At 72.5% G+C, this 42,378-nt stretch carries 44 protein-coding genes and 5 pseudogenes; 26 read left to right on the forward strand and 23 right to left on the reverse strand.

What is annotated here, in order from left to right; genetic code table 11:
- Positions 1–331 (forward strand): annotated as a pseudogene (locus ACFCZF_RS16990) (hypothetical protein); the annotation flags it as partial.
- Here ACFCZF_RS16990 and ACFCZF_RS16995 read toward each other — a convergent pair.
- From ACFCZF_RS16995 to ACFCZF_RS17005, 3 genes are all read right to left on the reverse strand, one after another.
- Positions 328–1,593, reverse strand: coding sequence for an MFS transporter (locus ACFCZF_RS16995; RefSeq protein ID WP_376672318.1), 1,266 nt, complete (start codon positions 1,591–1,593; stop codon positions 328–330). The pseudogene ACFCZF_RS16990 and the gene ACFCZF_RS16995 sit on opposite strands and share 4 nt — an antisense overlap.
- Positions 1,594–1,679: 86 nt before the next feature.
- On the reverse strand, positions 1,680–2,237 hold the full coding sequence (locus ACFCZF_RS17000) for a hypothetical protein (protein ID WP_376672319.1): 558 nt from the start codon (positions 2,235–2,237) through the stop codon (positions 1,680–1,682).
- On the reverse strand, positions 2,234–3,958 hold the full coding sequence (locus tag ACFCZF_RS17005; protein ID WP_376672320.1) for a PHP domain-containing protein: 1,725 nt from the start codon (positions 3,956–3,958) through the stop codon (positions 2,234–2,236). Before ACFCZF_RS17005 ends, ACFCZF_RS17000 begins: the two co-directional genes overlap by 4 nt.
- 149 nt (positions 3,959–4,107) lie before the next feature.
- Here ACFCZF_RS17005 and ACFCZF_RS17010 point away from each other — a divergent pair, with 149 nt between their 5' ends.
- Entirely contained in the window at positions 4,108–4,698 is a 591-nt protein-coding gene (locus ACFCZF_RS17010) for a TetR-like C-terminal domain-containing protein (RefSeq protein WP_376672321.1), read from the forward strand.
- Here the strand turns inward: ACFCZF_RS17010 and ACFCZF_RS17015 are convergent.
- Genes ACFCZF_RS17015 through ACFCZF_RS17025 form a run of 3 tightly spaced genes read right to left on the reverse strand, consistent with a single transcriptional unit; the run spans position 4,692 to position 6,739 of the window.
- Complete coding sequence (locus tag ACFCZF_RS17015; protein WP_376672322.1) at positions 4,692–5,450, reverse strand: hypothetical protein; 759 nt, start codon at positions 5,448–5,450, stop codon at positions 4,692–4,694. The genes ACFCZF_RS17010 and ACFCZF_RS17015 overlap by 7 nt on opposite strands.
- Positions 5,451–5,459: 9 nt before the next feature.
- Positions 5,460–6,266 (reverse strand): isocitrate lyase/phosphoenolpyruvate mutase family protein, encoded by an 807-nt coding sequence (locus tag ACFCZF_RS17020; RefSeq protein WP_376672323.1) that lies wholly within the window; start codon positions 6,264–6,266, stop codon positions 5,460–5,462.
- A complete protein-coding gene (locus ACFCZF_RS17025; RefSeq protein ID WP_376672324.1) occupies positions 6,263–6,739 on the reverse strand; it encodes a hypothetical protein in 477 nt (158 codons plus the stop codon). The genes ACFCZF_RS17020 and ACFCZF_RS17025 overlap by 4 nt, the downstream gene beginning before the upstream one ends.
- A gap of 103 nt (positions 6,740–6,842) precedes the next feature.
- Between ACFCZF_RS17025 and ACFCZF_RS17030 the strand changes: the two genes are divergently transcribed.
- Positions 6,843–7,376: a hypothetical protein gene (locus ACFCZF_RS17030; RefSeq protein WP_375912170.1), complete on the forward strand. Its 534-nt coding sequence runs from the start codon at positions 6,843–6,845 to the stop codon at positions 7,374–7,376.
- Positions 7,377–7,392: 16 nt separating this feature from the next.
- Here ACFCZF_RS17030 and ACFCZF_RS17035 read toward each other — a convergent pair whose 3' ends face one another.
- The 3 genes and pseudogenes from ACFCZF_RS17035 to ACFCZF_RS17045 all read right to left on the reverse strand — a co-directional run.
- Positions 7,393–8,523 carry a family 43 glycosylhydrolase gene (locus ACFCZF_RS17035; RefSeq protein ID WP_376672325.1) on the reverse strand — a complete coding sequence of 377 codons (1,131 nt, stop codon included), beginning with the start codon at positions 8,521–8,523 and terminating at the stop codon, positions 7,393–7,395.
- Positions 8,524–8,660: 137 nt separating this feature from the next.
- Positions 8,661–9,320 (reverse strand): response regulator, encoded by a 660-nt coding sequence (locus ACFCZF_RS17040; protein WP_375912164.1) that lies wholly within the window; start codon positions 9,318–9,320, stop codon positions 8,661–8,663.
- A pseudogene (locus ACFCZF_RS17045) lies at positions 9,317–9,562 on the reverse strand (ATP-binding protein); the annotation flags it as partial. The gene ACFCZF_RS17040 and the pseudogene ACFCZF_RS17045, both read right to left, overlap by 4 nt.
- Positions 9,563–9,706: 144 nt before the next feature.
- Between ACFCZF_RS17045 and mmuM the strand changes: the two are divergent.
- On the forward strand, positions 9,707–10,615 hold the full coding sequence (gene mmuM, locus ACFCZF_RS17050) for a homocysteine S-methyltransferase (protein WP_376672326.1): 909 nt from the start codon (positions 9,707–9,709) through the stop codon (positions 10,613–10,615).
- An 8-nt stretch (positions 10,616–10,623) separates the two neighbouring features.
- Here mmuM and ACFCZF_RS17055 read toward each other — a convergent pair whose 3' ends face one another.
- Positions 10,624–10,983 carry a DUF6463 family protein gene (locus ACFCZF_RS17055; protein ID WP_376672327.1) on the reverse strand — a complete coding sequence of 120 codons (360 nt, stop codon included), beginning with the start codon at positions 10,981–10,983 and terminating at the stop codon, positions 10,624–10,626.
- A 23-nt stretch (positions 10,984–11,006) separates the two neighbouring features.
- Positions 11,007–11,414: an ATP-binding protein gene (locus tag ACFCZF_RS17060; protein ID WP_376672328.1), complete on the reverse strand. Its 408-nt coding sequence runs from the start codon at positions 11,412–11,414 to the stop codon at positions 11,007–11,009.
- A 112-nt stretch (positions 11,415–11,526) separates the two neighbouring features.
- Between ACFCZF_RS17060 and ACFCZF_RS17065 the strand changes: the two genes are divergently transcribed.
- Together ACFCZF_RS17065 and ACFCZF_RS17070 are read left to right on the forward strand one after the other, a co-directional pair.
- A complete protein-coding gene (locus tag ACFCZF_RS17065; protein ID WP_376672329.1) occupies positions 11,527–12,345 on the forward strand; it encodes a helix-turn-helix domain-containing protein in 819 nt (272 codons plus the stop codon).
- The gene (locus ACFCZF_RS17070) at positions 12,342–12,575 is read left to right on the forward strand and encodes a DUF397 domain-containing protein (RefSeq protein ID WP_376672330.1); all 234 of its coding nucleotides are present in this window, start codon (positions 12,342–12,344) and stop codon (positions 12,573–12,575) included. Before ACFCZF_RS17065 ends, ACFCZF_RS17070 begins: the two co-directional genes overlap by 4 nt.
- On the opposite strand, the gene ACFCZF_RS17075 is transcribed toward ACFCZF_RS17070, so the two are convergent.
- Positions 12,532–14,031 carry a carboxylesterase/lipase family protein gene (locus tag ACFCZF_RS17075; RefSeq protein ID WP_376672331.1) on the reverse strand — a complete coding sequence of 500 codons (1,500 nt, stop codon included), beginning with the start codon at positions 14,029–14,031 and terminating at the stop codon, positions 12,532–12,534. The genes ACFCZF_RS17070 and ACFCZF_RS17075 overlap by 44 nt on opposite strands.
- Before the next feature lie 182 nt (positions 14,032–14,213).
- Between ACFCZF_RS17075 and ACFCZF_RS17080 the strand changes: the two genes are divergently transcribed.
- Positions 14,214–14,552 carry an STAS domain-containing protein gene (locus ACFCZF_RS17080; RefSeq protein WP_376672332.1) on the forward strand — a complete coding sequence of 113 codons (339 nt, stop codon included), beginning with the start codon at positions 14,214–14,216 and terminating at the stop codon, positions 14,550–14,552.
- Positions 14,553–14,682: 130 nt separating this feature from the next.
- Positions 14,683–14,886, forward strand: a pseudogene (locus tag ACFCZF_RS17085) (transposase); the annotation flags it as partial.
- Positions 14,887–15,289: 403 nt separating this feature from the next.
- On the opposite strand, the gene ACFCZF_RS17090 reads toward ACFCZF_RS17085, so the two are convergent.
- The 6 genes and pseudogenes from ACFCZF_RS17090 to ACFCZF_RS17115 all read right to left on the reverse strand — a co-directional run bounded on the left by ACFCZF_RS17090 (position 15,290) and on the right by ACFCZF_RS17115 (position 21,020).
- Positions 15,290–17,890, reverse strand: a complete 2,601-nt coding sequence (locus ACFCZF_RS17090) for a hypothetical protein (RefSeq protein ID WP_376672333.1) — start codon at positions 17,888–17,890, stop codon at positions 15,290–15,292.
- Positions 17,890–18,570, reverse strand: a complete 681-nt coding sequence (locus tag ACFCZF_RS17095; RefSeq protein ID WP_345592514.1) for an ABC transporter ATP-binding protein — start codon at positions 18,568–18,570, stop codon at positions 17,890–17,892. Before ACFCZF_RS17095 ends, ACFCZF_RS17090 begins: the two co-directional genes overlap by 1 nt.
- A gap of 29 nt (positions 18,571–18,599) precedes the next feature.
- Positions 18,600–18,932: a hypothetical protein gene (locus ACFCZF_RS17100; RefSeq protein WP_376672334.1), complete on the reverse strand. Its 333-nt coding sequence runs from the start codon at positions 18,930–18,932 to the stop codon at positions 18,600–18,602.
- Positions 18,933–18,993: 61 nt separating this feature from the next.
- On the reverse strand, positions 18,994–19,803 hold the full coding sequence (locus tag ACFCZF_RS17105; RefSeq protein WP_376672335.1) for an alpha/beta hydrolase family protein: 810 nt from the start codon (positions 19,801–19,803) through the stop codon (positions 18,994–18,996).
- Between the two features lie 103 nt (positions 19,804–19,906).
- Positions 19,907–20,308: pseudogene (locus ACFCZF_RS17110) on the reverse strand (ThuA domain-containing protein); the annotation flags it as partial.
- Positions 20,309–20,366: 58 nt separating this feature from the next.
- Complete coding sequence (locus tag ACFCZF_RS17115; protein WP_376672336.1) at positions 20,367–21,020, reverse strand: hypothetical protein; 654 nt, start codon at positions 21,018–21,020, stop codon at positions 20,367–20,369.
- 60 nt (positions 21,021–21,080) lie between these two features.
- On the opposite strand from ACFCZF_RS17115, the gene ACFCZF_RS17120 reads away from it, so the two are divergent.
- Positions 21,081–21,710, forward strand: coding sequence for a VOC family protein (locus tag ACFCZF_RS17120; protein ID WP_376672337.1), 630 nt, complete (start codon positions 21,081–21,083; stop codon positions 21,708–21,710).
- Between the two features lie 41 nt (positions 21,711–21,751).
- Here the strand turns inward: ACFCZF_RS17120 and ACFCZF_RS17125 are convergent, their stop codons facing one another.
- The gene (locus ACFCZF_RS17125) at positions 21,752–22,081 is read right to left on the reverse strand and encodes a hypothetical protein (RefSeq protein ID WP_375912110.1); all 330 of its coding nucleotides are present in this window, start codon (positions 22,079–22,081) and stop codon (positions 21,752–21,754) included.
- Positions 22,082–22,229: 148 nt separating this feature from the next.
- On the opposite strand from ACFCZF_RS17125, the gene ACFCZF_RS17130 reads away from it, so the two are divergent.
- Positions 22,230–22,634 carry a VOC family protein gene (locus ACFCZF_RS17130; protein WP_375912107.1) on the forward strand — a complete coding sequence of 135 codons (405 nt, stop codon included), beginning with the start codon at positions 22,230–22,232 and terminating at the stop codon, positions 22,632–22,634.
- Here ACFCZF_RS17130 and ACFCZF_RS17135 read toward each other — a convergent pair.
- Together ACFCZF_RS17135 and ACFCZF_RS17140 are read right to left on the reverse strand one after the other, a co-directional pair.
- Complete coding sequence (locus tag ACFCZF_RS17135; RefSeq protein WP_376672338.1) at positions 22,614–23,306, reverse strand: helix-turn-helix domain-containing protein; 693 nt, start codon at positions 23,304–23,306, stop codon at positions 22,614–22,616. The genes ACFCZF_RS17130 and ACFCZF_RS17135 overlap by 21 nt on opposite strands.
- Before the next feature lie 10 nt (positions 23,307–23,316).
- Positions 23,317–24,249, reverse strand: a complete 933-nt coding sequence (locus ACFCZF_RS17140; protein ID WP_376672339.1) for an AraC family transcriptional regulator — start codon at positions 24,247–24,249, stop codon at positions 23,317–23,319.
- 99 nt (positions 24,250–24,348) lie between these two features.
- Between ACFCZF_RS17140 and ACFCZF_RS17145 the strand changes: the two genes are divergently transcribed.
- Positions 24,349–25,239, forward strand: coding sequence for an NmrA family NAD(P)-binding protein (locus tag ACFCZF_RS17145; protein ID WP_376672357.1), 891 nt, complete (start codon positions 24,349–24,351; stop codon positions 25,237–25,239).
- Between the two features lie 31 nt (positions 25,240–25,270).
- Here ACFCZF_RS17145 and ACFCZF_RS17150 read toward each other — a convergent pair whose 3' ends face one another.
- Positions 25,271–26,404 (reverse strand): YihY/virulence factor BrkB family protein, encoded by a 1,134-nt coding sequence (locus ACFCZF_RS17150; RefSeq protein WP_376672340.1) that lies wholly within the window; start codon positions 26,402–26,404, stop codon positions 25,271–25,273.
- A 99-nt stretch (positions 26,405–26,503) separates the two neighbouring features.
- Here ACFCZF_RS17150 and ACFCZF_RS17155 point away from each other — a divergent pair, with 99 nt between their 5' ends.
- From ACFCZF_RS17155 to ACFCZF_RS17225, 15 genes are all read left to right on the forward strand, one after another.
- Entirely contained in the window at positions 26,504–28,183 is a 1,680-nt protein-coding gene (locus ACFCZF_RS17155; RefSeq protein WP_376672341.1) for an acyl-CoA dehydrogenase family protein, read from the forward strand.
- A gap of 265 nt (positions 28,184–28,448) precedes the next feature.
- Positions 28,449–29,738, forward strand: coding sequence for a GAF domain-containing protein (locus tag ACFCZF_RS17160; protein WP_376672342.1), 1,290 nt, complete (start codon positions 28,449–28,451; stop codon positions 29,736–29,738).
- A 599-nt stretch (positions 29,739–30,337) separates the two neighbouring features.
- Complete coding sequence (locus ACFCZF_RS17165; RefSeq protein WP_376672343.1) at positions 30,338–31,645, forward strand: hypothetical protein; 1,308 nt, start codon at positions 30,338–30,340, stop codon at positions 31,643–31,645.
- A gap of 73 nt (positions 31,646–31,718) precedes the next feature.
- Positions 31,719–32,291 carry a GNAT family N-acetyltransferase gene (locus ACFCZF_RS17170; RefSeq protein WP_376672344.1) on the forward strand — a complete coding sequence of 191 codons (573 nt, stop codon included), beginning with the start codon at positions 31,719–31,721 and terminating at the stop codon, positions 32,289–32,291.
- Between the two features lie 136 nt (positions 32,292–32,427).
- Positions 32,428–32,511: a putative leader peptide gene (locus ACFCZF_RS17175; RefSeq protein ID WP_351391960.1), complete on the forward strand. Its 84-nt coding sequence runs from the start codon at positions 32,428–32,430 to the stop codon at positions 32,509–32,511.
- A gap of 139 nt (positions 32,512–32,650) precedes the next feature.
- Positions 32,651–34,348, forward strand: a complete 1,698-nt coding sequence (sirA, locus tag ACFCZF_RS17180; protein ID WP_375912083.1) for a sulfite reductase SirA — start codon at positions 32,651–32,653, stop codon at positions 34,346–34,348.
- Entirely contained in the window at positions 34,345–34,524 is a 180-nt protein-coding gene (locus ACFCZF_RS17185; RefSeq protein WP_121749832.1) for a hypothetical protein, read from the forward strand. Before sirA ends, ACFCZF_RS17185 begins: the two co-directional genes overlap by 4 nt.
- Positions 34,521–35,231 carry a phosphoadenylyl-sulfate reductase gene (locus tag ACFCZF_RS17190; protein WP_376672345.1) on the forward strand — a complete coding sequence of 237 codons (711 nt, stop codon included), beginning with the start codon at positions 34,521–34,523 and terminating at the stop codon, positions 35,229–35,231. The genes ACFCZF_RS17185 and ACFCZF_RS17190 overlap by 4 nt, the downstream gene beginning before the upstream one ends.
- A gap of 1 nt (position 35,232) precedes the next feature.
- Complete coding sequence (gene cysC, locus ACFCZF_RS17195; RefSeq protein WP_121749830.1) at positions 35,233–35,802, forward strand: adenylyl-sulfate kinase; 570 nt, start codon at positions 35,233–35,235, stop codon at positions 35,800–35,802.
- Positions 35,799–36,737: a sulfate adenylyltransferase subunit CysD gene (cysD, locus tag ACFCZF_RS17200; RefSeq protein ID WP_376672346.1), complete on the forward strand. Its 939-nt coding sequence runs from the start codon at positions 35,799–35,801 to the stop codon at positions 36,735–36,737. The genes cysC and cysD overlap by 4 nt, the downstream gene beginning before the upstream one ends.
- A 2-nt stretch (positions 36,738–36,739) precedes the next feature.
- The gene (locus ACFCZF_RS17205; RefSeq protein WP_376672347.1) at positions 36,740–38,095 is read left to right on the forward strand and encodes a sulfate adenylyltransferase subunit 1; all 1,356 of its coding nucleotides are present in this window, start codon (positions 36,740–36,742) and stop codon (positions 38,093–38,095) included.
- Positions 38,096–38,334: 239 nt separating this feature from the next.
- The gene (locus ACFCZF_RS17210; protein ID WP_376672348.1) at positions 38,335–39,438 is read left to right on the forward strand and encodes an aliphatic sulfonate ABC transporter substrate-binding protein; all 1,104 of its coding nucleotides are present in this window, start codon (positions 38,335–38,337) and stop codon (positions 39,436–39,438) included.
- Positions 39,439–39,484: 46 nt separating this feature from the next.
- On the forward strand, positions 39,485–40,279 hold the full coding sequence (locus ACFCZF_RS17215) for an ABC transporter ATP-binding protein (RefSeq protein ID WP_376672349.1): 795 nt from the start codon (positions 39,485–39,487) through the stop codon (positions 40,277–40,279).
- Entirely contained in the window at positions 40,266–41,177 is a 912-nt protein-coding gene (locus ACFCZF_RS17220) for an ABC transporter permease (RefSeq protein ID WP_375912063.1), read from the forward strand. Before ACFCZF_RS17215 ends, ACFCZF_RS17220 begins: the two co-directional genes overlap by 14 nt.
- 8 nt (positions 41,178–41,185) lie before the next feature.
- The gene (locus ACFCZF_RS17225; RefSeq protein ID WP_376672358.1) at positions 41,186–41,926 is read left to right on the forward strand and encodes a sirohydrochlorin chelatase; all 741 of its coding nucleotides are present in this window, start codon (positions 41,186–41,188) and stop codon (positions 41,924–41,926) included.
- A 62-nt stretch (positions 41,927–41,988) separates the two neighbouring features.
- Here the strand turns inward: ACFCZF_RS17225 and ACFCZF_RS17230 are convergent.
- A pseudogene (locus ACFCZF_RS17230) lies at positions 41,989–42,378 on the reverse strand (disulfide bond formation protein DsbA); the annotation flags it as partial.

Here is a 42,378-nt window from a genome sequence, read left to right on the forward strand (position 1 = left end):
ACGGCACGGGACCGGCCGGAACGGCACGGGACCGGCCGGAACGGCACGGGACCGGCCGGAACGGCACGGGACCGGCCGGAACGGCACGGGACCGGACGAGACGGCACGGGACCGGACGAGACGGCACGGGACCGGACGAGACGGCACGGGACCGGACGAGACGGCACGGGACCGGACGAGACGGCGGAGCCGGACGGCGGGACCGGACGGGCTGGGCCGGACGGCGGGACCGGACGGGCTGGACCGGACGGCCGGACCAGGCGGCCGGGCCGGGCGGCGCGGCCGGACGGGACGGCGGGACCGGACGGCGCGGCCGGACGGGCTGGGCTAGGTTCGGCCCGCTCGGCGGATCGGGGTGAGTAGTGCGGCGGCCGCGATGAGGACGCAGCAGGCGCCCGCCGCGAGGGCGACCGGCGTGGTGCCGCGCCGTTCCGCCGCCCAGGTGAGGACGGCCGCGCCGATGGGTGCCACCGAGTACTGGAGGGTCCAGAAGGCGGAGGTCACCCGGCCGAGCAGGTGCTCCGGCGTCACCTCCTGGCGCAGGGACATCGAGCAGGTGCCCGCCATGCCGACGCAGGCGAGGAAGACGGCGCTCAGCACGGCGACGGCGGGCACCTCGCTCACCCAGCCGAGACCGGCGAAGGCCAGCCCGCACACCGCGACCGCTCCGGTCCAGGTCCGGCCGAAGCCGAGCGCGCGGCGCGCGCGTGCCACCAGCAGCGCCCCGGTGATGGTGCCCAGCGCGCCGACCGCCATGACGGTGCCGACCGTGCCGTCGTCGCGGCCCAGGTCGTGCTTGAGGTGGTAGATGACCAGGTCGTTCAGGCCGAGGGTGAGGAAACTGAACCCGCACAGCAGCACGGTGAGCGAGCGCAGCACCGGATGCCCGTACAGGAAGGCGACTCCGGTGCGCAGGTCCTGCCACAGGCCGGGCCGCTTCCCGGTGGCCGGGGCGTCGTCGGCGGGGCGGGACCGGAAGCGGACGAAGGCGACGCAGGCGGCCGAGACGCCGAAGCTGGCCGCGTCCACGCCGATGGCGGTCGCCGGCCCCGACCAGCCGGCCACCACTCCCGCGCACAGCGGTCCCAGCACGCCGGCCGCGGCGGCGGTGGCGTTGAGGCGTCCGTTGGCCTCGGTGAGCTGTTCGGTGCCGACCAGGCCGCGCACGACGGTGACGTAGCCGACGGCGAACAGCATGCCGACGGCCTCGCACAGCGGCAGCACGACGTAGAGCAGCCAGACCTGCGGGCCGAACAGCCAGACGACGGGCACCAGCCCGTAGACGACCATCCGCACCAGATCGCAGCCGATGAGCAGCTTGCGGCGGTCCACCCGGTCGACCACGGCCCCGGCGAACACGGCCGCCAGGACCGCGGCCGCGCCGCCGACGGCCGTGAGCAGCCCCATCCGCGCGATCGACCCCGTGGCCTCCAGCACCAGCAGGGGCAGGGCGATCAGGGCGAAGGAGTCACCGAGGACGGAGAGGGTCTGCGCGGCCCAGAAGACGCCGAAGTCCCGTTGCCGCCACACGGGGCGCGGGTCCCTGGGGGAACGGCCGGCGGCGCGTCCGGTGTCCCGTGCCTCGTGGGTCATCGGGCCGTCGCCGTCCGCCGTCGCCCTCGCATACCGGTCGCCCCCCGCCCCGCCCCTGTCCGGTCGGCGACCACCTTACGGACGTGTCAGTGGTCCGCGCAGCACGGCGTCGGGTCGGGGTCCTCGAACGGCACCAGGGTGCCGCCCGCGGCGGGCATGGCGGCCAGGACGAGGCGGCCGTCCTGCCACTGGGGGCGGACGTGTTCCCGGGTCACCAGCCGCATGTCCGGGTCCGGTTCGTCCGGCGTGCCCAGTACCGTCACCCGGTCGATCGCGGAGCGTGCGAGCAGCTCCGCGAGCGTCAGCGTGCCGGTGAGGGCGCCCGCGCCCGGGTAGAGGACGGCGCGGCCGACCTCGTCCGGGGCGCCGTCGCGGACGTCGTACCCCTGGGCGGTGAGCCGGTCCCGGGCGGTGCGCAGGACCGGCTCCGCCGCCACGGCCTCCGTCGCGAGCGACAGGGCGACGCGCGGACGGCCGTCCCGCACCAGGTGCGTGCAGCCGAAGACGCCCTCGGGGACGTCGAGTTCGGTCGCGAGCGCCTGGAGCAGGTGATCGGCCTCACGCAGCGTCGTCGCGTCGGTGTCGATGCCGATGCCGATGGCGTACGGCGCGGAGGCGTACGACGTGGCGGCGGTCGGCGTCACGACGGCAGGATCCACACCGGGTTGGAGTAGAACCACAGGTCGCGCCACGGGTCGGCGTCGCCGACGACGTCGATGGCAGGGCCCGCCGGGTCGACCTTCGCGCCCAGGGCGCCTATGGCGGACCGGTTGCCGTCGGTGCCGCGGGTGCGGAGGTAGACGGGGTGGTCGACGCGGCCGAGGTCGTAGGTGAGGCGGACGGTGCCGGTGTCCTTGTTCACCTCGTACGACTTGACGACCCTGGCCGTCGGCGCGGTGAAGGTGTCCTTGTCGGCGACCGTGCCGGTCACGTCGCCCTGGATGACGTCGACCCGGGCCAGTTTCGGGGTGAATCCGGCCCAGTTGGGGCCGCCGGCCAGGGCCACGTCCATCGACAGGGTGACCCGCGTGCCCTTGCGGACGTGCAGGGCGCCGCCGAGCGTGGCCCAGCGGCCGCCGCCGGAGACGCGGACGTCGAGGCCGCTGATCAGCCGGCCGTGGTCCACCCAGATGCGTCCGGCGCGGATGCCGTCCATGACGGCGCCGTAGGAGAAGCCGTCGGAGCCGACGTGGGTGCGGCTGTACTGGCCGGGCCAGAAGTCGCCCTGCGTGACGTCGATCTGCCCGGCGTAGACGGGGTCGTCGTAGCGGCCGTTGGCGTTGAAGTCGCCGCCGCCACGGGCCGCGGTGTCTGCGTACACCTGGTGGGAGTCGGAGTTGGCGGTGATCCACCAGGGGCGGCCCTCGGCGATGAGGCTGTCCCACAGGCCGCCGACGGTGGCGGTCATCCAGTCGAAGCCGCCCCAGGTGCGGTAGCTCTCCAGCGGGTAGCCGGGGAAGGAGTTGGCGCCGGGGCTGCCGTCGTAGATGCCGCGGGCGCGGCCCATGCCGAGCGGCTCGGGCAGGCCCGCCGCCTGGTGGCCGGGGGCGCCCTCGAAGCCGACGGCGATCTGGTGGTGCCGGGAGGTGGCGTCGCGCCAGGCGCGGATCTCGTGCGGGGAGTCGATGCCCTTGCGCGCCGGGTGGTTGGCGAGCATCAGGGCGTCCTTGATTTTGCGCCGCTTCACCTGGTCGGCGAGGAAGGAGAGGCCGGCCACGGCGAGGGCCTCGTTGGCGGGCGTGGAGTCGCCGGCGCCCTTGACGCTGCCGTCGTAGCCGGTCTCGAACTGCTTGAGGACGGAGACCTCGTTCCTGCCGGGGTGGACGAAGACCGTGCCGTGCTCGGCGGCCGGGATGTTCCACTCCAGGCCCTGGAAGACGAGGGTGTCCTCGTGGGCGTCGCGGGCCTCGCGGATGTCCGGGTTGACCTTCTCCACACCGATCTTGGCGTGGGTGACGCTGCCGTGGTCGGTGATGACCAGCCAGTCCATGCCGTGCCGGGCGCCCTGGCGGACCTGGTCTACGACGCGGTACTTGCCGTCGCTGCTGTACTGGGTGTGGATGTGGTGGTCGCCGGCCAGCCAGAGGAAGCCCTTCTTACGGCGGCCGTTGCCCGCTGCCTGGGCGGGGGCGGCGGTCGCGGTCTGGGCGAGGACGGTGCCGGCGGCGAGTCCGGCGCCGAGCAGGCCGGCGCGGCGCAGCAGGCCGCGGCGCGACTGCTGTTCGGGGCTCAGGGCCTCGTCGGGAACGCTGGTGTCGAAGGCGGCGGGCAGGGGCCGCGCGGCCTCGTGGTCGTGGTCGTGCGTGTGTGCGTGTCCGTGGTGGAGATGGCCGTGCGTGTGCTCGTGACCGTGGCCGTGCCCCATGAAGTCCTCCTGGATACCGCCGCCGTGCGCGGCTGTGAGGAGAATCGAGGCAGAAGATGAACGTTTAACGACTCGAAGGTGAGCCACGCCTGCCGCCCGGCCTGCCCTAGCATGAAACCTAGGAGTCCTAGGAAGCCGGAAGGTGGCCCATGCCCCGAGCGGGTCTTACAACCGACCGCGTCGTCGCCGCCGCCGCCGACCTCGCCGACGAGACCGGGTTCGAGAGCGTCACCGTCTCGGCGCTCGCCCGGCACTTCGGGGTGAAGGACGCCAGCCTCTACACGCACGTCAAAAACCTCCAGGACCTGCGCGTCCGGGTCGCGTTGCTGGCCGGCGGCGAGCTGATCGACGAGATCGCGGCGGCGGTGGCCGGCCGGGCCGGGAGGGAGGCGCTGGCCGCCTTCGCGGGCGCCTACCGGGCGTACGCCCTACGCCATCCCGGCCGCTACGCCGCGACCCGGATCCGCGTCGACCAGTCCCTCGTCGCCGACTCCCCCGCCCTGCGCCGCACCGCCGAGATCACCTACGGCATGCTCCGCGCCTACGGCCTGACCGAACCCGACCTGACCGACGCGGTACGCCTGCTGCGCAGCACCTTCCACGGCTACTGCGCCCTGGAGGCAGCCGGCGGCTTCGGCGCCCCGCGCGACGTACAGTCGTCCTGGGACAAGGCCGTCGACGCCCTGCACGTGGCGCTGGAGAACTGGCCCCGGGAGCCGGAAGGCCCCCGCGGTCACTGACCGTACGGCAGCCCGCCCGCGCGCGGGCGCTTGAACCACTGCGCCGCGGCACTCTGATTGAGCAGGACCACGATGGCGATCGCGCCGAACAGCGGGAGTCCGCCGCCCCCGTTGCCCTGAGCGATCCCGCCGAGCGACATCACGATCTGCACGCTCGCCAGCACGATGGACGCGACCCGCACACCGTTGCCGCCCGTGCCGTACCTGAAGGCGAGGACGAACAGCACCCAGCCCATCAGATTCGTGGCGAAGAGCCGGCCCGCGTCCTCCGCGCCGACACCGGCTCCCCAGATGACCACGACCAGCATCACCAGCCCCGCCATCACCCAGATCAGGATCTGCGCGGCGCGCACACTGCCCGGCATGGTCGCCGGCGGCACCGGTGCGTAGGGGTACGGGGCGCCCGCGTAGCCGCCGGGAGCGCCGCCGTACGCGCCGGGGGCGCCATAGCCGCCAGGTGCACCGTAGGAGCCCGGGGCGCCGTACGGGGTCGGGGCGCCGTACGGGGCTGGGGCGCTGTACGGGGCTGGGGCGCTGTATGGGGCCGGGCCGCCGTACCCGCCGGGCGCGGCGTATCCGCCGGGCGCGCCGGGTCCTCCCGGGGCGCCCGGGGCGCCGGGGGCGCCGGGGGCGGGCGGTGCGGGGTGGGTGCCCGGAGGAGTGGCCCCGGGTGGAGGGCCGTACGGGCCGCCCTGGTGACCGGTGGGCGGCTGCCCGTCGGAACCCGGTGCGGCTGGATACTCGTTCGACATGCCCTGACCCTATCCAGGGTCCGCGCACCCCCGGCTCAGTGCCCGCACCTCGTCGTACGTCGGTGCCGCGCCCCGCACTTGCCGGCCCGCCCCGATGTCGGCCGCCGCCTCCAGGGCGGCGCCCAGTGCCCGCCGATACAGCAGCGAGCCGAGGCTGACCCGGCCCACGCCGAGGTCGGCGAAGTGCGGGAGGGCGGGGCCGGTGGGCGAGTAGAGGATGTTGAGCGGGACGTCGTAGCGGGTGACGAGGGCCGCGATCCGGCCGGGGTCGGTGAGCCCGGGGACGAAGACGCCGTCCGCGCCGGCCTCGCGGTAGGCGTCGAGGCGCCGCATCGTCTCCGCGACGCGGCCCTCGCCGTCACCGTTGCCGTCACCGTCGTCGCCGTGACCCCCGAGCCAGTACGTGTCCGTGCGGGCGTTGACGAACAGGCCGGGAGCCGCCGACCTGACCGCGGTGATCTTCGCCGCGTGCCGGTCGGCGGGTCCGAGGGCGTCCTCCAGGTTGACGCCGACGGCTCCGACCGCCGCCAGCTGCCGCGCGAACTCCCCCACCTCGTCGGGGTCGTCGCTGAAGCCGTCCTCCGCGTCGACGGTCAGCAGGAACGGCTCCGAACCGAGGGCGAGGGCCAGCCGCAGCGTCTCGTCGCGGGTCGCCGACGCCCCGTCGGGCAGCCCGCCCGCCGCCGCGGCGCCCAGGCTGGTCGTGCCGACCGCCCGGAAGCCCTGCCCGGCGAGGGCGAGCGCGGAGGCGTGGTCCCAGGCGCACGGCAGCAGCAGGGGCTCACCGGCGCGGTGGAGGTCGGCGAAGGCGGTCACGACAGGTCACCCACCGCGTCGGCGTAGTACACGGACTCCGTGAGGTGCACGGCGAGTTCGCGGAAGCTCCAGCCCTCGCCGGGCGAGTGGTCGAGCTGCTCGTCGGTGAGCGCGTCGAGGCGGTTGGCCCAGATCCGGGCGAGCCGGGTGAGGCGGCTGCGGGCCTCGTCGAGGTCCTCCTGGGTGAAGGGGGCGCGGTCCGCGTCCGTGGTGACCATGGAGGCGTGCCAGTGGTCGGGCTGCGTCTCCTCTCCGGCCAACCGCGCCTCCAGCTCCGCGAGATGGTCGACCATGTGGTCGGCGACGCGCCGGATCGCCTTCTGCGGGGTGTAGACACGGTCGTCGACGTGCGCGGGCCGCCCGTCCCAGTGGGTCCAGGTGGCGGCCAGGGCCAGGACGTGGTCGACCATGCCGGTGACGGCGTCGGCGGGCGTGACGGTGGCGGTGGCGGTGGCGGTGTTCGTGTCGCTCATGTCCCGCACGCTATGGGCCGGTTGCTTCGGTGCCGACCGAAGTGTTCCCGGCGCATGCGGGTATCCGGTCCTCACCGTTCTTCCACATTCGAGGGGTTACGTGATGAGCGAAGAGAGAAGTGACGGCCGTCGGCGGCTGCGGTGGCAGGACAGCCTGTGGGGCATCGGTGTGATCGCCCTGGTGGTGGGCGCCGGGGTCAGGATCCTCATGGGCGGAGTGTCGGCGTGGCCTTCGGCGCTGCTGGGTGCGGTTCCGGTCGCCGTCTTCCTCGTCTGGTGGGTGCGCCGCCGACGCGTGCGCGACGCCGACGCGGTCGGTACGGAACCGGACGACGTGCCCGCCATGGAGCGGCAGATCCTCAAGGGCGGGCCGCCGCCCCGGGACCCGGAGCGGCGGCAGGCCATGGCCGCGCTGGTCGACTCGCGTCAGGAGCGGCTGCGGCGCAACCGCTGGTGGGCGTTCCCGCTCCTGACGGTCCTCTTCTTCGGTACGGCGGCCCTGGCCTTCGGCACCGGGTCGGCGACCGCGGGCGCCATGATGCTCGCCCTGGCGGTCGCCTTCATGGCGTTCATGGTGTGGCAGAACCGCCGTCTCGACCGGCGTCTTTCGCAGATGCGGAGCCGGCTGCAGAACTGAGCCCCGGCGGCGGGTCTCACGCCCGCCCCCTCGCCGTGTCGGCGACCGGGACGCCGAAGTCCGGCGTGCCGTCCGCGTTCCATCTCAGCCGCTGGATGCGGGTGTGCCGGTTGGGGTCGTTCAGCGGGTCGCCGTCGATCTCCTTGTACTGGCGGGCGTGGTAGACGAGGACGTCGGTGCGGCCGTCCCGGTCGACGGTGAAGCAGTTGTGGCCGGGACCGTACTGACCGGTGGTGTCGTTGCTCGTGAAGACGGGGGTCGGCGACTTCGACCAGTTCGCCGGGTCCATCAGGTCGGCGTCCGCGTCGGCGGTCAGCAGGCCCATGCAGTAGTTGGCGTCGGTGGCGCTGGCCGAGTACGTCATGAACAGGCGGCCGTTGCGGGCGATGACCGACGCGCCCTCGTTGACCTTGAAGCCGACGCACTCCCAGTCGTACTCGGGCGTGGAGAGCCGTATCTGCGGGCCCTTCAGCGTCCAGGGGTTCGCCATCTCGGACAGCCACAGGGCGGTGTTGTTGTCCATGCCGGGCTCGTACTGGGCCCAGGCGAGATAGCGGGTGCCGCGGTGGGTGAAGGTGGTGGCGTCCAGGGAGAAGGTCTCCCAGGCCGTCTTCACCCGGCCCCGCTCCACCCAGGTGCCCCGGAAGGGGTTGGGGTGGGAGTTCTCCAGGACCCAGATACGGATGTCCCAGACGCGCTCGGCGGGCGCGGCGGCGAAGTAGACGTACCACTTGCCGCCGACGCGGTGCATCTCCGGCGCCCAGATGTGCGCGCCCATGTCGCCGGTGGCGTGCTTGCGCCAGATGACGGACTCGTGGGCGGTCGCGAAGCCGTTCAATGTGCGGGAGCGGCGCAGGATGATGCGGTCGTACTCGGGGGCGGTCGCCGTGAAGTAGTAGAAGCCGTCGGTGTGCCGGCGGATGTGCGGGTCGGCGCGGTTGCGGACGAGCGGGTTCGCGTACGGGGCCGCCGCCTTGCCGGGGGCGGCGGATGCGACGGCGGGGACGGCCGCCAGGGCTCCCGCGGCCGCGGCACCCTTCAGCAGCAGGCGTCGGCCGGGGACGGCGGGCGGCCGGGCGAGCTGAACGGGCTGGACGGGCTGGACGGGCTGGACGGGCTGAACGGGCTGATCGTCGGCGCGGCTCATACGGGCTGCCTCTCGACAGGGCGCGCGACACGACTGGTTCGTCATATCGAACGCCATCTGTGATTACGAACGTCGAAAAGGTAAGGGTGTGACATGGAGAGGTCAACGGGTCGGACGCCGTTGCCCCGCGCGGTGCGTCAGGTCACCAGGCCGTGGCGGTAGGCGTAGACGACCGCCTGGACCCGGTCGCGGAGATCGAGTTTCGTGAGGATGCGGGAGACGAAGGTCTTGACGGTCTCGTGGCTGATCACCAGGGCCGCGGCGATCTCGCTGTTGGACAGGCCGTCCGCGATGAGGCGGAGCACCTCCAGCTCACGGGGGGTGAGGGGGATGTCCCGCGCGGCGCCCTCGGCGGGCCGGATCCGGGCGGCGTATCGGCCCACGAGCCGGCGCGTCACCTCCGGGTCCAGCAGTGCCGCGCCCATGGCCACGGTCCGGATGCCGTGCAGCAGCCGGTCCGGCGGTGCGTCCTTGAGCAGGAAGCCGCTCGCCCCCGCGCGCAGCGCCTCGTAGACGTACTCGTCCAGGTTGAACGTCGTCACCACGAGCACCTTCACGGGGTGCCGCACCCCGGCACCGGCCAGCAGGCGGGTGGCCTCGATGCCGTCCAGCACCGGCATGCGTACGTCCATCACCACGACGTCCGGGCGCAGTCGGCCGGCCAGGTCGACCGCCGCCTGTCCGTCCCCGCACTCGCCCGCCACCTCCAGGTCGGGCTGGGCGCCGATGATCGTCGCCAGCCCGGTGCGGATCAGTACCTGGTCGTCGCAGATCAGGACGCGGACCGGCGCGCTCACGACGGGCTCCCGGGTATCCGGGCCCGGACGACGAAGCCGCCGCCCGCCCGGCGGTCCGCGCTGAAGTCGCCACCGAGGACGTCGACCCGCTCGCGCAGCCCGGCCAGGCCCCGCCCGCTGCCGCCGGGCGACGCGGCCCGCGATCCGGACCCGTCCGTGCCGACCTCCACGGTGATCTCCCTTTCGCCATGGCGCACCAGGACCGAGGTCCGGCTGCCGTGGTCGTACTTGAGGGCGTTCGGGGCCGTGGCCCAAGTGCCGCGGACTGCCTTGGACGCTACGGATCCGGCGGCCGGAGATCGTCACCTCACGGTGGACACCTCGCCGTAGCTCGCACGGGGGACAAGATCTCCGGGGGCCGCGGTCGGACTGGCTAGCCTCGTGTCATGACCAGCGACTTCGCCGACGCCCTCGCATCCGGCCGCCCGCTCGTGCTCGACGGCGGGATGTCCAACCAGTTGGAGTCGGCCGGGTACGACCTGAGCGACGAACTGTGGTCGGCCCGGCTGCTCGCCGAGGATCCCGGCGCGATCACCGAGGCGCATCTCGCCTACTTCGAGGCCGGCGCGGACGTGGCGATCACCTCCAGCTACCAGGCCACCTTCGAGGGCTTCGCCCGGCGCGGCATCGGACGGGAGCAGGCCGCCGAACTACTCACTCGCAGCGTCGAGCTGGCCCGCGACGCCGCCCGCCGGGCACGGGCGACCCGTCCGCTGTGGGTGGCCGCGTCGGCCGGCCCGTACGGGGCGATGCTCGCGGACGGCTCCGAGTACCACGGCAGGTACGGGCTGGGCGCCGGTGAACTGGAGCGCTTCCACCGGCCGCGCCTGGAGGCCCTGGCCGCCGCCGGTCCCGACGTGCTCGCGCTGGAGACCGTCCCCGACACCGACGAGGCGGCGGCACTGCTGCGGGCGGTGCGCGGACTGGGCGTGCCGGCCTGGCTGTCGTACACCGTCGCGGGCGACCGGACCCGCGCCGGTCAGCCGTTGGAGGAGGCCTTCGCCCTGGCGGCGGACGCGGAGGAGGTGATCGCGGTGGGTGTGAACTGCTGCGCCCCCGAGGACGTGGTGGGCGCGGTCGAGACCGCCGCCCGGGTCACCGGCAAGCCGGTCGTCGTCTACCCCAACAGCGGGGAGGCGTGGGACGCGAAGGCGCGGGCGTGGCGGGGGAGTTCCTCGTTCGCCCCCGAGCGGGTACGGGACTGGCGTGCGGCCGGGGCCCGGCTGGTCGGCGGGTGCTGCCGGGTGGGGCCGGACGCGATCACGTCGATCGCGTCGACGCCGACGTCGGCGTGACGGTCCCTTCAGCCGCGCAGCGACCTGCGCAGCAGGAGGCCCCCGATCCCCACCAGGGCGGGAAAACCGCTCTTGGGCATCGCCACGGTGCCCGTCACACCGACGGCCGCGAGCACGACGCCCGCCGCACGCTGGGCCGGGATGTCCTCGTGTTTCTCCGCCGACCGCAGCAGCCGGCCGCCCATCCACAGGGCGGGCGCGGCGGCCATGAACCAGAAGGCGGCGGCCCGGTCGCCCCGCTCGGGGACGGAGTCGAGGAGCTGTCCGCGCGCCATGTCGGTGAACACGTCGCGGTAGGCCACCGCCCCGAGGATCCCGTGACCGATACCGACAACTTCGAGCCAGCGTCCGGCTGAACGTCGCTTCATGGGCTCATCGTAGGGCGGACCAGCTACGCGACACCCACCTCGCACCACACGACCTTGCCGGGGTCCCGCTCCCCCACGCCCCACTTGTCCGCCAGCTCCGACACGAGCAGCAGCCCGCGCCCGCCCTCTCCGGGCTCCCTTACGTCCGTCTGCGGCACCGCCAGTACGCCGTCCCCACTGTCGTGCACCTCGACGCGGACGCCGTCCCCGCAGGGCAGCAGCCGCAGCAGGAAGCCCCGGCCGGGTGGAACGCCGTGCAGCAGGGCGTTGGTGGCCAGTTCGCTGACGCACAGCACGACGTCGTCCGCGCGCTCGCGCACACCCCAAGCGGCGAGCGCCTCACGTGCGAACGCCCGTGCGGCGGGGACGGACCGGCGCTCCCGGCGGTAGAAACGCTCGCGTGGGGACGGGGGTTGAGTTTCGGTGTTCACGTGACGAGGGTCACGCTCCGTGGTCATGATGAGACAGAGCGCATGACCGTACAGCCGGTCTGTACGGGTGCGCGACGGTGAACGTACGCGCGCGGGTGGGGAGTCCGACCTCATGGGCACGACGACACGGAGGAACGCCTCCGCGATGAAGATGGTGGGGGCGCTGCTCGCCCTCTACCGCCAGGCCGCCGGGCACACGCAGAGGTCGCTGGGCGAGCGGTTCGTCATCGGCGAGCAGCAGATCGCCTCGATCGAGCAGGGCAGACGCCCACTGAAGCCGGACCTCGCCGAGCAGCTTGATGAACTGCTGGGGACCAAGGGGGCGTTGTCGATTGCTTTGAGCAAGATGCCGGAGGTGGATCTGGTTCCGTTGTGGGCGGAGGAGTTCCTGGACAGGGAGCGGGAGGCCATCGCGATCTCGTCGTACGAGAACCAGGTGCTGCCGGGTCTCTTGCAGACGAACGCGTACGCACGAGCGGTATTCCACAGCCGCGTCCCCAAGCTCAGCGAGGCCGAGACCGAGCGGCACGTGTCCGCACGCACCGAGCGCCAGGCGATCTTCACCCGCCAAGAGCCGCCGATTGCCTGCTTCGTCATCTGGGAGGCAGTTCTGCGCGACCGTTTGGGCGGCGACCAAGTGTACTTCGACCAATTGAGGCACCTGCGGGAGCACTCCGAGTTCCCCGATCTCACCTTGCAGATCCTGCCACTTGGCCGCACAGCTCATGCAGCTCTGGACGGCCCCTTCGTCCTCCTGGAGACTCCCGAACACCAGCGACTCGCGTACACGGAGACCCAGCGCGGCAGCCAACTGATCGCCAATCCCGATGAGGTGGCGATCCTCACTCAGAGGTGTGCGATGCTGCGGTCACAGGCCCTCAACCCCGAAGACACGAGGGATCTGCTGGACCGTCTGCTAGGAGACCAATGAGCAGCACCGCACTTCGATGGTTCAAGTCGAGCTACAGCGGCAGCGACGGCGGCAACTGCATCGAAGTCGCCTACGAGTGGCGCAAGTCCAGCTACAGCGGAAGCGAAGGCGGCAACTGCGTAGAAGTAGCCACCGCCCCCACCGCCATCCACATCCGCGACTCCAAAACAACCGCCGGAGACACCGTCACCGTCGCACCAGCCGCCTGGACCGCATTCCTCGCATGGTGACGTCGGCCTGCCACAGGTCGAACTCGGCGTCGCGCGGCCCGTACGCCGTGTGCGGGGCGCCGCCGTCGCCGAAGACCCGCACGGGATGCGTGGCGTCCCACGCCGTCCACCCCGGGTCCCCGCACTCCGCGAACCGCACCCACGCCCCGTGCATCGCGTCGGCCAGCTCCTGCGGAGCACCCTCGCCCGCGAGCCTGCGCGAATCCGGCGTGTCCCCGGAGTCGAAGACGAAGCCCAGTTCCAGGGCGTGGCAGGCGCCGAGGTCGGGCAGTCCGGACGGCCAGGCGAACTCGTAGACGTACGACGATCCCGGCCGGGCGTCGGCCAGGCGGTGCATCGGGATGCGGAGCAGGTGGTCGGTGACCAACTGACCGACGGTCTCGGCGGCACCGGCGTGCACCGCGCGGTAGCCGCGTACGACCTCGTTGCCGCAGTGCACGCGGGCGCGCGCACCGGCGAGGGCGACGGCGCCGAGCCGGTCGACGCGTTCGAGGAGGCTGCCGGGTACCAGCCACAGCCGGTACTCGTCCCGGGTCCAGCCCATCATCAGGTCGACGCCGGGTGCGGCCCCGCCCTCGACGAGCGCCTCCAGCGGATCGCGGGGAAGCACGTCCCCGTCGACGACGATGCCGAAGGCAGGTCCACCGAGTACGGGGCTGCTGAGCCTGCCCACCTCGGCCTGGGCGCGCAGTAGCTGGTCGCGGTCGGCGGCGGCGAAGGCCTCGGCGGTGGCGGGGATCTTGAGGCGGGTCGCCATCCGGCGGACCATCCGCCGTACCTTGTCGCGGTCGGCGGCTTCCGGGGCGCCGCTCTGCAGCACGGCCCGCCGGAACAGCCCCTGGGCCTGCGGGGCGGCGAGGAGGGCGCCGGTGCTGATGGCTCCGGCGGACTGCCCGGCGAGGGTGACCCGGCCGGGGTCGCCGCCGAAGGCCGCGATCGACTCGTGCACCCACTTCAGGGCGGCGAGCTGGTCGCGCAGGCCGGCGTTGGCGGAGGCGTCCGGGAACAGTCCGTAGCCCTCGACGCCCAGCCTGTAGTTGATCGACACGCAGACCACGCCGTCCCGGGCGAAGGTGTGGCCGTCGTAGACGGGTACGGCGGAAGAGCCCCTGGTGAGGGCGCCGCCGTGCAGCCACACCAGGACCGGCAGACGGGCGCCGGGGCCCGGCTCGGGGGTCCAGACGTTGAGGTTGAGGCAGTCGTCGCCGGGGATCGTCGGGTCGGAGAGGTACTGGGCGAAGGCCTCGGAGTACGGCGGTTTGGGCGCCGTGGGGCCAAAGGAGCCCGCGTCGCGGACGCCGTCCCAGGGCTCGGGCGGCGCAGGCGGCCGGAACCGGCGGGGGCCGAAGGGGGGCGCGGCGTACGGGATGCCCCGGAAGACGGCGATGCCGTGCTCGTATCTGCCGCGTACGGCCCCGTGCGGCGTACTGACCACGGGGTTCGCCTGGCCTGCCATCACGCGCTCACCAGCCCTTCGCCGCACTGATGCACTGCTCATGCCAGAGCGCCGGGGCACGAGGATCTATTCCGGTGATCTGCGGTGATCTGTTCCGGTGTCCGTTCCGTACGTCCGGTCCGACGCCGCTGGGGGACAATGGAAGCCACGTACGCCCGCTATGTGCTGCTGAGGAGGCCGTCGTGACCGTCGACCCTCATCGCCCCGGCCAGTCCGCACCCGTGAGGATCGCAGAGGCCGACAGGCGGCATGCCGTGCTGGCCTTCTCCGGCGACCTGGACTCCCACGCGCTGCAAGTACTGGAGGAACTCCTCCTCGACCACCGTCTGCGGGAGCCGGGCGCGTGGACGCTGGAGATGAGCGACCTGCACCATATCGACCTGGCCTGCGCGTACGCGCTGCTGCGCGCGGTCACCCGGGCCCCGGAACCGGCCACCATCACCGTCCGCGGGGCCCGCCCAGCGGTTCACAGGACCCTGCGGCACGCCGGTCTCGACACCGTCGCCGACTTCGAGGAGTAACGGCCGGCGACCGTCCGTCAGGGCTCGACGGCGGGCGTAGGGGCGGCACAGAGCGGGGCGATGCCCGCCTGGACTAGGAGCTGTCCGGGCGATCATGTGACCGTCCCGTGCCTGGGCCGTTGTTGCGGGCATGGGGCGGGGCGATCTGACGGATGCCGAGTGGGAACGGTTGCGGCCGTTCCTGCCGGTGAGCAACGGCCGTTGTGGCCGATGGCGGGATCACCGGCAGGTGACCGACGGGATTCTGCACCGGGTGCGGACCGGCGTGCAATGGCGGGATCTTCCCGAGAAGTACGGCCCCTGGAAGACCGTCTATGAACGCCACCGCCTTTGGGTCTTTGGTGTAGCAACGGACACTTGTCGTGGGTGTTGTGGTCAATACGCCCATAGGGGCGAGAAGGGGAATATCTGCGTCGAGAAGTTGAGCAGGCTCTGCGGTGTGTTCGGCGCCTCCATGCAGGACACAGGGCGGGGAGGACGCGGAGTCGTCGACTGGCGCCGATCGCAGATGGTCTGCATCACGGCTGACCTGTCCCCCACGATCGCGTGGCTATGCAGTGGCTGCTCGCGCGGGTCGTCCTGGTGCGCTACCGCACCAGGACGACGATTCCACGGGGGACGAGCTGCCCCGGGCCCACGTCGGCGCGGCACCGGCTACTGCTGTGACCGCATGGGTCCGCCGGGCCGGTGGTCGCTTCGCTCACCCTGAGAACGATTCATGATGGACGGCGCTGCCCCTACCGGCGTAGAGCGAGCGTCGATCGGGTTGCGGCGAGTGCGGAGGCCAGGGCGAGAGTGGCGAGGAGCAGGCTCATCTGTCCCCAGGGAATGCTGAGCTGGAAGTCGGGGATCTGGGTGGCCAGAGCCACGGTCGGGACGATGGCGATGAAGAGCCCGAGGAGAGTGGCGGTTCCCAGAAGCACGGCGTACTGCCAAAGGATGATGTGGCGGCCCCAGGATGGCGGGATGCCGAGCGCGATGAGGCTGTCGATGTAGGTCTTCAGTGCTCGGGTCTGGCCGCGGAGCGCGGTGAGGACGGTGGTGAGCGCAAGCAGAGCCAAGGCCGCGGCGGAGATGTAGAGCGCTGTATCCGGGACCGGTGGTTCTGGCTCGACATGGATGTAGGCGGCGCGCGCGTCGATCGCGTGGTCCTGGAGAATCTGTTGCACGCGCGCGTCCTGGCCGTCGTCGGCGTCGGCGACCATGATCGGGCCCCGCACGGCGATGGGGAGGTCGAGGCGGCGGGCGGTGTCGACGAGAAGGATCCCGTCCGTGCCGGCACGCCAGCCCGTGCGTGCCAGTTCCAGCGGCTTGGAGGGCAGGGGAGGGGTTTTGCTGAGGATGCGGTCGTCCTCAGCCACCACCAGCCGGGTCGGCTGTCCTTCGGGGGGCGGGGCGTTGTCGCGGTCCGCCCAGACCAGGAGGCCGCCGCGGTTGAGCAGCGCACGCTGGTCGGCGGTAAGGGGGCGGCCGGTCAGGACGGGGACATCGTCGGGTGAGTCGACGGCTAGGATGCCGCCGTCGTTGCCTTGGCGAGTTGTGCTGGGGACGGGGCCGGTTTCGTCCACGGACTCCTTCGAGAGGCGGTGGAGTTCCACCTGGGGAAGGCCTTCGAGAACTTTGCTCTCCTTGAGCACGGTGAGCACCCGCTCGGGTGGTGCGAAGGCGCCGCTGGCCCGGTGCGCCAGTAGTACCTGGCCGGGCAGGACCTCCGGTTGCACGGTGTTCTCGCTGCTGCGGATCAGAGTGTCGAGAAGGGCAAGCATGCCCAAGCTGGCGCCGATGATCACGGTAAGGACGGCGAGGGCGGCCTGTGCCCGCCGTCGGTCGGCCTGCAGTTGACGACGGGCCAGCCTGCGGCGCGCGTCACGCTCCGTGAGCAGACGGGTCGCGAGTCCGAAGAACTCCGGCAACGTCAGCACCACCGCGGCCGTGATCAGGGCGGTCAGGAACATGCCCTCGGACGGGGTGTCGAGGCGTGTCGCCGTGTAGACCATGCAGACGCACCAGACGCCCAGCGCGGCCAGCTGGCGGACATCGCGGACAACCGTCGCGGCACTCTTCTTGCGGAGATTCTTCGCCTGCGGCTGGTGTGCCGGTGACGTGGTGGTGGGGTGAGGCTGCTCACTGCGGGTCCGGCGGGCCAGGAGCAGTCCCGCGCCGGTCAGCACTCCGGTTGCCGCGACCAGAGCGAGGAGCTGCGTAGCAGCGTCTGTCATTCCTTCGACATCTCCCACCGGCCGGTCTTGCAGGTACGCCAGGAGAGGTCGTAGGGCCCAGCCGGTGGCAACTCCGGCGGCGGCACCGGCGGTAGCTGCCGCCAGGCACCATGCCACGCAGGCGAGGCTCACGGCCGTTACCGTCGTGGCGGGTCGCAGCCCCAAGGAGACCATGGTCTCCGTGGTGCGCCGCAGGCGTCGGTCGACGAGCCCGAACATCAGCAGCACTGCGCCAATGGGGACCAAAACGGCGGGGATGGTGTATCCGGCGGGGGACTTCTCGATCCAGTAATCGGCTGCTTTGGTCTCCAGCTGTGCCCGAAGGATCGGCGGGCCGGGCAGAAGTTCCGGTCCGCCCTTGGCCTCCTGTGAGCCGGAGCCATCGCTGTACGGCGTGAGCGTCTTCGTTACCGCGTCCATGACGGCTTGTTCTGGGCCCCCGGTCCACAGCAGGTAGGGCTGTGCGGCCAGGGAGGGGTAGCCCTCAGCGAGTTTCGGGTCCAGACTGCTCCACGTGCCTGGCGCGGCGAGCAGGGCCGAGGTGTTCGCGTAGTGGTTGTCTGCGACGCCCACCACGCGCAGCCGAACGTCACCGAGCACGGTGAGTGTTTGGCCGGGCGCGGCTTTGACGTCCCCGGGGTCGGTCACAACGATCTCGCCCGGCTGTTGCGGCCAGTGCCCGGCCGTCAACTCGTACATATCTGGGTACGGGTTGGGCGTCCACTGCCCCTCCAGCAGGGTCACGTTCCGTGCCGGAGTGACGGCGAGCTGCACGTCGAGTGCGGTGAGGAAGGCGGCGGACTCGTTCGCACCGGCCTGCTGAGCCGCCCCGGACATGGCTGGGGCCGGCGTCTTACTGCCGGGGGGAAGCGTCATCTCAGCGCTCGCGAGAGCGTCGAAACGGCCCAAGTCGCGATCGGCCTCCTGAGCACCTGAGAGTGACAACGTCGACAACGCGATGAACATGGCCATCGTGAACAGACCCGCCACGAACACCGTTGAAGAGGCACCGATCCATTGGCCCTGGCGCCGGCCCAGCCGCCATGCCAGCCGTGCCGCGAGCCGTGGCTGCGGCAGGACCGATGTGCCCTTGTCGGCCTGCTTCGGCTGCCGTGCCATCAGCGGTGTTCCAGGCGGCCGTCGACGACCTCATAAACCGAGTCGGCGAACTCCCGGCAGCGGGGATCATGGGAGCAGACCACTGCCAGCACCCCCTCGTCGGACAACTTCCGCAGCAGCGTGAACATCTCCCTCGTAGCGGCCGAATCCAGCGCTCCTGTCGGCTCGTCCGCCAGTAGCACGGCGCGGTCACCGGCCAGCGCGCGGGCAATACCCACCCGCTGCCGCTGGCCGCCGGACAGCTGACCTGGAAGTCGGTCCTCCAGCCCGGCCAGGCCCACGCGGGCCAATTGGGCGACGGCCTCCGCACGGGCAGCAGAGGACGTATCCCCGCGCGCCTCCAGCGGCAACGCAACGTTCTCGGCGGCGGTGAACTCTTCCACCAACTGGTGGTGCTGGAAGACCACTCCGACGGCATCCAACCGCAGCCGCGCGCGCCGGGCCTCATCCGCCGCACCGACGTCGACACCGGCGACCTGGATGTCACCGGTATCGGCGACATCCAGGCCGGCCAGCAGGTTCAGCAGGGTCGACTTCCCAGAGCCGCTCGCCCCGTACACGCAGACGAACTCGCCCGCGCTGGCGGTGAAGTTCACCTCCCGTGCGGCCCACACCGTTTCCACTGCCGATCGGTAGGCTTTACACAGGTCGCGCGTTTGGATCAGCGGTGCTCCGGTCATGCCGTCAGCCCTTCTGCTCTCTGAGCGGTTTAGCAGCCGTACCTGGTTCGCCACGAGCTGACCTCGTCGCTGTTCAGCGGCGAGACGTTGTTGTCATTGGCTTCCTTAGCCATGCCCTGCCTGTCGCCGGTGCCGTTCCTGGCGCCGTACATGCAGCCCTCGTGGGTGCCCGACTCGTTGGACCACGAGTCCATCGCGTTGTCCTCGTCGCCGCTCAGATTGACGAGCGTGCCGCTGCCGTGGTAACGCTCATCGAGCATCCACTGGTAGTCGTTGTTGCCCCACAGGCACATGTTGTTGTTGCAGTCGCTTATCGCCGCGTTGGCCACGGGCGTGACCATCAGGGCGGAGCCGACGAGCATGACGGTAGCGATAGCCTTCTTGATCTTCAGCTAGCTAGTCAACGGCTCGGCGCCGGGCTGTTCAGGACGACGTACCGGCATCCGTGAGGTGGCGCCGGAACCACCGGGTGAGGCCGGCGTCGACCTCGCGGGCCGGTGGCAGCTGCGGCGCGGGCTCGATGCCGGGCTCTTCGGCGAGCGGATGCGCCAGTCCGGGGATCGTCAGCAGTTCGGACCCCTCGCCCAGCGCGTCGACGAGGTCCGATGCGTCGGCGCGCAGCCCCGGGTGGTCCAACTCGCCGCTGACCACCAGCAGCGGCGCGCGCCCGGCGAGGGCGTCCGCTTTGGCGAGGAAGTCAAGGCTGTCGACGGTCTTCTCCGACTCGGCGTCATACGGGTACTCGCCCGGGAACAGGTCGACGACGGACCGCATCCGGACGGCGGCGTTGACGACGGCTCCGGCGAAGACCGGAATCCCGGTGTCGGCGAGGATGCGCAGCGCGACGGCTCCGCCCAGCGACCCACCGAGCACGCCGATCGGGCCGTCGTCGACCGGCAGCTGCGCACGAACCGACGCCAGCGCGTCCGGGAACTCCTCGGCCGCCTGCCGAACAAACGGATGCAGATAGGACATCAGGACGTCCTCGCGCATCAACGCCAGGCCCGCGTCCATGCTGCCGTCGACCATGCGTGCCCCGCACATCGGCATCCCGAGGTGCACCCGCCACGCGGGCAGGCCGTGCATCGGCAACGCGGCGGCGAACGCCGCGTCCGACCTCGGCGCGTCCAGCATGTGCCAGGTGACGATCAGCGGCGCGGCGCCGTCGTCGTGGGCCGGGGGCAGCGCGGTGAACGGCACGCCGGCGGCCGTGCCCGTGATCGGTGAAATCATGTGCCCACGGTAGGTCGGCGGCCCCGTGCCGGGAGGCGGGATTCGCCGGCAGCGAACCCGGCTCGGCCGTCCGCCGGGTTCCGCCGAGAACCCGGCACTCGTGTCACCGGCGTCCGGGACGGGGCACCCGGTCCGCGCGGGCCGCCCAGTCGATGCCGCCCCGCAGATGGGCGTGGAAGTCCGGGTCGGTGTAGGCGTCGGCGGCGTGGCCGAGGGCCGTGTAGAAGACGCGGCCCGCGCCCTGGTCGCGGCACCAGACCAGGGGATGGTCGTCGCCCATGCCGCCGCCCTCGTACGACGACTCGTCGGCGCGGGCGAGGACGTGGACCGCGCCGCGCGGGTTGGTGCGGAAGTCGTACCACTCGTCCGTGAACTCCCAGACGGCGGGCAGGTCCCGGGTCGCGGGATGGTCGCGGTCCTCGACGAGCACCCGGCCCGGCTGGTGGGCGGGGTGCCGGTCGAAGCGGGCGCCGAGCAGTTCGCCGTAGTACGGCCAGTCGTCCTCAGCACTCGGGGGGCCATGGCGCCGACCCTAGACGGCCGGACCGGGCGGTGGGACCGGGTCAGCCGCCCACATCCACGTTGTTGTCGGGTGCCCCGTCGCCGAAGGAGGGCAGGTCGCCGCGCTCCACCGGTGTGCTGGGCGCGGGTTCGGCGGAGGGCAGGAGGGCGGCGGCCTCGGAGGCGTCGGGGCGGTGGGCGGCCAGGGCTGCCTCGCGCAGAACGTCGCGCGGTACGGCGTCCGCCTCGCCTGAGACGCGCACGACATGGCCCTTCTCGGGCACGGCGTACTCGTGGCGTCCGGCACCGGTGCGGTACCAGGCGTCGCCGTCGCGCTCGCACGTCGTACGCTCGCCGGACATGTCGCCGACCGGCTGCTCGGGGCAGGTGCCGTCGGTGATCGAGCCCCGGTCGACGGAGAGGCGCAGGTGGGCGCCGGTCTCGCGGGAGACCCAGGTGGCGGAGAAGCCGTCGTCACCGAGTACGCCGACGGACTGCTGGGCCAGGGTGAAACCGGGAGCCTCGGTGACGTAGACCAACTCGGGCGCCACGCCCAGCGCCTGGGCGCGGGCGTCGAGTTCACCCCGGTCGGCGGCCTCGGTCACGCTTGCGGAGGGGCCGGCCGCGGGGTCGGCGTCCGCCTTCTCGGAGCCGCAGGCGGTGAGCAGCAGCGGGGCCAGCAGCAGCACCGGCAGGACGCGCGTGGGACGAATCATGCGGCCATCCTGCCGCACAGGTGTTCCACAGCGAGGTCGGGCCGCCTACGCTCGGCCGCGATGAACGCCCTTCCCGCCCTGCTGGACCACCTGGTCCTGGCGACCCCCGATCTCGCGGCGGCGGTCGCCGACTTCACCCGGCGCACCGGTGTCGCCCCCGCGCCCGGCGGCACGCACCTCGGCTTCGGCACCCGCAACCACCTGGTCGGGCTGGGCGGCACCGGCTACCTGGAGATCATCGGCCCCGACCCGGATCGGCCCCCGCCGGACGGCCCGCGCCCCGCATGGCTGGAGCGGCTCACCGCCCCTCGGTTCGTGTCCTGGGCAATCCGCCCGCCCGACCTGGACGCGGCGGTGGCGGCGGCCCGGGCGCGCGGTCACGATCCCGGCGCGGTACGCCCGATGAGCCGCCGCCGACCCGACGGCACGCTCCTGGAGTGGCGCCTGACCGACGGCGTCCACCCTTCCGGTCTGGTGCCCTTCCTCATCGACTGGGGCAGCACGCCCCATCCCTCGGCGGGCCTGCCCGTCACTCCCCTGCTGGCCCTCACCGCGACCGCCCCCGACCCCGCCGAGATCCGCCCGCCGCTGTCCGCGCTCGGCACGGCGCTCCCGCTCACCGCCGGTCCGACGGGCCTGTGCTGCACGGTGGACACGCCTCGGGGACCGGTGACGTTCGGTCCGCCGTGAGGGAGGCCTGGACGGCGCGGACGGGACGACGGGCCTCCGGGTCAGGGGCGGTGTGCCGCGGCGTCCTTCGTCAGCTGGACGGCCGAGACCAGGCTGAGGCCGGGTGCCGCCTCGCGGAGGATCTTGACGGCCTGTACGGAGTCCGCGGGGCCCTGGTAACCGGCCATGGCGAAGCGCTCGTGGACCCAGCGGGCGCGCAGCTCCGCGTCGGAGGCCGCGGCGGCCCGCTCGACCACGGCGGCGGCGTGCTCAAGACCGGGCCGCTGCTCGGGCGTCGCCTCGGCGAGCGCCTGACGGATGCCGTGGGCGATGACGTCCGCGTCGCGCAGGACGAGTACGTTGAGTTCCGGTTGTCTGCCGCGTCCGAACATGGGGCCATGGTCGTTGCCGTGGCCTGTGCGGTTCAAGTGACTTGAGGGGCTTCTGAGGCAAGGGCCTTCTCGGCACCCCTCCGGGCCCGTTTCCCGCGTGTCCGAATCTTTCAAGACCGGGCTGCCGGGCCCTGCCTACGGTGGCCTCATGACCGCACGATTCAACGCCATCGGCCTCGTCGTCTCCGACATGGCCGCGTCCGTGACCTTCTACCGCCGGCTCGGTTTCGCGTTCCCCGAGGGCGCCGGGGACCAGCCGCACGCCGAGGCCGAGCTGCCGGGCGGGATCCGGCTGCTGCTCGACACCGAGGAGACCGTCCGCTCCTTCATGCCCGGGTGGCAGCCACCCGCCGGGGGCGGACGGCATTCGCTCGCCCTGCTGTGCGACACGCCGGCCGAGGTCGACGCGCTCTACGCGGAGTTGACCGGCGCCGGGTGCCACGGCGAGCACAAGCCCTGGGACGCCGTCTGGGGGCAGCGGTACGCCGTCGTGAACGACCCGGACGGCCACGGCGTCGACCTGTTCGCGCCGCTATCCACGCCGGCCGAGTAGTTCCCCGGGTGATACGCCCGCCAACTGCCGCACGTCCCGCGTCAGATGGGCCTGGTCCGCGTAACCGGACCGGACGGCCGTCTCGGCGAGGGGCGTGCCCGCGCGGGCCAGGGCGAGGGCGCGCTGCAACCGCAGTACGCGGGCCAGTGTCTTGGGACCGTAGCCGAAGGCGGCCAGTGAGCGGCGGTGCAACCGGCGGGCGCCGATGCCGAGTTCGTCGGCGGTGTCGGCCACCGGGCGGCCGGCGTCGAGGGCGGTCACGATCCGGCGCAGCACCGGGTCGGCGGGCCCGGTGTCGGCCGCCCGGGACAGCGCCGCCTCCTCCAGGCCGCTCGCCGGGTCGGGGGCCGCGTTCACCCGCGCGGTCAGGCGCCGGACCCGGGCGGCCGACCAGAGGTCGGCGAGTGCGACACGCCGGTCGCGCAGTTCGTGGGCGGGGATGCCGAGGAGGGCGGGCGCGGTGCCGGGGTAGAAGCGGACGCCCGCCCAGGGGCCGGGGGCGCCCTCGGTGACGTGGGCGCGGGTGTCGGGGCCCGCGACGAGCAGCCGGCCGTCGTACCAGAGCAGGTCCATGCAGCCGTCGGGCAGGACGCGCCCCGGGTCGCCGGGCGCGGTCGGGGTGTTGGTCCACACCACCGCGCCGGTCAGCCGGGACGCCCGTTCCGCGTACACGCCTGCCAGGCTACGCCGGTGCCCGGTGCTCCTGCGGGCTGATGCCGTACACCCGTTTGAAGGCCGTGGACAGGGCGAACGCGCTCCCGTAGCCGACCTGGCGGGCGATCGCGCCGAGCGTGTCCTCGGTGTCGCGCAGCCGGTCGGCGGCGAGAGCGAGGCGCCATCCGGTGAGGTACCCCATCGGGGGTTCGCCCACCAGGTCGGTGAAGCGCCGGGCGAGCGCGGCGCGGGAGACCCCTGCCTCGGCGGCGAGCGACGCCACCGTCCAGGGGTGCGCCGGGTCGTCCTGGATGAGCCGCAGCGCCCGGCCGACGACCGGGTCGCCCAGCGCTCGGTACCAGGCGGGCGGCTCGGCCCGCGGACCGGCGAACCAGGCCCGTAGAGCGGCGATGACCAGCAGGTCGAGGAGCCGGTCCAGGACGACCTCCTGACCCGGTTCGTCCCGCGTGACCTCCGTCGTCAGCAGGGGTGTGAGCGGGCAGTCCCACTGGTCGGAGGTGAGGGACAGCAGCGGCGGCAGGGCGTCCAGCAGCCGGCCGCCGATCTCGCCCCGGACCAGGTAGGTGCCGATCAGCAGTTCCGCGCCGCCGTCGGGGCGGTCGCCCCAGGTGCGCACGCCGAGGTCCATCGAGCCGTTGAGGGGGCGTCCGTCCGGGTAGCTGCACGCACCGCCCGGAAGGATCACCGCCTGCGGCGGGGTGCCGGGGTCGTCGGCGCAGGTGTACGGGTCGGGGCCGCGCGCGATGGCGAGGTCGCCGGCCCGCAGCCGCAGCCGCTCGCCCGTGTCCGGGACGATCCAGGCGTCACCGCGGACCATCAGCATCACCGTCAGCGGCGCCCGGTCCTCGATACGCACGGCCCACGGCGGGTCGAAACAGGCGCGGATCATGAACGCGCCCCGCGCGCGGGGGCCCTCCAGCAGACCGGCGAGTGCGTCCATGGCGTCACAGCGTAGACGCGTAGACGCACGCGTATGGGAACGAGCCGTTCGGCGATGGGAACGTACGGCGCCCGGCAGTTGACTGAAGCCATGACAGACATGACAGGCACGGCAGACATGGCAGACACGGCAGGCGTGAACACGGAAGCGGGCATGACGGTCGTCGTGACGGGGGCGTCCGGTCGCACCGGGCGGCGGGTGGCCGAGGCGGCGCGGGCGGCCGCGCTGACCGTGCGGGCGGCGTCCCGGGCGACCGGCTTCGACTGGTGGGACCGGTCGACCTGGGCGGACGTCCTGCGCGGCGCCGACGCGGCCTACCTGGCCCACCCGACCGATGTGGGCGCCCCCGACGCCGCCGGGACGGTCGGGGCGCTGGCGCGCGAGGCGGCCGGGCTCGGCGTACGGCGGCTGGTGCTGCTGTCGGCGCGGGGCGAGGAGCGGGCCCGCCCCACCGAGGAGGCGCTGGCGGAAGCGGGCGTGCACTGGACGGTCGTACGGGCCGCCTGGTTCGCGCAGAACTTCAGCGAGGGACCGCTGGTGGCGGAGCTGCGGCAGCGCGGGGAGCTGGTGTTCCCGGCAGGTGACGAGGCCCGGGAGCCGTTCGTGGACCTGCGGGACGTCGCGGACGTGGTGGTGGCTTCGCTGACCTCCGGCGACCGGTACGCCGGGCGGGTGCTGGAGGTCTCGGGGCCGCGGTTGCTGACCTTCGGGGAGGCGGTCGCCGAGATCGCGAAGGAGACGGGCCGCGCGCTGACGTACCGGGCCGTCTCACCGCGCGAGTACGGCGAGAACCTGGCGGGGTTCGGGGTGCCCGAGGAGGAGGTCGCGTTCCTCGTGGAGCTGTTCGGCGCCCTGCTCGACGGCCGCAACGCCCATCTGTCGGACGGTGTCCGGCAGGTGCTGGGCCGTGCGCCGAGGGACTTCGGGGACTTCGTACGGGAGGGCGCGGCGGCGGGCACCTGGGCCCCGGATCCGTCCGGCCGGTCCTAGGAGGGCGGGGAGGGCGGGGAGGGCGGCCCGGTCACGAGGCCTCGGGCTTGTTGTGGTTCGCGGGCGGCGTGTTCTTCACGTGGGTGCGCAGGCGGGACGTGACGTCCTCCGGGGGCAGGAAGCGGGACCAGCGTTCCGGGAACTCGGAGGGCATGTCGGGGTCCGCCTCGCCGTTCGCGGCGGTGCGGGCCACGTACTCGGCGACCTGGGCCTGGCGCAGCCGCTCGTTGGCCTCACGGGCGGCCGCGGTGGCGGCGGCCGGCCAGACCCGGTCGATGGCCGCGTTGACCGCGGCCCCGACGAGCACGGCGAACGCGGACACGCCGATCCACAGCAGCACGGCGACGGGCGCGGCCAGCGAGCCGTAGATGGTGGGGCCCTCGACGGTGTTGGTGAGGTAGATGCGCAGCAGGAAGCTGCCGAGCACCCACATGCCGAGGGCGACCAGCGCGCCGGGCACGTCCTCGATCCACGGGGACCGTACGGGCACGGAGACGTGGTACAGCGTGGTCAGGAACGCGATGGACAGGATGATGACGACCGGCCAGTAGAGCACCTGGACGACCGTCGTCGACCAGGGCACGATCCGCACCACGGCGTCCGGACCGGCCACCATCAGCGGCAGCGCGATCGACCCGATCAGCAGGGCCACGAGGAACAGCAGGAAGGCCATCAGGCGGGTCTTGACGATCCCCCGGACGCCGTCCAGGCCGTACATCACGGTGATGGTGTCGATGAAGACGTTCACCGCGCGGGAGCCCGACCACAGGGCGAACAGGAAGCCGATGGAGATGACGTCGGGACGGCCGCCCTTCATCACGTCGTCCAGGATCGGCTCGGTGATCTGCTCGACGCCCTTCTCGGAGAGCACCGCGCGGGAGGCGTCCAGGATGTTGGTGCGCAGGCTCTCGGTGGTGTCGGCGCCGATCCAGGAGTCGACGTAGCCGAGCAGGCCGAGGAGGCTCAGCAGCAGGGGCGGCACCGAGAGCAGGGTGAAGAACGCGGCCTCGGCGGCCAGGCCGAGGATGCGGTACTCCATGCACGAGTTGACCGTGTCCTTGAGCAGCAGCCAGGCGGTCCTGCGTTTGGAGACGTTCCGGTACAGGACCCGGGCGCGATGGAGCCGGCCGGAGGGCCGTTCGGTGGATTCACTTGCTGGCTGCACGACCTAAAGGTATCCGTCGCGGGGGGTCGCACTCATCCGCGGCCGCCCTCCTGTCGGTGACGGCTCCGTGCGGGTCCGCGGCACGGTAGGTTCACGGTCATGGCAGGCAGTACCCACACCGTGACGAATCAGGCGCCGCCGCTGGTCGGCTACGACGTCTTCACCGCCGACCGGGCCCTGACGGCCGCGGTCGAGCGGCATCTGGCACCCGGGCTGCACGAGGAGGCGCTGGAGGAGCTGTCGGGTCTCGGCCGCAGCTGCGGATCGGTCCAGACCCAGGAGTGGGGCGCGCAGGCCAACGAGAACCCGCCGGTCCTGCGCACCCACGACCGCTACGGCCACCGCGTCGACGAGGTCGGCTTCCACCCGGCCTGGCACCGGTTGCTGGGCAAGGGCGTCTCGGCGGGCCTGACCTCGGCCTGGTCCCGGCCGGGCGGGCATGTGCGGCGTGCCGCCGCCTTCCTCATGTGGACCCAGGTCGAGGCCGGGAACTGCTGCCCGCTGTCGATGACCCACGCGGCGGTTCCGGCCCTGCGCGCCGACCCGGGGCTCGCGGCGGAGTGGGAGCCGCGGCTGGCCTCCCGCGTGTACGACCGGGAGCTGCGGCCCGCCCGTCTGAAGGCCGGGGCCCTGTTCGGCATGGGCATGACGGAGAAGCAGGGCGGCAGCGACGTACGGGCGAACACCACCTCGGCGCGCCCGCTGGCCGAGGACGGCGCGTACGAGCTGACCGGGCACAAGTGGTTCTGCTCGGCGCCTATGTCGGACGGGTTCCTGGTGCTGGCGCGGGCCCCTGGGGGTACCGCCCGTGCCGAAGGCAACGGGGGAGGGCTGACCTGCTTCATGGTGCCGCGGGTGCTGGCGGACGGCACCCGCAACGTGTTCCTGATCCAGCGGCTCAAGGACAAGCTGGGCAACCGTTCCAACGCCTCCGCCGAGGTCGAGTTCGCCGGGACCTGGGCGCGCCGGGTCGGCGAGGAGGGGCGCGGGGTGCGCACCGTCATCGGCATGGTGGCGGCGACCCGGCTGGACTGCGTGCTGGGATCGGCGGGCCTGATGCGGCAGGCCGTGGCGCAGGCGGTGCACCACTGCGCCTACCGGGAGGCCTTCGGCGCGAAGCTGGTCGACCAGCCGCTGATGCGCAACGTCCTCGCGGATCTCGCGATCGAGTCGGAGGCGGCCACCACGCTCGCGCTGCGGCTGGCGGCGGCCTACGACGCCGCCGAGGGCGGCGACGAGCGGGAGCGGGCGCTGCTGCGGATCGCGGTGCCGGTGGCCAAGTACTGGGTGACCAAGCGGTGCGCGCCGGTGGCGGTGGAGGCCGCCGAGTGCCTGGGCGGCAACGGGTACGTGGAGGAGTCCGGGATGCCCCGGCTGGTGCGCGAGTCGCCGCTGAACTCGATCTGGGAGGGCGCCGGCAACGTGCAGGCGCTGGACGTCCTGCGGGCGCTCGGGCGGGAGCCGCTGGCGCTGGACGCGTATCTGACGGAGGTGGGGCTGGCGCGCGGCGCCGATCACCGGCTGGACGCGGCGATCAGGGGCCTGCTGACGGAGCTGGCCGATCTGGGGGCCGCCGAGGGGCGGGCGCGGCGGCTGGCGGAGCGGCTGGCGCTGGTGCTCCAGGGCTCGCTGCTGGTCCGGTACGCGCCGCCGGAGGTCGCCGACGCGTTCTGCGCCGGGCGGCTGGGCGGTGACGGGGGCGCGGCCTTCGGCACGCTGCCGCCCACGCTGGACCTGGCGTCGGTGGTGGAGCGGGCCCGTCCGGTGGCCGTGGCCTGATCCCGTCGGGTGGCGCGGGGGTGGTGCTGCGCCGACACGGCACCACCCCCGCCACACCGGCCTGTTCAGGCCGCGTACGCCGCTCGGGGCGACGTGGTTCAAGTTTGGACACCGGTACGGCCGTCCACCAGGGTTGCAGGGGGTTGCAACTTGCTGCCGACTGTGTGCGGACTGTGTCATCGCGTCACGGGCAGACGCTCAGTATCAGACGAACATCCGAACATCCGAGTATCCGAACATCCGGCTTCCGGGAGGACGGGGACCAGTGGCTCTCTCGCCGATGGACGTGACGCAGTTCGCCGCCGTCGACCCGGCGCGTGCGGCGCGGATGCTCAACGAGGTCCGTTCCGCGAGGCTCTCGGGCGGACGGGCTCCGGTGGCGCCGCGCCCGGTGATCGAGCAGTCCTGGGAGCGGGTGCTGCGCAGCGGTGTCGATCCCGAGCACGACTTCCGCTCCGGGCTGCTGGCCCCCGAGGAGGTACAGCGACGGCGGGAGGCCTCGGTGCTGCGGCATGTGCTGCCGGTGCTGCGGGAGGGCCTGCTGTCGGTCGCGGACGTCGCGCACCACATCATGGTGGTCGCCGACGACGAGGGCCGGGTGCTGTGGCGGGAGGGCAGCGCGCGTGTGCTGCGCAAGGCCGACGGTCTCGGCTTCGAACTCGGGGCGGACTGGCGGGAGGAGGTGGTCGGCACCAACGGCGTGGGCACGCCGGCGGTCACCCGGCGGCCCGTACAGGTCTTCGCCTCCGAGCACTTCGTCCGGTCTCAGGCGACCTGGACGTGCGCCGGGGCGCCCATCACCGATCCGCGCAGTGGCCGGCTGCTCGGCGTGGTCGACGTGAGCGGGCCGCTGGAGACGATGCACCCGGCTACGCTCGCCTGGGTCGACTCGGTGGCCAAGCTCGCCGAGGCCCGGCTGCGCGAGTTGCACATGCTGACGCTGGAGCGGCTGCGTGCGGTGGCCGCGCCGGTGCTGGCCCGGCTCGACGGGCGGGCACTGGTGGCGGACCGCGACGGCTGGACGGCGGCGGTGACGGGGATGCCGTACCTGGACCGGGTGACGCTGCCCAAGTCCCCGACGGCGGGGCCGAGGTGGCTGCCGGCGCTCGGGGCGTGCACCGTGGAGCCGCTGGGCGAGGGCTGGCTGGTGCGGGCGGCCGAGGAGCCGGTGCCGCAGGGCTCCGTCCGGATCGTGCTGGACCTCGGGCAGCCGCGCCGCTGGTCGGTGCGGGTGCTGGGCGGCGCGGAGGCGTGGGTCCGGGAACTGAGTCCCCGGCATGCCGAGTTGCTGTACCTGCTGGCCGTCCACCGCGCCGGCCGCAGCGCGTCGGGGCTGGCCGAGGACATGTTCGGCGACCCGGCCCGCACGGTGACGGTACGGGCCGAGATGTCGCGGGTGCGGAGGTACCTCGGGGCCTACCTGGAACACCGGCCGTATCGTTTCTGCGAGGACGCGGAGATCGAGGTGGTCCTCCCGGACGACCCGCGCGACCTGCTCCCCCACTCGACGGCACCGGCGGTGGCGGAACGCAGGGCGTCGCTGCCGGCGCCCTGAACGGGCCCCTCCAGGGGCGCGGCGCGGGGAACCGCGCGATCGGCCACGGCACAGCCGCACCCGCCCGCACCCGCCCGCACCCGCCCGCACGACTCGCCCGCCCCGCCCCGCCCCGCCCGAACCCGCACCCCGAGCCCCCACCCCGCCCAAACCGCCCACGCGCACCCCGAGCCGCCCCGCCCCGCCCGAACCGCCCACACGCACCCCGGACCGCCCCCACCCCGCCCGAGCCGTCCACGCGCACCCCGGGCCGCCCCACCCCGCGCGAGCCACCCACACGCGCCCCGGGCCGCCCCGCCCCGCCCGAACCGCCCACACGCACCCCGGACCGCCCCACCCCGCCCGAACCGCCCACGCGCACCCCGAGACGCCCCGCCCCGCGCGAGCCACCCACACGCGCCCCGGGCCGCCCCGAGCCGCCCACACGCGCCCCGAGCCGGCCGGGATGGCCGGAAAGACGGCACGTTTTCGCATATTTGCATCGTCCGCGTCCGCGAACCCGTCCGTCTGCCGTAGCATCCTCTACGGACCGCCCCATCCGCTCCTCGGTCAACGTGGCCACCGTCGAGCCCAGTTGGTCCGGTGTCCGTGGAGGTTCTATGAAGCAGCGCGGCAGACACCGCCGACGCAGGCGGGGCAGGGCGCTGCGCGCGGCCCTGACCGGAGCCGCCCTCGCGTTGACGGGTGCCGCCACGCTGATCAGCGCCTCGCAGGCCACGGTCGCCGACGACCCCGGCACCCTCGAACCCCTCACCTCCGCCGCCGAGACCGACGCGCTGCGGCTGACGGAGCACCGCGTGCCGCGGCCCTGGCTCGACCGGCTCTCCACCGCGATGGGCGAACCGGTGGGCGTCGACGCCGTCCTCGGCTCCGCCGACCACACGCTGCGCGACGCCGCCGACTGCACGGCCGGGGAACGCGAGGCCCTGCCGGTCTCCCCCGCGGCCACCCGCGCCTACTGCTGGGAGGAGGGCGACACCGAGGGCTGGCGGCCCGGCGCGGTCACCACCTCCGGGGACGCCGACGAGGACGGACGCTGGGGCGCCCACCGCGTCATCCTGTCCGCCTGGACCCGCGACGACGGGACGCCCGAGGGCGGCCTCGCCCGGGTCTCCTTCGTGGACGCCGACGATCCCGACCACCTGAGCTACACCTCGGCACTCCTCGCCGTCCCGGTCGACGGCGGCCACGACTACCGGGGGCTCGCCTCCCCCGTCTCCGGCATGGTCTGGTACCAGGACAAGCTGCTGGTCACCACCGGTTCCGGGGACCGCGACGCGCTGTACGTGTACGACGTGGACCGGGTCCAGCGCGCCACCACCGACGCGGACGCCGTCGGGCGGGTGCCCGGGGGCTGGGCGGCGGACGGCCACCCCTACGTACTGCCCGCCGTCGCCTCGTACCGGCTCTCCGACGCCGACGGTGCCGCCCGCCCCGGCGCGATCTCCCTGGACCGCGGCACGGTCCCCGACAGCCTGGTGGCGAGCGAGCGGGTGCCCGCGGACGACGACCGCCCCACCCGGCTGTGGCGCTACTCGTTCGGCACGGACCCGGCCCGCACCGGACTGCCGGCCGCCGACCCCTCCGGACGCGTCGACGCGGTGGAGGCGTACGAGACGGGGGCGGCCGAGGTCGGAGGCGTACTCTCCCACCGCCCGGCCGGCGCGGCACGGGCCGACTGGTACCTGGGACGCGCGGCCGGCGGCCACGACGGGCGCGGGACCCTGTGGCGCCAGGACACGGAGGACGCCCGGGCCACGGAGTGCGGTGCGGACCGCTCGCAGCGGTGCTGGAGCGGACAGGCGGGCTCCCTGTCGTACTGGGCGCAGACCGGTGAGGTCTGGTCCCAGTCGGGCCGCATGCTGTTCGCGCTGCCTCTGACGTCGATCGAGGACGCGCTGGACTGACGGCCACGGGCCCCTCGGGGTGCGCGCGGGCGGGGATCGACAGATCCGCGGACCGGATGATTCCCTGACCGGCATGACCAACATCGCCGTGACCACCTGGTCCTTGGAGCAGACGGCGCCGACCGATCTGCTGCCGGCCGCCGCACCGGAGGGGGACGTCCGGATCGTCCGCGCCGAGGTGCCCTCCCCCGAGTTCAGCCGCTTCCTGTACGCCTCGGTCGGCGGCGACATCCGCTGGACGGACCGGCTGGGCTGGAGCTACGCGCGGTGGCGGGAGCACCTGGAGCGGGCCGGCGTGGAGACCTGGGTCGCCTACGACCACGGCACGCCCGCCGGGTACGTGGAGCTGACGCCGGGGGACGACGGGGTCGTGGAGATCGAGTACTTCGGCCTGATCCCGGCCTTCCGGGGTCGGCGCATCGGCGGCCACCTGCTCTCGTACGGCGCCGCCCGCGCCTGGGACCTGGCGGACCGGTGGCCGGGGGTGGCCACGACCAAGCGGGTGTGGCTGCACACGTGCAGCAAGGACGGCGAGTTCGCGATGGACAACTACCAGCGCCGCGGTTTCCGCCTGTTCGACACCAAGGTCGAGGAGGAGGCGGAGGTGGCCACTCCGGGACCCTGGCCCGGAGCGTTCCCCACCTGACCGGCCGCCCCTCCACGGCCTCCGGCCGGGGGCCGAGCTGTGATCCACAACACCCGTGTCTCGCCCCACGAGACACGGGTGTCCGCATTTTGGACGAAGCTGGACTGTGTCCAGATCGTCGTGCCAGGCTTCCGTCATGCCTGGAACTGGAATTGCCTTGGTGAGTCGGCGGCACGTCGACCTCGGCCGCATGTCCAGCGCCATCTGTCCGGTCCGCTGAGAGCACCCTCCAGCACCTCCGGATTCCCCGCATTCGCCTGATTCCCGCGCGACGAAGCGCACGTACGCCTCACGTATGCCATGCGCCGTGCGCGCAGGTCAGAGCCGCTTTCCGCCTGTCCCGAAGGACGTGTCAAACCATGGCCGCCACGCCGCCGAATCCTGCTGCCGCGACCCCCCGCCGCAAGGTGAGCCGTCACCGTGGCGAGGGTCAGTGGGCTATGGGTCACTTCACCCCGCTCAACGGCAACGAGCAGACCAAGAAGGACGACGACGGTCTCAACGTACGGACACGTATTGAGACGATCTACTCCAAGCGGGGTTTCGACTCGATCGACCCCGGTGACCTGCGCGGCCGGATGCGCTGGTGGGGGCTGTACACCCAGCGCAAGCAGGGCATCGACGGCGGAAAGACGGCCATCCTGGAGCCGGAGGAGCTGGACGACAGCTACTTCATGCTGCGCGTCCGCATCGACGGTGGCGCGCTGACCACCGCACAGTTGCGGGTCATCGGCGAGATCTCGCAGGAGTTCGCGCGCGGCACGGCCGACATCACCGACCGGCAGAACGTCCAGTACCACTGGATCCGGATCGAGGACGTGCCCGAGATCTGGAACCGCCTGGAGGGCGTCGGCCTGTCCACGGTCACCGCCTGCGGCGACACGCCCCGCGTGATGATCGGCTCCCCGGTCGCGGGCATCGCCGAGGACGAGATCATCGACGGCACGCCGGCGCTGGAGGAGATGAAGCGCCGGGTCCTGAACAACCCGGCGTACTCGAACCTGCCGCGGAAGTTCAAGACCGCGATCTCCGGGTCGCCGGTACTGGACGTGGTGCACGAGATCAACGACGTGGCGTTCGTCGGCGTCGAGCACCCCGAGCACGGGCCGGGCTTCGACCTGTGGGTCGGCGGCGGCCTGTCCACCAACCCCAAGCTGGGCGTGCGCCTCGGTGCCTGGGTGCCGATCGACGACGTCCCCGACGTCTACGAGGGCGTCATCTCGATCTTCCGCGACTACGGCTACCGGCGGCTGCGCAACCGCGCCCGCCTGAAGTTCCTGGTCGCCGACTGGGGCCCGGAGAAGTTCCGCCAGGTGCTGGAGGACGAGTACCTGAAGCGGAAGCTGACCGACGGACCGGCGCCCGCCGACCCGACCAGCCGCTGGCGCGACCACATCGGCGTGCACCGGCAGAAGGACGGCCGCTACTACGTCGGCTTCGCCCCGCGCGTCGGCCGCGTCGACGGCACGATCCTGACCAAGGTCGCCGACCTGGCGGAGGCGCACGGCTCGGGCCGGGTGCGCACCACGGTCGAGCAGAAGATGATCGTCCTCGATGTCGAGGAGGGGCAGGTCGACTCGCTGGTCGAGTCCCTGGAGGCGCTGGACCTCACCGCCCGGCCCTCCACCTTCCGGCGCGGCACCATGGCCTGCACCGGCATCGAGTTCTGCAAGCTGGCCATCGTCGAGACCAAGGCGCGCGGTGCCTCGCTGATCGACGAACTGGAGCGCCGTCTCCCGGAGTTCGACGAGCCCCTCACCATCAACCTCAACGGCTGCCCGAACGCCTGCGCCCGCATCCAGACCGCGGACATCGGTCTCAAGGGCCAGCTGGTCCTGAACGCCGAGGGCGAGCAGGTCGAGGGCTACCAGGTGCACCTGGGCGGCGCGCTCGGCCTGGAGCCCGGCTTCGGCCGCAAGGTGCGCGGTCTGAAGGTCACGGCGGAGGAGCTGCCGGACTACGTGGAGCGCGTGCTGACGCGCTACCAGGCCGAGCGCGAGGACGGCGAGCGCTTCGCCACCTGGGCGGCCCGCGCCTCCGAGGAGGCCCTGTCGTGACGGAGCGTGCCGCGCCCTTCTACTGCCCCTACTGCGGCGACGAGGACCTGCGTCCGCACGAGGAAGGTCACGGCGCCTGGGAATGCGGGGCGTGCAACCGCGCATTCCAGTTGAAGTTCCTCGGGCTTCTCGCCCGGGGTCTTCAGCCCAACTCCACGGGAGGGGAACCGATATGACGACGGTTCAGGAAGAGCGTACGACCGAGGAACTCAAGGCACTCGCCGAGCGGGCGGGCCGCGAGCTGGAGGACGCCTCCGCGCTGGAGATCCTCCAGTGGGCGGCCGACACCTTCGGCGGACGCTTCTGCGTGACCTCCTCGATGGAGGACGCGGTCGTCGCCCACCTCGCCTCCCGCGCCCTGCCCGGCGTGGACGTGGTGTTCCTCGACACCGGCTACCACTTCCCGGAGACCATCGGCACCCGGGACGCGGTGGAGGCCGTGATGGACGTCAACGTCATCACGCTCACCCCCCGGCAGACGGTCGCCGAGCAGGACGCCGAGTACGGGCCGAAGCTGCACGACCGCGACCCCGACCTGTGCTGCGCGCTGCGCAAGGTGAAGCCGCTGGAGGAGGGCCTCAAGAGCTATCAGGCCTGGGCGACCGGCCTGCGCCGCGACGAGTCCGAGACCCGCGCGAACACGCCGGTGGTCGGCTGGGACGAGAAGCGGCGGAAGGTGAAGGTCTCTCCCATCGCCAAGTGGTCACAGGAAGATGTGCAAACGTACGTCGACGAGCACGGCGTCCTCACCAACCCGCTGCTGATGGACGGCTATGCCTCCGTGGGCTGCGCGCCCTGCACCCGCCGTGTGCTGGAGGGCGAGGACGCCCGCGCCGGTCGCTGGGCGGGCCGCTCCAAGACCGAGTGCGGACTGCACGGCTGACATGACGACGACCACTGAGATTCAGGAGAACCCTGTGACGACCGGAGCCACCGTCTGGCTCACGGGTCTGCCCAGCGCCGGCAAGACCACCATCGCCCACGAACTGGCCGGCCGGCTCCGCGAGCAGGGCCGGCGCGTCGAGCTCCTCGACGGCGACGAGATCCGCGAGTTCCTCTCGGCGGGCCTCGGCTTCAGCCGCGAGGACCGGCACACCAACGTGCAGCGCATCGGCTTCGTCGCCGAACTGCTCGCCCGCAACGGCGTCACGGCGCTGGTCCCCGTGATCGCCCCGTACGCGGACAGCCGGGACGCGGTCCGCAAGCGGCACGAGGCGAACGGCACGGCGTACGTGGAAGTGCACGTGGCCACCCCGGTCGAGGTGTGCTCGGTGCGCGATGTGAAGGGCCTGTACGCCAAGCAGGCCGCGGGTGAGCTGACCGGGCTCACCGGGGTCGACGACCCGTACGAGGAGCCCGTCGCGCCCGACCTGCGCATCGAGTCGCAGGACCAGACCGTCCAGGAGTCCGCCGCGGCGGTCCACGCCCTGCTCACCGAAAGGGGACTGGCATGACGACGACCGTCGCAGCGGTGCGGGAGGGTACGGCCGGCCCGTACGCCCTCTCCCACCTCGACGCCCTCGAGTCCGAGGCGGTGCACATCTTCCGCGAGGTGGCGGGCGAGTTCGAGCGGCCGGTGATCCTCTTCTCCGGCGGCAAGGACTCGATCCTGATGCTGCACCTGGCGCTGAAGGCGTTCGCCCCCGCGCCGGTCCCGTTCTCGCTGCTGCACGTGGACACCGGGCACAACTTCCCCGAGGTCCTGGAGTACCGCGACCGCACGGTCGAGAAGCACGGGCTGCGCCTGCACGTGGCCTCCGTGCAGGACTACATCGACCGGGGTGTGCTCAAGGAGCGCCCGGACGGCACCCGCAACCCGCTGCAGACGCTGCCGCTGACCGAGAAGATCCAGGCGGAGAAGTTCGACGCCGTCTTCGGCGGCGGGCGCCGCGACGAGGAGAAGGCGCGAGCGAAGGAGCGGGTGTTCTCGCTGCGCGACGAGTTCTCCCAGTGGGACCCGCGTCGCCAGCGCCCGGAACTGTGGAACCTGTACAACGGCCGGCACGCCCCCGGCGAGCACGTCCGCGTCTTCCCGCTCTCCAACTGGACCGAGCTGGACGTGTGGCAGTACATCGCCCGCGAGTCCATCGAACTGCCGGCGATCTACTACGCCCACGAGCGCGAGGTCTTCGGCCGCAGCGGCATGTGGCTGACCGCCGGTGAGTGGGGCGGCCCGAAGGACGACGAGCCCGTGGTCAAGCGGCGGGTCCGCTACCGCACCGTCGGCGACATGTCCTGCACCGGGGCCGTCGACTCGGACGCCGACAGCATCGAGAAGGTGATCGCCGAGATCGCCGTCTCCCGGCTCACCGAGCGCGGCGCGACCCGCGCCGACGACAAGATGTCCGAGGCCGCGATGGAAGACCGCAAGCGCGAGGGGTACTTCTAGCCATGACGAGCACCACCGAACCCACCGAGCCTTTGGCGGCCTGGCAGCTGTCGGAGACGACCCTGCTGCGCTTCGCCACCGCCGGGTCCGTCGACGACGGCAAGTCCACCCTGGTCGGCCGTCTGCTGCACGACTCCAAGTCGGTCCTCGTCGACCAGCTGGAGGCAGTGGAGCGCGCCTCCGCGAGCCGCGGCCAGGAGGCCCCGGACCTCGCGCTGCTCACCGACGGCCTGCGCGCCGAGCGCGAGCAGGGCATCACCATCGACGTGGCCTACCGCTACTTCGCCACCCCGCGCCGCCGGTTCATCCTCGCCGACACCCCCGGGCACGTGCAGTACACCCGGAACATGGTCACCGGCGCCTCCACGGCCGAGCTGACGGTGGTCCTGGTCGACGCCCGCAACGGCGTCGTCGAGCAGACCCGCCGGCACGCCGCGATCGCCGCCCTGCTGCGGGTCCCGCACGTCGTCCTCGCCGTCAACAAGATGGACCTGGTCGACTACAGGGAGCCCGTGTTCGCCGCCATCGCCGAGGAGTTCACGGCGTACGCGACCGAGCTGGGCGTCCCCGAGGTCACCGCGATCCCGATCTCGGCGCTCGCCGGCGACAACGTGGTGGAACCGTCGGCGGTCATGGACTGGTACGGCGGCCCGACCGTGCTCGAACACCTGGAGACCGTCCCGGTCAGCCACGACCTGGCGCACTGCCACGCCCGGCTGCCCGTGCAGTACGTGATCCGGCCGCGCACCGCCGAGCACCCCGACTACCGCGGCTACGCGGGCCAGATCGCCGCCGGCACCTTCCACGTCGGCGACGAGGTCACCGTCCTGCCGTCGGGCCGCACCTCCAAGGTGTCCGGCATCGACCTGCTGGGCGAGCCCGTCGACGCCGCCTGGACGCCGCAGTCGGTGACGCTGCTCCTCGAGGACGACATCGACGTCTCGCGCGGCGACCTGATCGTGCCCAGCAAGGACGCGCCGGACACCACCCAGGACGTGGAGGCCACGGTCTGCCACGTCGCCGACGCGCCGCTCACGGTGGGCCACCGCGTGCTCATCAAGCACGGCACGCGCACCGTCAAGGCGATCGTCAAGGACATCCCGGCCCGGCTCACGCTGGACGACCTGTCCCTGCACCCGCACCCCGGGCAGCTCGTCGCCAACGACATCGGCCGGGTGAAGATCCGTACGGCGGAACCGCTGCCCGCCGACTCCTACGCCGACTCCCGCCGCACCGGTTCGTTCATCCTGATCGACCCGAGCGACGGCACCACGCTCACCGCGGGCATGGCCGGCGAGTCCTTCGCCGCGCCGGAGCCGGTCAAGGACGCGGCGGACGACGACGGGTGGGACTTCTAGGCATGGGCTCCCCCGACTTCTACTCCACGTTCGCGAAGGAGGGCGGCCGCGTCGGCAGCGGCGCCCTGGGAAGCGGGCAGGGCGGGGTCGCGCGATGTGCGTGCTGACGTACGCGCACCGCTCGCGCGCCCTCACCCCCCACCGCCACAGACGTAAACCCGCCGATCTCCCGGCCACGACCTGACACCTCGGACCAACCGACAGGCGTGCGAGCCGGGCCACCGAGAGGAACACCTCCCGTGCCTGCCACCACCGCCCCGCGCCGCGCTCTCGCGGTCCTGGCCGCTCTGCCGCTGCTGGCGCTCGCCGGGTGCGGATACGGCTCCCAGGCCAAGGACGACTCGGGCGCGGAGATCGCCGCCGGGGCCGAGAAGATCGACGGTCTCGACTCCGTACGGATCGGCTACTTCGGCAACGTCACCCACGCCACCGCGCTGGTCGGCAACCAGAAGGGCTTCTTCCAGAAGGAGCTGGGCGCCACCGAGGCCAAGTACGCGGCCTTCAACGCGGGTCCGTCCGAGATCGAGGCGCTGAACTCCGGCTCGATCGACATCGGCTGGATCGGCCCTTCCCCGGCGATCAACGGCTACGCGAAGTCGGACGGCAAGAACCTGCGGATCATCGGCGGTTCGGCCTCCGGCGGGGTGAAGCTGGTGGTGAACCCGGACAAGATCAAGTCGTTGAAGGACGTCAAGGGCAAGCGCATCGCGACCCCTCAGCTGGGCAACACGCAGGACGTGGCGTTCCTCAACTGGGTCGCCGAGCAGGGCTGGAAGGTCGACGCGCAGAGCGGCAAGGGCGACGTGACGGTCGTCCGCAGCGACAACAAGGTGACCCCGGACGCCTTCCAGGCCGGTTCCGTCGACGGCGCGTGGGTGCCGGAGCCGACCGCGTCCCGGCTGGTCGCCCAGGGCGGCAAGGTACTGCTGGACGAGTCGACGCTGTGGCCGGACGAGAAGTTCGTGATCACGAACATCATCGTGCGGCAGAAGTTCCTGGAGGAACACCCGAAGGCCGTCGAGGCGGTGCTGAAGGCCTCGGTGGACACCAACGCGTGGATCGAGGCCAACCCCGACGAGGCCAAGGCCGCGGCGAACAAGCAGCTGGAGAAGGACACCGGCAAGGCGCTGCCCGCCGATGTCCTGGACCCGGCGTGGGAGTCGATCCGGCTGACCGACGACCCGCTGGCCGCCACCCTCGGCGCCCAGGCGGATCACGCCGTCAAGGCCGGTCTGCTGGAGCAGCCCGACCTCAAGGGCATCTACGACCTCACGCTGCTCAACAAGGTCCTCAAGGCCAAGGGCGAACCCGCGGTCGACGACGCCGGTCTCGGCGTCCAGTAGGCCCGGACCCCCGACCATTCCCCAGGATCCCCAGGAGGTGACGACCATGGCCACGACCACGACCCTCGCCAAGGCCGACGAGGGCACCGAGGCGGCCTCGCACGCCGCGCGGATCGAGCACGTCTCGAAGTCGTTCGGGGGCCCCGCCGGGCAGCAGCTCGTGCTGGACGACATCACCCTCGATGTCGCGCCCGGCGAGTTCGTCACCCTCCTGGGGGCCTCCGGCTGCGGCAAGTCCACGCTGCTGAACCTGGTGGCGGGCCTGGACAAGCCGAGCGCCGGCGCGATCACCACGGACGGGCGGCCGGCCCTGATGTTCCAGGAGCACGCCCTGTTCCCGTGGCTGACCGCGGGCAAGAACATCGAACTCGCCCTGAGGCTGCGGGGCGTGCCCAAGTCCGAGCGCCGCGACAAGGCGGAGGAGCTGCTCGAACTCGTCCGGCTGAAGGGCGCGTACGGCAAGCGGGTGCACGAGCTGTCGGGCGGTATGCGCCAGCGGGTCGCGATGGCCCGGGCGCTCGCCCAGGAGAGCAAGCTGCTGCTGATGGACGAGCCGTTCGCGGCCCTGGACGCCATCACGCGTGACGTGCTGCACGACGAGCTGACCCGGATCTGGCGCGAGACGCGGCTGTCGGTCCTGTTCGTGACGCACAACGTCCGCGAGGCCGTCCGGCTCGCGGAGCGCGTGGTGCTGCTCTCCTCCCGCCCCGGGCGCGTCGCCCGCCAGTGGACGGTCGGCATCCCGCATCCGCGCCGCATCGAGGACACCGCCGTGGCGGAACTGTCCGTCGAGATCACCGAAGAACTGCGTGGGGAGATCCGCCGCCATGGCCAGCACTGACACGACGCGTCCCGCCAAGGACGCGGGCGCCGGGGACGGCGGCGATCTCGCCGGTCTGGAGGCGGGCCTGGACGCACTGGAGACGGTGCAGCAGGGCCGCAAGCCCTTCCGGCAGACCTTCGTGGAGAAGATCCTGCCGCCCACCGTCGCCGTTCTCCTCGTGATCGCGGTGTGGCAGGGGCTCGTCTCCTTCAAGATCGTCGACGATCCGACCAAGCTGCCCGCCCCGTCCGACGTGTGGGACGTGGTGCACCAGGCCTGGCTCCAGGGCGAGCTGCTCGGCTACATCTGGACCAGCGTCTCGCGCGGTCTGCTCGGCTTCTGCTTCGCGCTGCTGATCGGCACCCCGCTGGGGCTCCTGGTGGCGCGGGTGAAGTTCGTGCGCGCGGCGATCGGCCCGATCCTGTCCGGCCTCCAGTCGCTGCCGTCGGTGGCCTGGGTGCCGCCGGCCGTGATCTGGCTGGGCCTGAACGACAAGATGATGTACGCGGTCATCCTGCTCGGCGCGGTGCCGTCCATCGCCAACGGCCTGGTGTCCGGCGTCGACCAGGTGTCCCCGCTGTTCCTGCGCGCGGGCCGCACGCTGGGCGCGACGGGGCTGAAGGGCACCTGGCACATCGTGCTGCCGGCCGCGCTGCCCGGCTATGTGGCGGGCCTCAAGCAGGGCTGGGCGTTCTCCTGGCGGTCGCTGATGGCCGCCGAGATCATCGCGTCCTTCCCCGACCTCGGGGTGGGCCTCGGCCAGTTGCTGGAGAACGGCCGCAACGCCAGCGACATGGCCATGGTCTTCGAGGCGATCCTCCTCATCCTGATCGTCGGCATCGCCATCGACCTGCTGATCTTCAGCCCGCTGGAGCGGTGGGTGCTGCGCAGCCGCGGTCTGCTGGTGAGGAGCTGACGGCCATGATGTCCCCGCCGGTCCTCCTGGTCATCGCCCACGGCAGCCGCGACCCGCGGCACGCCGCGACCGTGCACGCCTTGGTCCGCCGGGTCAGGGCGGTACGCCCGGACGTACGGGTGGAGACCGGCTTCCTGGACTTCAACGTGCCCTCGGTGCGGGGCGTGCTGGAGTCCCTGGAGACGGAGGGAGTGCGGGACGTGGTGGCGCTGCCGCTGCTGCTGACCCGCGCCTTCCACGCCAAGGCGGACATCCCGGCGGTCCTCGCGGACGCGCCGCCGCGGCTGCGGATCCGGCAGGCCGAGGTGCTCGGCCCCTCGCCGCTGCTGCTGTCGGCGCTGGAGCGGCGCCTGTACGAGGCGGGTCTGACGCCCGCCGACAAGTCCTCGACCGGGGTCGTACTGGCCTCGGCGGGGTCCTCCGACCCGGAGGCGATCGCAGTGATCGCAGAAATCGCGCGGGAGTGGCGGCACACCGGTTGGTGCGCCGTGCGGCCTGCGTTCGCCTCCGCATCCCTTCCGCGCACCGAGGACGCGGTGCGCGAGCTGCGGGAGCTGGGCTGCGCACGCGTGGCCGTGGCGCCGTACGTCCTGGCCCCCGGTTTCCTGCCGGACCGCATAGCGCGGGGCGCGGGGCGGGCGGACGTGCTGGCGGACGTCCTCGGTCCCTCGCCCGAGGTGGCGCGGGTGCTGCTGGAGCGGTACGACGAGGCGCGGACGCCGGTGCTGGCGGCGGCGGTCGGGGCCTGACCGCCCGGCCGTCGTCACCGTCGTGCTCACCGTCGTCGTCACTGTCGTCGTGACTGTCGTCGTCAGTCGAAGGACAGCCCACCGGTGCGCGTGCGCTTGAGTTCGAAGACGTCGGGGTCGGTGGCCAGGACGCGGAAGCTGTCGAAGAGCTCTGCCGCGCGGGTGCCGCGCGGAACGGCCCGCAGCACGGGCCCGAACCACACCGTTCCATCGACATGGATGGTGGGCGTCCCCACATAGCCGCCGGAGTCGGGTTCGGCCCCCGCCTCGTGGCTGCGGCGCACGGCGTCGTCGTAGGCCGGATCGTGCGCGGCGGCGGCCAGTTCGGGTGCGAGACCCAGCTCGGCCAGGGACTCGGCGACCACGGGGCCGAAGTCCCCGGCGCCCCGCCCGCGGCCAAAGCGGCCGCGCGCGATGTCAAGTTCGAGAACTCCCATCTCCCCACACAGCTC

It is taken from the genome of Streptomyces sp. NPDC056296 (assembly GCF_042268605.1).
GTDB lineage: Bacteria > Actinomycetota > Actinomycetes > Streptomycetales > Streptomycetaceae > Streptomyces.

Coding starts and splice junctions, on each gene's coding strand:
- ACFCZF_RS17215 (WP_376672349.1), top strand. CDS start 39,485: ATGGCCACGACCACGACCCTCGCCAAGGCCGACGAGGGCACCGAGGCG.
- mmuM (WP_376672326.1), top strand. CDS start 9,707: ATGACCAGCGACTTCGCCGACGCCCTCGCATCCGGCCGCCCGCTCGTG.
- ACFCZF_RS16995 (WP_376672318.1), bottom strand. CDS start 1,593: ATGACCCACGAGGCACGGGACACCGGACGCGCCGCCGGCCGTTCCCCC.
- ACFCZF_RS17025 (WP_376672324.1), bottom strand. CDS start 6,739: ATGAGCGACACGAACACCGCCACCGCCACCGCCACCGTCACGCCCGCC.
- sirA (WP_375912083.1), top strand. CDS start 32,651: ATGGCCGCCACGCCGCCGAATCCTGCTGCCGCGACCCCCCGCCGCAAG.
- ACFCZF_RS17115 (WP_376672336.1), bottom strand. CDS start 21,020: ATGATTCGTCCCACGCGCGTCCTGCCGGTGCTGCTGCTGGCCCCGCTG.
- ACFCZF_RS17100 (WP_376672334.1), bottom strand. CDS start 18,932: ATGCTCGTCGGCTCCGCCCTGATGGTCACGCCCGTGGCCAACGCGGCG.
- ACFCZF_RS17155 (WP_376672341.1), top strand. CDS start 26,504: ATGGCAGGCAGTACCCACACCGTGACGAATCAGGCGCCGCCGCTGGTC.
- ACFCZF_RS17225 (WP_376672358.1), top strand. CDS start 41,186: ATGTCCCCGCCGGTCCTCCTGGTCATCGCCCACGGCAGCCGCGACCCG.
- ACFCZF_RS17070 (WP_376672330.1), top strand. CDS start 12,342: ATGAGCAGCACCGCACTTCGATGGTTCAAGTCGAGCTACAGCGGCAGC.
- ACFCZF_RS17030 (WP_375912170.1), top strand. CDS start 6,843: ATGAGCGAAGAGAGAAGTGACGGCCGTCGGCGGCTGCGGTGGCAGGAC.
- ACFCZF_RS17055 (WP_376672327.1), bottom strand. CDS start 10,983: ATGAAGCGACGTTCAGCCGGACGCTGGCTCGAAGTTGTCGGTATCGGT.
- ACFCZF_RS17170 (WP_376672344.1), top strand. CDS start 31,719: ATGACCAACATCGCCGTGACCACCTGGTCCTTGGAGCAGACGGCGCCG.
- ACFCZF_RS17065 (WP_376672329.1), top strand. CDS start 11,527: ATGGGCACGACGACACGGAGGAACGCCTCCGCGATGAAGATGGTGGGG.
- ACFCZF_RS17220 (WP_375912063.1), top strand. CDS start 40,266: ATGGCCAGCACTGACACGACGCGTCCCGCCAAGGACGCGGGCGCCGGG.
- ACFCZF_RS17095 (WP_345592514.1), bottom strand. CDS start 18,570: ATGACCGGAGCACCGCTGATCCAAACGCGCGACCTGTGTAAAGCCTAC.
- ACFCZF_RS17145 (WP_376672357.1), top strand. CDS start 24,349: ATGACAGGCACGGCAGACATGGCAGACACGGCAGGCGTGAACACGGAA.
- ACFCZF_RS17190 (WP_376672345.1), top strand. CDS start 34,521: ATGACGACGGTTCAGGAAGAGCGTACGACCGAGGAACTCAAGGCACTC.
- ACFCZF_RS17130 (WP_375912107.1), top strand. CDS start 22,230: ATGACCGCACGATTCAACGCCATCGGCCTCGTCGTCTCCGACATGGCC.
- cysD (WP_376672346.1), top strand. CDS start 35,799: ATGACGACGACCGTCGCAGCGGTGCGGGAGGGTACGGCCGGCCCGTAC.
- ACFCZF_RS17105 (WP_376672335.1), bottom strand. CDS start 19,803: ATGATTTCACCGATCACGGGCACGGCCGCCGGCGTGCCGTTCACCGCG.
- ACFCZF_RS17125 (WP_375912110.1), bottom strand. CDS start 22,081: ATGTTCGGACGCGGCAGACAACCGGAACTCAACGTACTCGTCCTGCGC.
- ACFCZF_RS17205 (WP_376672347.1), top strand. CDS start 36,740: ATGACGAGCACCACCGAACCCACCGAGCCTTTGGCGGCCTGGCAGCTG.
- ACFCZF_RS17035 (WP_376672325.1), bottom strand. CDS start 8,523: ATGAGCCGCGCCGACGATCAGCCCGTTCAGCCCGTCCAGCCCGTCCAG.
- ACFCZF_RS17140 (WP_376672339.1), bottom strand. CDS start 24,249: ATGGACGCACTCGCCGGTCTGCTGGAGGGCCCCCGCGCGCGGGGCGCG.
- ACFCZF_RS17010 (WP_376672321.1), top strand. CDS start 4,108: ATGCCCCGAGCGGGTCTTACAACCGACCGCGTCGTCGCCGCCGCCGCC.
- cysC (WP_121749830.1), top strand. CDS start 35,233: ATGACGACGACCACTGAGATTCAGGAGAACCCTGTGACGACCGGAGCC.
- ACFCZF_RS17075 (WP_376672331.1), bottom strand. CDS start 14,031: ATGGCAGGCCAGGCGAACCCCGTGGTCAGTACGCCGCACGGGGCCGTA.
- ACFCZF_RS17175 (WP_351391960.1), top strand. CDS start 32,428: ATGCCTGGAACTGGAATTGCCTTGGTGAGTCGGCGGCACGTCGACCTC.
- ACFCZF_RS17165 (WP_376672343.1), top strand. CDS start 30,338: ATGAAGCAGCGCGGCAGACACCGCCGACGCAGGCGGGGCAGGGCGCTG.
- ACFCZF_RS17120 (WP_376672337.1), top strand. CDS start 21,081: ATGAACGCCCTTCCCGCCCTGCTGGACCACCTGGTCCTGGCGACCCCC.
- ACFCZF_RS17015 (WP_376672322.1), bottom strand. CDS start 5,450: ATGTCGAACGAGTATCCAGCCGCACCGGGTTCCGACGGGCAGCCGCCC.
- ACFCZF_RS17005 (WP_376672320.1), bottom strand. CDS start 3,958: ATGGGGCACGGCCACGGTCACGAGCACACGCACGGCCATCTCCACCAC.
- ACFCZF_RS17090 (WP_376672333.1), bottom strand. CDS start 17,890: ATGGCACGGCAGCCGAAGCAGGCCGACAAGGGCACATCGGTCCTGCCG.